Origin of the sequence: Pseudogemmobacter sonorensis, from assembly GCF_042762395.1 — a bacterium.
GTDB lineage: Bacteria > Pseudomonadota > Alphaproteobacteria > Rhodobacterales > Rhodobacteraceae > Pseudogemmobacter > Pseudogemmobacter sonorensis.
In genome coordinates, this window is the sequence record NZ_JBEFZE010000027.1 from 1 (window position 1) to 52,394 (window position 52,394).

Genomic DNA, 52,394 nt, shown 5'->3' on the forward strand with positions numbered 1-52,394 from the left:
GCCGGTGCGGATCGCCTTCATCCCCGCGGGGGTCCCCACGCGCTCGGGCTTTCGCAGATCCGGCAGGCTGGCGCATCTGGACGTGCATTTCAGCGCGGCGGAACTGGGCGCGCGGCTGCGCGGCACCGGGCTTGGCAGCGGCCCCGACCCTGCCACGGAGATCGCCGCCCTGCTTCGCGCGCCGCGCCTGCTCGCTGCCTCGCCCCCCTTGCAGGCCATGGCCGGGCGGATGGCGGAAGAGATCCGCGCCGCCAGCTTCTCGCATGACGCGCTGGACGGCATCCTGGGCGAGATGATCGCCACCCTGTTCGGCCCCGGCGTGGATGCGCCGCCCGCCTGCCCCGGCGGCCTGACGCTTGGGCAACTGTCGCGCATCGACCGGCTGATGCGCGAGGAATTGCACCGCCCGCTTTCGGTGGCCGAGATGGCCGGTGCCATCGGGCTGTCGGACAGTTGGTTCGCCCATGCCTGGAGCCAGAGCCGGGGCGAGCCGCCGCACCGCAGCCTGCAAAGGCTTCGGATCGAACGCGCCAAGACATTGCTGCTGCAGGGGGAACAAAGCCTTGCCGCCATCGCCCTGGACGCGGGTTTCGCCGACCAGGCGCATTTCACCCGCTCGTTCCGCAGGCTGGCGGGCCAGACGCCGGGCCTGTGGCGGCGCCAGCGCCGACCGGCCGACGACCGATGATTTCGGATGCGAATATCCGACAGTTTTAGTCAATACCGGGATCCAGCCCTGAGCTAGACGCGAGACGAAGGGACAGTTCGCGACGGCATGCCGAGCGGCATCAATCAGGGAAAAACAAGATGAAATCAGCACGAACCATCGCGCGGCTTCTGGCGGGGACCACCGCCCTGACCTGCGCGGTCATGGGCCCCGCCTCGGCGCAGGAGGAGGCGGTCTTCCTGGGCTCGGTCACGCTTGAGGTCGCGGGGGCCGAAGCCGTGGGCGATTCCACGAACCCCTTCACGCTTTCGGGCATGAAGACCGCGACCGAGATCACCGATGTGCCCCAATCGGTCAGCGTGGTGGGGCGCGACACCTTCCAGAAGGAACGGCCGCGCAAGCTGGACCAGATCCTGGGCACGGTGGCGGGCGTGCAATCGCAGCTTTACGGCTATGACAGCGACACCAACTGGTTCTACATCCGCGGCTTCAACTCGTTCGACACCGGCACCTTCCTGGATGGCCTGTCGCTGTTTTCCTACGGTTTCGGCACCTTCTACATCGACCCCTTCCTCTTGGAGCGGGTCGAGGTGCTCAAGGGCCCGGCCTCGATGCTTTACGGCGCCTCCAGCCCGGGCGGTGTCGTCAATTCGGTCTCGCGGCTGCCCGACGGCTCGACCGGAACCACGCTGTCCTTCAGCTTCGACAGCGAGGGCCGCGCGACCGGCTCGGTCGAGGGCTCGGGCACCAACGGCGACGACCTCGCATGGCGCTACGGGCTGCAGGCCTCGCGCCAGGATGGCCACGGCATGTTCGAGGAGGGTTTCGAGGGCGTCGCCTATGGCGCGGTCACCAAGACCTTCCAGGACGGCAGCCGCCTGACCCTGCACCTGTCCTATACCGACATGGACACCGACCATGTCGGCGGCTCGTTCCTGCCCTATTACGGCACGGTCGAGCCGGGGCCCTTCGGCTGGCTCGACACCTATTACAACGGCGGCAACCCCGATGCCGACGAATACCGCCGCAAGCAGTTGATCGCCACCGGCATCTATCGCAGCAATATCGGCGCCTGGGAGATGACCGACACCTTCCGCGCCGGTTTCTCGGACCTGCAGGAGCTTTACCTCTACCCCAACGGCTTCACCACCGGCCAGGTGCCCGATGCCACGGCCGATGTGAACCGCTTCGTCTTCGGCCATGACAGCTATGCGACGATCCTGCAAAACGACCTGCGCTTCGCGAGGGAGTTCGACAACGGCAGCATCCGCCACAAGGTCCTGCTGGGCATCGACGCGCGGCAATACCGGCTGGACCAGGAACAGGCCTTCGCCTTCGGCACGCCGCTTGACCCGGTGAACCCCGATTACAGCGTGACCCAGCCCGCCGTCGGCGCGCCCTATATCGACAATATCAGCACGCAAAGGCAGCTTGGCCTTTACGCCCAGGACCAGATCGAATGGGGCGATGGCTGGATCGCCACCGTGAACGGCCGTTTCGACGTGGTCTGGTCGGATGTCGAGGACCATCTCGGCACCGATCTGAAGCGCCGCGACGACGCCTTCACCGGCCGGATCGCGCTGGCCAGGAAGACCGGCGACGTAACGGCCTATGCCACGCTCGGCACCTACTTCAACCCGCAGACCCTGTCGGCCAGTTCGCTTCTGGCCGATCCCGAGACCGGCCACCAGGCCGAGATCGGGCTGAAATGGCAGGTCAACGAAAGCTCGCTGGTCACGATTTCGGCCTTCGACATCACCCGCAGGGATGTGTCGCAAAGCTATGTCAACGGCGGCGTCTTCGACTCGGCCACGCTGGGCAAGCTGACCAGCAAGGGGATCGAGATCGAGGCCAATGTCGCGCTGAACGACGAATGGCGCCTGCGCGCCGCGGCCACCAGCATGAGCGTGGAGATCGAGGAATTCGCCAGCGATCCGGGCGTGGTGGGCAAGACCCCGCAATCGGTGGCCGAGCGGTTCGGCAATCTGCAACTGGTCTGGACCCCCGCCGCCGTCGAGGGGCTGGAGCTGCGCGCGGGCACCCGCTATCTGGGCTCAAGCTGGGCCGACAACGCCAATACGCTGAAAGTCGGCGACGCCTGGCTTTACGACATCGGCGCAAGCTGGAACTTCGCCGAGAACTGGTCGGCCGATCTCAACGTCACCAATCTGACCGATGAGCGCTACACCTCAAGCTGCCAGACCTCCTGGGGGACCTCCTCCTGCTGGCAGGGCGAGGGGCGCGTGATCACGCTGGGGCTGACCAGCCGGTTCTGAGCGGTCCCGCGGCGTATCATGCGAACGGGCGGCCAGGGAATCGGCCGCCCGTCTTGCGTGAAGGCTGCCCCAAGAAAGGCCGTGGCGGGCAAGGCCGCCCCCGAAAGGGTCAAGCCGGGACGGCCACCCCGGGAAAGGCCGCCAGAGCAAAACCGGGCCGGAAAGGCCGCCTCGCAACCCGCCCGACCCCGGCGAGGCAGGCGCTATTCCACCACCACCGGGCCCTCGCCCGCCAGCGCGGCCTCGATCGCGGGCTCCAGCCGGTCCAGCGCATAGGGCAGGCTCAAGAGCGAGGCATGCGACATCGCCCCGGTCAGCAGCTTGCCCGAAAACACCTCGCGCCCCGCTTTCGAGGTTTGCAGGAACGGGCGGGTGACCACCCGCTCGGGCGCCGCCAGATCGCCGTCGGGCACGGTCCACAGGATCAGGTCGGCCTCAAGAATGCCGATCGCCTCTTCCGACAGCGGCAGCGAAAAGCCGTCGCCGCCGGTCTGCCCGGCCAGCCGCGCGGGCATCGACAGGCCCAGGGCGCCCAGGATCTGCACCCGCACATCCTGCGCCGTATAGGCGCCCAGCCCGCCGCCGATGAACCAGGCCACGCTGGCGGTGCGGCCCTGCCAGTCGGGATGGGCCCCGGCGATCGCCGCCATCCGCGCGCGGATCGCCGCGACCTGGGCGAGGGCCTCGGCCTCGCGCCCGGTGGCGCGGCCGGTCAGCTCGGCCCGCACCTCCCAGGGCAGCGAGAAATCGCCCACCCCCTCGGGCACCGCCACGACCGGGGCGATGCGGCTGAGCCTTTCGTAATCGGCCGCGCCGATGCCGGACCAGAGCGCGACGATGAGATCGGGGTCCTGCGCCGCGATCTGCTCGTAATTGATCTCTCCGCGCAGGATCGCGGGCGATCCGGTGGAAAGCGCGGCGGCCCAGGGCCAGAGCCCGCCCTCGAAACCGCCATACCAGTCGCGGACCGTCACCGGCTGGATGCCAAGCGCGAGCAGATCGTCCGCCCCCGCGAAATCGACCGAGGCGATGCGCCCGGGCCGGGCGGGGATCACCGTCTCGCCGAACTTGTGTCGGATGGTCAGCGGGAAATCCTGGGCAAGCACCGGCGCGGCGGCAAGCAGCAGGACCAGGGCGGCAAGGATCTTCATGGCGATTTCCCTCTCAGCTTGCGGATCATCAGGACGGCCATCAGGGGCGCGCCCGCCAGCGCGGTGACCAGCCCGGCGGGCACCTGGACCGGCGCGAAAAGCCAGCGCCCGGCCAGATCGGCAAGCCCGGTCAGCCCGGCGCCGACCGCCGCGCTCAGGGCCAGATGCAGGCCCGGCCCGGTCGCGGCCAGCCGCGCCGCCAGATGCGGGGCGACAAGCCCGACGAAGGCGATCGGCCCGGCCGCCGAGACCGAAACCGCCGCCAGCGCCGCCGCCAGCGCCATCAGCGCGCTGCGGGCGCGTCCGGCGTCGTGGCCCAGCACCGTCGCGAGATCGTCGCCAAGCCGCAGGACCGAAAGCGGCCGCACCGCCAGCGCCGCAAGCAGCCCGGCGACAGGGGCCAGCAGCGCCAGCAGCGCGACCTGGCTCCAGCCCGCGGTCCTGACCGAACCGGCGATCCAGGCCAGCGCCGCATGGGCCTCGTTCACGCCGCCATAGGTCAGAAGCGCGGTGGTCATCGCGCCCAGGAAGGCCGCGATCCCGATCCCGGTCAGCAAAAGCCGCACCGGGCCGACGCCGTCCTGCTGGCGCGACAGCAACAGGATCAGCCCGGCGACCGAGATCCCGCCCGCGAAGGCGGCAAGCGGACGCCAGCCCTCGGCGATGCCGGGCGCCAGCACCGCCAGCACGATCACGGTCAGCGCCGCGCCCTGGCTGATCCCCAGCAACGCCGGATCGGCCAGCGGATTGCGCGTCGCGCCCTGCACCAGCGCCCCCGCGCATCCCAGAAGCCCCCCCGCCAGCATCGCGGCAAGCGCGCGCGGCAGGCGGAATTCGGCCACGACCAGCCGCGCCCCCGCGTCATCGCCCCGGCCGGTCAGCGCGGCCAGCGCATCGCGCGCGGCCACCCCCTCGCCCCCCAGAAGCGCCGAGGCGAGGAAAAGCGCGACCAGCCCCGCCCCAAGCGCCGCAAGCGCGATCAGCCCGGCGCGCGCGGGCTCCAGCGCGATACGGCCCCGAAGCGCCGAAAAGCGCAAGACCCTCATGCCCGCAGCCTCACCAGCAGGACAAGGACCGGCGCCCCGATCAGCGCGGTCAGGATCCCGGCCGAGATCTCGACCGGAAAGAGCAAAAGCCGCGCGACAGTATCGGCCAGCACCAGGTAGAAGCCCCCCGCCAGCATGGAAAGCGCGACCAGCCGCCCCTGCCCCATCGGGCCAAGAAGCCTGACCGCATGCGGCACCGTCAGCCCGACGAACCCCAGCGGCCCGGCCATGGCGACCGCCGCCGCGGTCATCACCACCACCGCCGCCAGCGCCAGCGCCCGGATCCTGCGCGGGTCGAGCCCGAGGCCCGTCGCCGCCTCGTCCCCCATGGTCAGGATCGTCAGCTTCGGCCCGATCGCCAGCGCCGCCCCCATCCCCAGCAGCGCCCAGGGCGCGACCATGGCCACCACCGGCAGCCGCAGCCCGGCGAAAGAGCCGGAAAGCCAGATCCGCATATCCTCGAAGGCGCGCAGGTCAAGGAGCGAGACCAGAGTCGTCAGCGCGACCAGAAAGGCCGTCACCGCCGCCCCGGCCAGCGCCGGGGTCAGCATGCCGCCGCCCTGACCCGCCGCGCGGGTCAGCGCCAGCACCAGCAGCGCGCCGACCAGGCTGCCCGCCGCCGCAAGCGGCGCCAGCAGTTCCGGCGCGGCCAGGGCCGGGATGCCGCGCCCCAGCAGAACCGCCAGCGACGCCCCCGCCAGAAGGCCGAACAGCCCGGGCTCGGCCAGCGGATTGCGCGTCACCGCCTGCATCAGCACCCCGGCCGCGGCAAGCCCCGCCCCGGCCAGCGCGGCGCCGATGGCGCGCGGCAGGCGCAATTCGCGCACGATCGCCGCCTCGAACGTGTCGCTTTCGCCGCCGGTCAGCGCCGACCAGACGAAGGCGGGCGAAAGCGTCTGCCCCCCCGCCCCCAGATGCCAGAGCACCGAGACAAGCAGGAAGGCCGCAAGGATCAGCGGCAGCGCGGCCCCGCCCGCCGCAAGAGAGGCGCCCCCCCCCCTTCATGCCGGGACCACCCCCTGCTGCGCCCCGCCCGCCTCGCGCGGCAGGCAGACCGGGCGCCCGGTCACGGGATCGGCGATCACATCGGCGCGCAAGCCGAAGATCGCGGCCAGATTGGCGGCGTTCATCACCTCTTCCGGGCGGCCGTCGGCCATGATCCGGCCCGCGCGCATCATCACAATGCGGTCGGCGAAGGCGGCGGCAAGGTTCAGCTCGTGCAGCACCACCAGCACCGTCGCCCCCGCCGCCGCGCGCCGCGCGAGGATCGCCATCACCTCCATCTGCACCGAAAGGTCGAGATAGGTCGTCGGCTCGTCGAGCATCAGGATCCCGGTCTCCTGCGCCAGCGCCATGGCGATCCAGCACCGCTGGCGCTGGCCGCCCGAAAGCGCCTCGGCCGGGCGGTCGGCCAGGTCGAGCGTCGCGGTCTCGCGCATGGCGCGCTCGATGGCGGCATCGTCGGCGGGCGACCAGGCGCGCAAGAGGCTGCGATGCGGATGGCGGCCAAGCGCCACGAGGTCGCGCACCCGCAGCCCCTCGGGCAGGATCGGGCTTTGCGGCAAAAGCGCCATCTGCCGCGCCGCCTCGCGCCCCGAAAGACCGGCCAGGGGACGCCCGCCGATCCGCACCTCGCCCGAGGCGGGCGCGAGCAGCCGCGAGACCGTCTTCAGAAGCGTCGACTTCCCGCAGCCGTTCGGACCGATCAGCACCGTCATCTGTCCCGGCAGGATCTCCAGCCCGACGTCATGGACGACGTTGCGCCCCCCGCGCGCCACGCAGACACCCGAAAGCAAGATCGTTCCGGCAATGTCGCTGTTTCGCAACTGCGCCCCCGCGCCAATTTCCAACCAGGTTGCTCAGGTATTCGGTCTGTCAGTTTTTCGCACCCCAGGCAAGGCAACAAATCCCCGGTCCGGGGCCCCCGGCGGTCGGCCACGGGAAGACCGCCGGGGGCCCTTCGCGGGACGACCGAGCCTTCCCGCCGCCAGCCCGCCCGAGATCCGGGGGGCAAGCTTCGGCCTGCGCAAATCGCTCGATACCCTGGGCGGCTTCATCGGCCCGCTGGCCGCCGTGGGCGCGATGATCTTTCTGGCGGGCAACATCCCCTCGGCGTTCTGGATCGCCACCCTTCCCGCCGCGCTCGCCATGGTCGTTCCGGTCTTCTGCGTCACCGAGCCACCCGGGCGGCATCCGGGAAAGCCCGACCGCCTCCGCCTTGCCAAGGCGTTCCGGCTCAACCAGGACCGGCGGTCTGGGCCGCGATCGGACTGGCCTCTCTCGTCATGCTGGCCGGTTTCAGCGAGGTATTCGGCGGCTCAAGGCACCGGAGGGGGGCTTCGTCCCCGCCGAAGCCCTGCTGCGGCGCGGTCAGCCTGCCGGGGCGAAATGCGCCTTCTCGAAGTTGAAGATCGCCAGGCAGCCCAGCCCGATGGCCAGGCGCTGCGCCGGATGACCGACAACACCTCGCCCAAGCTTCAATTGGACGCTGAACCTGCGCAGGCAGGTCCGCGCCGAACGGGTGAAATCCGCAAGCGTGGCCGAGACGGATTTCCCCGAGGGCAACGAGTCGATGCGCACAGAATTCGACGATACCGATCTGGGACGCGGGGCCGATGCCCGGCTCCAGCGCTTCCAGACCGACATTGCCGCGCGGGCGGGCGTGTTCCACAATCTCATCACTTTGCCGACCTTCCACCTGACCGCGAAATCGGTCGACGAACTCGGCCGCGGCTGTTTCGGCGAGGAGATCCGGCGTGGCGTCTCGGCGGTCAAGCGCCGGCGCGAGCTCGGCTCGGGCCCGGGCGACACCTTCAAGGAGATGGTCTCGGGCGAGCGGGCGCTGAAGGCGGGCGGCCACGCCAATACGATGAACCCGCTCGCGGCCGGGTGATCGCGCCGCTTGCGACCGCCGCCCCGGGGTCGGCGACTGGCCGGGAACACCCGTCACCCCTGATCGGTGGATTCGCCAATCGACCGGCCAGTTGCGCCGCCCCCTTTCCCGAATGGGCGGCGTCCTGCCTCGGCGGCCCTCGCCCCGCCGGTGGCGATGCGCGGCTTTCATGACAGGGCAGAAGGGCCCAGGCCGCGCGCCGAAATCTTCGGTCGCGGCGGCGGGCGGATTGCTGTAGGCTTGGCCCCTGCCTTGCCCGATCCGGCTTCGCCCGATCCGGCGCGGGATCCGGCCTGTGGCCCACGCGCCGGGCCGGTGCGGTTGCGGAAGGTTCCATGCCCGTCACAGATTACGACATCCCGGTTTTCGACACCCTGCCCGGCGACATCTACTTCCGGCATGAGGAGCTTGCCCCCGCCGAATGGGTCGCCCATTCCCACCCCTGGGGGCAGTTCACCTATGTCTCGCGCGGTGTGCTGAATTTCCGCACCGACGGCAAGAACATGCTGTCGCCGCCGCAATATGCGATCTGGATCCCGCCGCATTTCGAACATGCCTCGTGGAGCAAGGGGGTCACGAGCTTCCGCTCGGCCTATATCTCGGCCGAGATCTCGCAAAGCCTGCCCGAGCGCCCCTGCGCGCTTTCGATCAACCTGCTGCTGAAGGCGATCCTGGACGAATGCGCCCGCTTGGGCGTGAGCGAGCCGCGCACGCCGCAGCAAAAGCGGCTGGCGGCGGTGGCGATCGACCAGATCCTCGCGGCCGAGCGGACGCAGAACTACCTGCCCTTCGCCGATTCCGACCTGCTGAAAGCCATCCTGGACGAGGCGCGGCGCAACCTGCTCGGGCCGTGGACGACCGCGCAGATCGCGCGCCAGTTCCACCTGACGCCCCGGACGCTGGAGCGCAGATGCAAGGCGGAGCTGGGCATCGGCCTGGGCGAATGGCGCCAGAGGCTGCGCTTCACCATGGCGATCGAGGCGCTGAACTCTGGCCGCACGATCCAGCAGATCTCCTACGACATGGGCTATCAATCGGCCTCGACCTTCATCGCCATGTTCCGCAGGCTGAGCGGCCAGACCCCGGACCAATACCGCCGGAGCCTGACGCGAACGTGATGCGGGCCTGACAGGGGAGCACCGGCAGTCGCCCGGCGGCCGGGCGCGCACTTTGCCGCCCCGGCGCGGGTGCGAGGCGGGCCGCGGCCCGGAATCCGCGCGCCCCGACGGCTTCGCATTCCCCCCCCCGGGTCCCCGAGCCGCATCCCGGCGACAGGGCGCAGGCGCCCGGCGCCGCCCCTTGCGCCGGAACGAGGCTCGGGCAATATCGGCGGCCAAGACACCACCGTCCCGAGAGGAGCGCCATGGCCCTGCCCATCCGAGTTCAGGCCAGATACTGGGGGATCGCCGCCCTGATCCTTCTGCTGCTGCTGTGGTCGATGGGCGATGTGATGCTGCCCTTCCTGCTGGGGGGGGCGGTGGCCTATTTCCTCGACCCGATCGCAGACCGGCTGGAACGGCTGGGCCTGTCGCGGGCGCTGGCGACCACGTTGATCTCGCTGGCCGCACTGGTGATCATGGTGCTCCTGATGCTCTCGATCGTCCCGGCGCTGATCTATCAGTTGACCGCGCTGGTGAATGCCGCCCCCGACATCATCCGCCAGTTGGAAGCCTATGTGATGGAGCGCTTCCCCGAACTGGCCGATTCCACCTCGACCATGCGCCAGACGCTGGCCACGATCGGAACCGCGATCCAGGAAAAGGGCGGCGATCTGGCGAACGGGATCCTGACCTCGGCCCTGGGGATCGTGTCGATGATCGTCTTTTTGCTGGTGGTGCCGGTGGTGGCCTTCTACCTGCTGCTGGACTGGGACCGGATGATCCGGCGCATCGACCAGCTTCTGCCGCGCGATCATGCCCCCGCGATCCGTCTGCTGGCGGGCGAGGTCGACAAGGTGCTGGCGGGATTCCTGCGCGGGCAGGTCATGGTCTGCCTGATCCTGGGCAGCTTCTATTCGCTGGCCCTGATGGCGGCGGGGCTGCAATTCGGGCTGGTGGTGGGCGCCATCGCCGGGACGATCACCTTCATCCCCTATATCGGCGCGCTGATCGGCGGTGTTCTGGCCATCGGGCTGGCGCTGTTCCAGTTCTGGGGCGAATGGCTGCATATCAGCGTGATCGTCGCCATCTTCGCCGCCGGTCAGTTCATGGAGAGCAATGTGCTGACCCCCCGCATGGTCGGCAAATCGGTGGGGCTGCATCCGGTCTGGCTGCTCCTTGCGCTGTCCGCCTTCGGCGCGCTCTTCGGCTTCGTGGGAATGCTGGTCGCTGTGCCGGTGGCCGCCGTGATCGGTGTTCTGGTGCGTTTCGCGATCGATCATTACCAGCAGAGCCTGCTTTACACCGGCATCGCGGGCCAGGACGCGACGGTCGAGGCCGAGGCCAACCGCATCAACGAGGCGCTGGCCGAGGCCGAGGCCATCGCCGACAGCATGGTCGCCGCCGGGCCGGACACCGCCGATGGGGCCCGCCTGCCGTGACCCCGCCCCCGAACGGCGCCCTTCCCCCCAGACAAGGCACCGGCCAGCTCGCCTTCGACCTGCCGCCGCGCACCGCGATGACGCGGGCCGATTTCATCGTCACCCCCGCGAACCGCCTGGCCTTCGCGGCGGTCGAGGGCTGGCGGCTGTGGCCCGGCGGCAAGATGCTGCTGGTCGGCCCGGCAGGATCGGGCAAGACCCATCTGGCGCGGATCTGGGCCGAGGCGGCGGGGCCGGACACCGCATGGCTCGACGCGGGCGATCTGGCCGGGGCCGATCCGGCGGCGCTGGCGGCGCAAGACGCGGCGGCGGTGGTGGTCGAGGATGCCCAGACCATCGCCGGGAACCGCGCCGCCGAGACCGCGCTCTTTCATCTGCACAACCTGCTGGCCGCGCGCACCCTGGAAGCGGGCGGGCCAGCCGAGGCCGGCGGGAGGCCCGGAAGCGGCGGGCGGCTTCTGGTCACCGCCGCCTGCGCGCCCCGCGACTGGGGGCTGGTCCTGCCCGACCTGCTGTCGCGCATGCAGGCCGCGCCGCTGACGCGGATCGACGCGCCGGACGATGCGCTGCTCGAAGGCGTGCTGACGAAGCTTTTCGCCGACCGCCAGATCGCGCCCGCGCCCGGGCTTCTGGCCTGGCTGGTCAACCGGATGCCGCGCTCGATCGGGGCGGCGCGGGCCATCGTCGCCGAACTCGACGCCCGCGCCCTGGCCGAGCGCCGCCCCATCGGGCCAAGGCTTGCCGCCGAGGTTCTGGGCCATCCCGCCTTCTCCGAAGAGGCCGACGACATTGCGCCCGCCGCCCCCGAACCCCATGTCGGGCCTGAAACCCAAGTCGGGCCTGAACCCCATGTCGGGCCCGAAACCCATGTCGGGGACAGCGATCCCGCCGATGGGCGGCAGGCGCGCTAGCCCCGCGGCAATCCGTGCTGCGGCCCCATGCCGCAGCCTGTCGCAATTCCGTCACCAACCCCGTGCATAAGCCCAAGCCATGACCCAGACCCCAGCCGCCCCGCCCGCCGATTTCCTCAAGGCCGCCTTCGCGGCCCCCGTCGCCCTGCCCGAGACCGACACCGGCAGCGCGCATCGCTTCTTCAACCGCGAGCTTAGCTGGCTCGCCTTCAACTGGCGCGTGCTGGACGAGGCGGCGAACCCCGCCGTGCCACTGCTGGAGCGGCTGCGCTTCCTGTCGATCTCGGCCACCAACCTGGACGAATTCTACACCGTCCGCGTCGCGGGCCTGCGCGCGCTGGTCAGGACCGGCAATTCCACCGCCTCCGAGGACGGCCGCAGCCCCTCGGAGCAATTGCGCCTGATCCATGAGGACGCGCACCGGCTGATGCAGACCCAGCAGACCAAGTTCAAGAAGCTGCGCACCGAGATGGAGACGCAGGGAATCGTGCTGCTCAGCCGCTCGAAACTGAACGTGGGGGACCTGAAATTCCTGGAGGAATACTTCCTGTCCAACGTCTTCCCGGTGCTGTCGCCCCTGGCCATCGACCCGGCGCATCCCTTCCCCTTCATCCCCAACACCGGCTTTTCGCTGGCGCTGGAGCTGGAACGGGTGACCGACCGCCGCCCGCTCAAGGCGCTGCTGCCGATCCCGCAGCAGATCGACCGTTTCGTGCGCCTGCCCAGCAAGGAGGGCGAGGACCGCTTCCTGCCGCTTGAAGAGCTGCTGCTCTTGCATCTTGAGATGCTCTTCCCCGGCTATGCCGACCGCGGCCATTGCATGTTCCGCGTGCTGCGCGACAGCGACCTTGAGGTCGAGGAAGAGGCCGAGGATCTGGTGCGCGAATTCGAGACCGCGCTGAAGCGCCGCCGCCGGGGCGAGGTGATCCGGCTGAAGATGTCGGCGGGCGCGCCCCCGGAATTGCGCGCGCTGATCATGGAGGAGTTGCATGTCGCCCCCGACGAGGTGGTCGAGGTGCGCGGCCTTCTGGGCATCGCCGATCTGAAGGCGCTGGTGCTGTCGTCGCGCCCCGAACTGCTGTGGCCGCCCTTCAACCCCCGCGTCCCCGAACGGGTGCAGGACCATGACGGCGACATCTTCGCCGCCGTGCGCCAGAAGGACATGCTGCTGCACCACCCCTACGAGACCTTCAACACCGTCGTGCGCTTCCTGGAACAGGCCGCGCGTGATCCCAATGTGCTGGCGATCAAGCAGACGCTCTACCGCACTTCCTGGGACAGCCCGATCGTCTCGGCGCTGTGCGAGGCGGCCGAGGCCGGGAAATCCGTCACCGCGCTGGTCGAGCTGAAGGCCCGTTTCGACGAGGCCGCGAACATCCGCCAGTCGCGCAGGCTGGAACGCGCGGGCGCCCATGTGGTCTATGGTTTCATCAACCTCAAGACCCATGCCAAGATCTCGACCGTGGTGCGGCGCGAGGGCGACGCGCTGGTGACCTATACCCATTTCGGCACCGGCAACTACCACCCGATCACCGCCAAGATCTACACCGACCTGTCGCTTTTCACCTGCGATCCGGCGCTTGGCCGCGATGCGACCAAGGTGTTCAACTATCTCTCGGGCTATGTGCAGCCGCAGGGGCTGGAAAACCTCGCGATCTCGCCGATCTCCTTGAAGCCGCGCCTGATCGAGCTGATCGCGGCCGAGGCCGAGCACGCCCGCGCCGGTCGCCCGGCCGAGATCTGGGCCAAGATGAACAGCCTGATCGACGCCGAGGTGATCGACGCGCTTTACGCCGCCAGCGGCGCGGGCGTGAAGATCAGCCTGGTGATCCGGGGCATCTGCGGGCTGCGGCCCGGCATTCTGGGGCTTTCCGAAAACATCCGGGTGAAAAGCATCGTCGGGCGGTTCCTGGAACATTCGCGCATCGTCTGTTTCGGCAACGGCCACGGCCTGCCCGCCCAGAAGGCGCGGGTCTTCCTGTCCTCGGCAGACTGGATGGGCCGCAACCTCAACCGCCGGGTCGAGACCCTGGTCGAGGCGATCAACCCCACGGTGAAAAGCCAGATCCTGTCGCAGATCATGGCCGCCAATCTGGCGGACGAGGCGCAAAGCTGGGTGCTGGCGCCCGACGGCAGCTATCTGCGCAACCTCGGCGCGCCGGGAGAGCGGCAGTTCAACTGCCACCGCTTTTTCATGGAGAACCCCTCGCTGTCCGGGCGCGGCACGGCGGGCGCCAAGGACGCGCCGCGCCTCGCGCCCTCGCGCGACGAGCGCGAGGTCGGGGCCGAGTTCCCGGCGCCCCGGCCCGATGCCGGAACGCTGGAGGCCGGAGCACGGGCAGCGGGAGCCCCGGAAGCGGGAGCCGAGACCGCCGTCTGAGAGGAACGGCCGGATCAAGACGGTCTGAGCAAACCGCCTCGGCGAAACTCGCCCCGGGAAAACTTGCCCCGGGGAAACCTGCCCCGGGGAAACTTGCCCTGGGGAAACTTGCCCTGGGGAAACTTGCCCTGGGGAAAACCCGTCCTGGACAAAACCCGGTGTAGGCAAAGCCCGGTCCGGGCGGAACCGGCCCGAGCAAAGCCGACGGGCGCAAAGTCGACGCGGGCAAAGTCGACAAGGGCAAAGTCGACAAGGGCGGAACCGGCCCGGGTCAGGCACCGCTCGGCATGGGCCGCCGGGGGCCCGGCCCATCATGCCCCCTCGGGCATCATGTTGACCCCGCCCACCGGCGGCGCAATCATGGCGCAGAACAATCGGGAATCGATCCAGATGACCAAAGGACTGCCCGACGCCCCCCCAGGGGCGGCGTCTTCCCAGGCGACCGCCGCCGCAGCGCCCTCTGCGGCAATGCCCGATGCGGGAACCTCCGGCCAGAGCACGCCAGAGCCGAGCACGCCAGAGCCGGGAGCGCCAGAGCCGGGCGCCCCCGCCCCGCGAAGGCCAGCCGCGCCAAGCCCGGCCACCGGCCACCGGCCTGCCGAAGAGGACTGGGAGCCCTTCGGCCCTGCGCTTTTCCAGGACGAGAGCACCCGCGCCCTGTCGCGCGTGGGCGTCGTGGACGTGGGCTCGAACTCGGTGCGGATGGTGGTCTTCGACGGCGCGGCCCGCAGCCCGGCCTATTTCTACAACGAAAAGATCATGTGCGGCCTGGGCAAGGGCCTGGTCGAGACCGGGCGCCTCAACCCCGAGGGGCGCAGGCGCGCCCTGGTCGCGCTGCGGCGCTTCGCGCTGCTGGCGCGCGGGATGGGGGTGGAACCCCTGACCGTCGTCGCCACCGCCGCCACCCGCGAGGCCGAGGACGGCCCCGAATTCCAGGAGGAGATCCTGCGCGAGACCGGGCTGCGGCTGCATGTCATCGACGGCGACGAAGAGGCCCGGCTTTCCGCCCAGGGCGTGCTTCTGGGCTGGCCCGACGCCAAGGGGCTGGTCTGCGACATCGGCGGCAATTCGATGGAACTGGCGCGGATCGGCGACGGCAAGGTCGGCAAGAGGGTCTCGACCCCGCTGGGCCCGTTCCGGCTGACCCAGCTTCCCGGCGGGCCGAAAAAGCGCAAGGACCATATCGACCGCATCCTGAAGGATGTCGGGCGCACCATCCGCTCGACCGGAGAGCGGATCTACCTGGTCGGCGGCAGTTGGCGGGTGATCGCGCGGCTGGACATGGAGCGGCGCAACTACCCGCTGCTGGTCCTGCACGAATACCGCATGAAGCCCGACGCGCTGCTGGACACGCTGGACTGGATCGCGGCCTCGGACCCGGCGGTGCTGCGCGCGCGCACCGGCACCTCGGCCGAACGGATGGAACTGGTTCCCATCGCCTGCGAGGTGCTGCGCGAGTTGATCCGGGTGCTGAAGCCCCGCGAGATCGACGTCTCCGCCTATGGCATCCGCGAGGGGCTCCTTTACGAGCAGATGCCCGAGCGCCTGCGCGCGCGCGATCCGCTGATCGAGGCCGCCCGGATGACCGAGCACAGCCAGGCCCGTGTGCCGGGCTTCGGCAAGAAGCTGTTCGAATTCCTGATGCCGCTGTTCCAGGGCACCGCGCATCAGCGGCTGCGCCTGATCAAGACCGCCTGCCTTCTGCACGACACCACCTGGCGCGCCCATCCCGACTACCGCGCCGAGGCCTGTTTCGACAATGCCACCCGGGCCAATCTGGGCGGGCTCGACCATCAGGGCCGGGTGTTCCTGGGGCTGGCGCTGCTGCACCGCTACAAGAACAGCCGCTCGGGCAACCGCATGACACCGCTGTTCCGGCTGCTGTCGGACGAGGACATCCGCCAGGCCGAGGTTCTGGGCAAGGCGATGCGCTTCGGCGCGATGTTCTCGGCCGCCGATCCGGCGCGGGCGGGGCGGCTGGTCTGGCAGCCGAAGAAGAAGACCCTCGGGCTGGAGCTGACCGAAGAGGGCGAGGGCCTGTTCGGCGAGGTCTCGCAGGCGCGGTTCGCCTCGCTCGCGGTGGCGCTCAAGGCGCAGGCCAGGGTGACGGGGCCGAAGGCGCCGAAGCCGAAAGCGCCGCGCGGCCGGGCGGCCGGGGCCGCGACGGAATGAGGCTTCGCCTCGACCATATCGCCATCGCGGCCGAAAGCCTTGTGGCGGGCGAGGCATTCGTCCGCGCCGCGCCTGGCCTGCCGCTGGCGGGCGGGGGGGCGCATCCGCTGACGGGCACCCACAACCGGCTGATGGGGCTGGGGGACGTTTATCTCGAAGTGATCGCCATCGACCCCGCCGCCCCCGCGCCGGATCGGACAAGGCCCGCCGGATGAGCCGCGCCGCCGCAATCCGCCCCGCCCGCCCCGCCGATGCGCCCGCGCTGGCGCAGCTCCCGCGCTGGCGCAGCTATGGAATCCATGGATCGTCGGGACGGCGATCACCTTCAACCCGATTCCGAAATCCGCTGACGAGATCGCTGCGACGATCGCGGCAGGCCCCTGCTTTCTGGTCGCCGAGGACCCCGCCCCCCCGGGCGCGCTTCTGGGGTTCGCACGCTACGGCCAGTTCCGCAGCGGGCAGGGCTATGCGCGCAGCATGGAACACACCATCATCCTGTCGCCCGCCGCAAGCGGACGCGGAATCGGCCGACGGCTGATGGCCGCCATCGAGGATCACGCCCGCGCCTCGGGCATCCATCTGATGATCGGCGCGGTGTCAGGCGAAAACCCCGATGGCCGCGCCTTTCACGAAGCGGTGGGATACCGGCTGATGGGCACAATTCCCGCAGCGGGCTTCAAGTTCGGGCGGCATCTGGATCTGTGGCTTCTCGGGAAGTTGCTCTGACAAGCCTGCCGCGCCGACGCGGCTGCGGCTGCGGCTGCGGCTGCGGCTGCGGCTGCGGCTGCGGCTGCGGCTGCGGCTGCGGCTGCGGCTGCGGCTGCGGAAATCATGGACCTTCGGTTGCGCGATCAACCCTCAACCCCGGGAGCGTTGCGCAGCGCCCCGGGCGCACCAGCCTGGCGCAAGGGCCCGTCAGGGATCGCGGAACCAGTCCGGCGGCCAGCGCCCGGCGGCGGCCAATTCCCGCACGCGGACGGGATGGTGGACCTCGCGCATCAGGCCGCGCGCCTCCAGCGTCCGGCGCACCCGGGCCAAGGCCTCGCCATAGGGGCCACCCGGCACCACGCGCGAATTCCGCGCCAGCCAGGTCAGGGTAAAGCCCCGGCCATCTGTCACCGCCGCCTTTGCGCCGCGCGCCAGCAGATATTCCACCATCTGCCAATAGTCGATGATCGCCGCACTCAGCACCGGGGTCGCGCGGTGGAACCCCCGCGCATCGAGATCGGCCCCGGCCTCCACCAGCCGCGCGACCCCCGCCATATCCTCGCGCTCGATCAGCCAGAAGATCAGCGGCAGCCCGTCGGGGCCAAGGGCCGCAGGGTCGACCGCCCGCTGCGCCAGCGCGCCCTTGCCCGAGAGGACAGCGATCATGCCCGACAGCAGCCGCAGGATCGCGCGGCGCGAGGCCCCCTCACGCATCACCCGCCCCCTCACGCATCACCCGCCCCCTCTTCCGGCAGAAGCGCGACGCCGCGCCGCGCCAGCGCCTTGAGCAGCCTCGGCCCCGGCGCGCTGTTCTCCAGCCCGGTGATCCGGGCAAGGTTGGGCAACAGGTCCAGATCCTTGATCGCCTTGTCGGTGACCCTGACCACCCCGTCCCCCGCGCCCGGGTCCCAGAACGGATGGAAATGCGCCATGAAGGCCGGGCCGCCGTCGATCCCGCTGGACTGGTGCAGATGGGTGGTGCGGGCCAGCAGATCCTCGGGGATGGCGAGATTGGCGAAATACTGTCGCGCCTCGGGGATGACCTCATAGCCGTCGCCCTCGACCGAAATCTCGCGCTTTTCGTATTCGGCGGCGAAGGCGTCGATGTCGAAGACCGGCACCAGCGCCCGCTGGCGATACATCAGCTCCTCGATCACCAGAAGCTTCAGCCCGAAATCCTTGAAACGGTTGTCCGAGGGTTTCGGCATCGCACAGGTCCGGGGCCGCGCCGACCAGAGCCTCGCCTCTTCCAGCAGGGCCCGGGCCGGTTCCGCCGCCGCCCCGGGCAGGGCCTTCGCCATGGCCGCCAGCGCCTTGCGCGTCCCGGCCGAGACGGCGACACGGCTTACCGCGCGGCGGCGATGGCCCGCGCACCATTCAGGGAAATCCGCCTCGATCAGTGCAAGATCCGCCTGGTGGCGCCGCAGCAGGGCGGTGTCGCGATCTCTCTGCGTCTCGACCGAGATACCCAGATAGGGCTTGTATTCGTTCGCCGCCAGAATGCGCTGCGTCCCGGCGATGCCGCTGCGGGCTTCCGCTGCGGCCTGTGCCGGATCGGTCCGGAGCATCCCCGGCGGATAGAGCAGGAAGCGGCGGGTGAAGGCGGCAAGCGTCGGCTGCGGCCAGTCGCGCGCGTCGCGCAGGGCGGCGGTCAGGATCGCGGCCGCGTTGCGATGGAAGAACCCGTCGCGCGAGGCGTGAAATCCCAGCATGTCGAGCGCGAACCCGATCATCATCGCCGCATCGTCCTGCCCGCGCTCGACCAGGTAGAAGCGGATCAGCGCCGCCGTCTCGTCCACCGCCTCGGGGTGCAGGGCCAGAAGGCCCGCCAGCACATGGTCGCCCACCTCGGGGAAAGCGCGGCAGAGCGCGGGCACGATCTGCGCCGCCTCCTGCCTCATGCCGCCCGCCTCCCGCCGTAAGGGCTGTGCCAGTTGCAAAGCGCCAGCATCAGCCCGGCGACATCGCCGCGCCTTCCGGTCCGGCGCGGCGGGTGGAGATCGGCGATCCGGTCGTCCGGCAGGGCGAGGGCACGGCAGATCCGCTCCAGGTGACCCGCGTGCCGCTCGCCCAGCAGGCGCCAGGCCTCGGGCCGACCCCTTGCGCAGCCATGCCGAGGAGGAAAAGTCGAGAGGGAAGCGATACCCCGACAGCGGATCCGGGGCCAGCGGATCGGGGGCCAGCGGATCCGGGAAGGCGCCGGAGGGGCCCTTGCCCAGGGCGGCGGCGCAGGCGGCGCCGTAATGATCGTAAAGCCGCGCCGGGGCCGCCGGATCGCGCGCGACAAGCGCCGTCCAATCGTCCCGCCTCTTTTGCAAGGCACGGTGGTCGTCGGGGGCCGTCCGCGACAGGTCGCGCAGGCTGGCCGCGATCGCGGCTTCGGTCAAGGTCGGCATGGGACGCGGCATCCTTAGCGAAGGGGCATCCGGGATTGCCCGGACGATACATTGGGTCCCACCCCGAAGGCCATCGGAAGGACGGAAAACCCGCCGGAAGGGCTGCGGCCGGATCGGTCTCCTCGACCGCCGGATCGTCGGAAATGGCCGCCGCGATCCTGCCGACAATCCTCCCCGCGCCTCCGCCCGAGGGGCCGGGAACGCAGGGGCGCGAAAAGGGCCGAATCCGCCCCCGTTTCGCGTGCCATCGCCCCGGCGCAGGGATCCGCGGCTTCGCGGGAAATTGCTCTGACAACGCCGCCGCGCCGGGCTATGATCCCGTCCATGTCGATCTGGACCCGCATCGCCGAAGCCCTCTCCGCGCTCACCAAGGGCGAGCCGCTGTCTGTCGTCTTCGACCGGCTGCGCGGCGCGCCACCGCCCGAGCGCAGCGTGGGCTTCACCATCGCCGTCCTCGCGCTTGGCGCCAAGATGGCCAAGGCCGATGGCGAGGTCAGCCGGGCCGAGGTGACCGCCTTTCGCCGCATCTTCACCTTCCCCCCCGGCGAAGAGGCCCATGCCGCCCGCGTCTTCGACCTTGCCCGCCAGGACGTGGCCGGATTCGACGTCTATGCGTCCAAGATCGCGCGGCTCTTCAACCCCGAAGGCCGCAGGCTTTGCGCCGACGACCATCACGTCCTTCTCGACCTGCTGGAGGCTCTGTTCTCGATCGCGCTGGCGGATGGCAGCTACCACCCGGGCGAGGACGCCTTCCTCGCCCATGTCGCCGGGATCTTCGGGCTGGACGAGCCCTGTTTCCGCGCCGTGCGCGCGCGGCTGGTCGAAGGCGCGCCGCGCGATCCGCATGACGTGCTGGGGATCGCGCAGGACGCCACGCTGGACGAGGCCCGCGCGGCCTGGCGGAAACTGGTGCGCGACACCCATCCCGACCGGATGATCGCGCGCGGCCTGCCGCCCGAGGCGGTGAAACTGTCGGAAAACCGCCTGGTCGCGATCAATGCGGCCTGGAAGGAAATCTCCGACCAGAAGGCGGCCTAGGGCGGATGGCGCCGGATCGGCTGCGCCTTGCCACCTATAATATCGAATGGTTCAACGCGCTGTTCGACGACGGCGGGCGGCTGCATGAGGATGGCGCGCCCTCGGCCCGCTATGGCGTCAGCCGGGCGGAACAGGCGGGCGCGCTCGGCATCGTGTTCTCGGCGCTCGATGCCGACGGGATCCTGATCGTCGAGGGGCCGGATACCAATTCCCGCCGCTCGACCGTGCGGGCGCTGGAGAATTTCGCCGCGAAATACCATCTGCGGGCGCGCCGCGCGCTGCACGGCTTTTCCTCCGAGACCGAGCAGGAGATCGCCTTTCTCTACGATCCCGACCGCATCGCGCCGCGCCATGATCCGCGCGGCGATCCGACCGGAAAGAAGGGCTCGCGCCTGGCGCCGCGCTTCGACGGCGTGTTCCGCTACGATCTGGACGCCGACAGCAGGCCCGACACGATCCGGTTCTCGAAACCGCCGCTTGAAATGGTGTTGCGCGTGGCGGGCGGGCACCGGCTGCGGCTGATCGGGGTCCATGCCAAGTCGAAGAACCCCCATGGCGCCAAGAACGAGGCCGATGCGATGCGGATCTCGATCGAGAACCGGCGCAAGCAGCTCGCGCAATGCATCTGGATCCGCGCCCGGGTCGAAGAGCATCTGCGGCGCGGCGAGGCGCTGGTGGTGCTGGGTGATTTCAACGACGGGCCGGGGCTGGACGAGTTCGAGAAGCTCTTCGGCCAGTCCGGGATCGAGATCGTCCTGGGCGAGACCGCCCCGCCGGAGTTGCGGCTTTTCGATCCCCATGCCGGGATGGCGCTGCACCACCGGATGGGCTTCGCGCCCACCACGGCGCGGTTCTACCTCAAGCCGCAGAACCGATATTTCGAGGCCCTGCTGGATTTCATCATGGTCTCGCCCGGGATCCTGGCCCGGCGGCCGGACTGGCGGATCTGGCATCCCTTCAACGATCCCGGCGTGCTGGCGGTGCCGGAACTGCGCGAGGCGCTGCTTCAGGCCTCGGACCATTTCCCGGTGACGCTGGACATTCCGCTGGGGGGCGCGGCGGCGCCCCTGCCCGGCCAGGCTGGGGCCCGCCAAACGTGATTTGGCGCGGGCGCGCGGCCGGGGCTAGGATGGGCGCGCGAATCGAGGCCTGCAACCAAGGCGAGACAGCAGATGAAACCCGGCCTTTCCGTCTCCCTCTCGCTCGGCCTCGCGCTGGCTTTCGCCACGGCGGGCGGGGTGGCGCGGGCGGAATTGCCCTCCGAAAGGCCCGGGCCGGCCGAAGACGCGACCTCCGAAGGCTTCTCGCTGATCGAAGAGGGGGCGAAGCTGCTCCTGCGCGGGTTGATGGCCGAGATGGAGCCCGTGCTCGACGACATGGCAGGGGCGGTCGAGGAATTGCGGCCAAGGTTCGAGGCGCTCGGGCCGCAGCTTGAGGAACTGCTGCGGCTGGTCGACGATATCGGCAATTACCACGCGCCCGAGCGGCTTCCGAACGGCGATATCCTGATCCGGCGCAAGATCCCCCTCGCCGCGCCGGAAGCCGATCCCTCACCGCTCCCGCCCCCCGGCGGGGCGCGGCCCGACGGCATCCTCGACCTCTGAGACGGACCGCCGTCAGCGGCCCCGACACCCAATGCACGGACACAAAGGCCCCGATCCCGCCCGAACAGACTTCCGAAACGTCATGCGGCAGCCCGGGCCCTTGCCGAGAACCGGGAAATCAGTCCGGCCCTGCACCGAGAGATGTGGTTTCCGCGGTGGCGTCCGTCAATGCGGGGAAGATTTCCGCCTCAAGGCCCCTCCAACCTCAAGGCCCCCGCTCGCCGCCCGGCACGAGAACATGCCGCCTCCGCGCCCAACAGCCCGCCAGACCGCCCCGATGCACGCGCCGCAACTTCCCCCGTCCGCACCTGCAACAGGACGCCCAGTTCCGCAGGCCACCCCAAGCGCGAGAGCTCCCCCGGAAAGCGCGACCCCGCAACACAGACGAAACCTCCACCCAGCACCCCGCCAAGCCGCGTCCCAGAAGCCGCCCCCTCGCGCACAGAAGCCCCCCGGTGCCGCTCACCGCCCCCAAGATCTGACCCCAGATCGGGCCCCAGACCGCGCCCCGGACCGCGCAAGGCCACCACCCTCGCACAAGCCGCCCCCCCCCTGCCCCATTCTTCTTTGCAAAAATATCCCGGGGGTGAGGCCCGGCCACGGGCCGAGGGGGCAGCGCCCCCTCCCCTCCGCCCCCCGCCCTCACCCTGGCTGCGATCTTCGCCCCCCCCGGCACACGGGCGGGAACCGCCGGAAGAGAGATTTGCAGAAGAGGGCTTGGTCCCGGCGCCGCTTGATGCCACTTTCATCCCGTCCGGCCCGGAAGGCCGCCAGATCCCGGAGCCCGCCCCATGCACCGCCTTGCCGCCGTCCTTTCCGCCGCCCTGATCGCCCTCGGCATCGGCATCGGCCCCGCCGCGCCCGCGCGCGCCGATTGCAGCGGCACCAACATGTTCGAGGAATTGCAGCCCTCGGAACAGGCCGCCCTGCGGTCCAGCGCCGAGGCACAACCCTTCGCCCAGGGCAATTTCTGGCGCGCAAGCCGGGGCGACGAAAGCCTGACGCTGATCGGCACCTATCACTTCGACGACCCCCGCCACGACCCGACCCTGGCTGCCCTGCGGCCGCTGATCGCCGAGGCCCCCGCGCTGCTGGTCGAGGCGGGGCCCGAAGAGGAGGCCGCGCTGATGCAGGCGCTTTCCGACAATCCCGGGCTGATCTTCATCAACGACGGTCCCTCGCTGCTCGACCGGCTGCCGCCCGACACCTGGAAGCGACTGTCCGAGGCGCTGGAGGCGCGCGGCATCCCCGGCGTCATGGCGGCGCGGTTCCAGCCCTGGTATGCGACGGTGGTGCTGGCGCTGGCGCCCTGCGCGCTGGAATCGGGGCAGACGCCGCGCGGGCTCGACGGGATGCTGATCGAGGCCGCCGGGGCGCTTTCGGTGCCGGTGCGGGCGCTGGAGCCCTATGACACGCTGTTCGCGATCTTCGAGGGTTTCGACGAGCGCCAGGAGATCGACATGATCGAATCCTCGCTGGCGATGGAGGGGCGCAGCGAGGATTTCGCCGCCACCCTGGCCGATCTCTATTTCGCGGGCGAATCGCGGCTGATCTGGGAGTTGATGCGCGAACTGTCCTACGGCCAGCCCGGCTACAGCCGCGAAGAGGTCGATGCCGAGATGGCGGTGATGGAAGAGGCGATGATGACGCGCCGCAACCTGGCCTGGATCCCGGTGATCGAGGCCGCCGCCGCCGAGGGCCCGCCGGTCGTGGCCTTCGGCGCGCTGCACCTGTCGGGCGAGGCGGGGGTCCTGAACCTGCTGGCGGAACGCGGCTGGACGCTGGAACCCCTGCCCTTCTAGCCCCGCCTTCCGGCCCCGCCCGCCCATCATGCCGGACCTGCGGCGCGGACAAGACCGGCCTTCGACCCCTTGCCTGCCCGCATCCCTCCGCCCCGGCCGTCCCGCTGCGCGCCATCCCACCCAGACCATCCCGCGCCAAGCCGAGGCCCCGCCCTGCGCCCTTTTCCAACGCACCTTGCACGGCCCCGGCCCGAAGGGTCCGTGGCGAATGACGGCCCCAAGACCGACGTCGCCCCACGCCCCTTCTCCAGCGCGCCTCACCTAGCCCCGGCCCAAAGGTCCGTCGCGATCGAACGCCGTCCGCCAAGTTCGCGCTTCGGCCGGTGCCCCCCACGCCCCTTTTTCGACGCGCCTCACCTGGCCCAGCCCGAAAGACCGTCGCGAACGACAGCCCTCCCACCAAGCTCGCTCTACGACCGATGTCGCCCAGGCCCCCTCTCCAGCGCGCCTCGCAAGGCCCCGCCCGAAGGTCGCAAACGACCTCCCTGCCGCTACCCCCGCCCTGCGTGCTTTTCAAGGATGCCTCGCTCCCCCGGCCCGGGGATCTGTCGCGGGACCCCGTCATCCCACCAGCTACGCCTCGGCGAGCCGCAGCCCGGGGGTCCCGCCCGCTCTCCCGCCGACCTCGCCTCGCCGCCGTTTCCAACCCGTCCTGACAGGTTCCGCGCCGGAGGTCCGCCGCAAGCGCCCGCCCTGCCCAACACCTCGACGCCGACATGCCGCCTGCGTGCCCCACTCCTTCGCCCGCCAAGAGGCCCCCTTGAGCCCCCTCGCCCGTCGTGCCAAGTCAGGCCGGCGGCGGATAGATCCATCCGCCCCGAACCCGTCAACTTTTTTCAAGGTGCTGTCATGTCACGGTTCTTGGTCATTCTTCTGCTCTGCCTGGTCTTTGTCGCAGGCTCCGTCGGCTATCGCTATCTGTCCTGGGTGCTGAACTGGCAAGGCGCCGAAACCCCGTTCGACGAGGTCGGGATCAGCCTGCATTCCTACATGCCCGGCTTCGTCCAGGACTGGGGCTGCGCGAAACTGAAAGAGGAATTCGGCGACCGGACCATGCCGCCCTACGGCTGCCGGGGCGACAGCGGCTGGCGCTGATTTCCGCGACCGGCGCGGCGGGGGGGGTCCGGGCCGAAGCGGGGGCCCCCGCCGGCACGGGTGACAATCCCCCCGGGCTTCGCCTATAAGGCCGCCAAAGGCTTTGCTGAGCGAGGGTTCCCGCAATGACGATCAAGGTTTTCGGCCACAAGTCCCCCGATACCGATTCCACCGGCTCGCCCCTGATCTGGGCCTGGTATCTGACCGAGGTGAAGGGCACACCCGCCGAGGCGGTGCTTCTGGGCGAGCCCAATACCGAAGCGGCCTTCGTGCTGTCCTTCTGGGACCTGCCCCGGCCCGCGATCATCGGCGATGTCGCCCCGGGCGAGCAGGTGGTGATCGTCGACACCAACAACCCCGCCGAACTGGTGCCCTCGATCAACGAGGCCGATATCCTGGGCATCATCGACCATCACATGCTGGTGGGCGGTCTGAAGACGAAAAAGCCTGTCGAGATCACCATCCGGCCGCTGGCCTGCACCGCCACCATCCTGCACGACCTGATCGGCAAGGATCTCGACCGGGCGCCCCGGGCGATCAAGGGCGCGATGCTGTCGTGCATCCTGTCGGACACGCTGGAATTCCGCTCGCCCACCACCACGCCGCACGACCGCGCGGTGGCCGAGGCGCTGGCCGCCGATCTGGGCCTGTCGATCCCCGATTATGCCGCGAAGCTGTTCGAGGCGAAATCCGATGTCTCGGCCTATTCGGACGAGGCGCTGCTGCGCATGGACAGCAAGGAATACACCATCGACGGCAAGGAATTGCGGATCTCGGTCCTTGAGACCACGGCGCCGAAGCTGCTGCTGGACCGCAAGGATTCGCTTGTCGCCGCCATGCCCGGCGTGGCCGCCGCGGACGGCGCCGATCAGGTGCTGCTCTTCATCATCGACATCCTGCGCGAAGAGGCGACGCTTCTGGTCCCCGACCCGCTGGTGAAGCGGATCGCCGAGGCGAGCTTCGGCGTCACGGTCGAGGGCGACAGCGTGGTCCTGCCCGGGATCCTGAGCCGCAAGAAGCAGATCCTGCCCGCGCTGAAGATCTGACCGGCACCCCGGACCGGCGCCCGCGTGCAACACCCCCTGCGCCGAAAGCCTTCGGCGCAGCCCCGTTTCCCCGATACGCCCGTTTCCCCAAGCGAAGGACGCCGCCATGACCCGGATCATCTCTTCCCTGGCCGAGATTTCCGACCAGTATGACGCGGTGTTCTGCGATCTCTGGGGCTGCCTGCACAACGGGCGCGAGCCCTTCCCCGCCGCCGTCGCGGCATTGCGGGCCTTTCGCGCCCGGGGCGGGCGGGTTGTGCTTCTGACCAATGCGCCGCGCCCGAAATCCAGCGTGGCGGCGCAGCTCGACGCCATGGGCGTGCCGCACGACGCCTGGGACGAGATCGCGACCTCTGGCGATGCCGCGCAACTCGCGCTGGTCATGGGCGCCGTCGGGCGCGAGGTCTATTTCATCGGCGCCGAGAAGGACGAGCCCTTCTTCACCGATTTCACCCCGGATATCGCCGCCGTGGCCGCGGACCAGCCGCCGGTCGCCCGCACCGCCCTCGACCGGGCCCAGGGCGTGGTCTGCACCGGGCTGCGCGACGATCTGACCGAAACCCCCGCCGACTACCGCGCCGAGCTGCTGATGGCCAAGACCCTCGGCCTGCCGATGCTTTGCGCCAATCCCGACATCGTGGTCGATTACGGCGACAAGCGGCTTTGGTGCGCGGGCGCGCTGGCCCGCGACTACGAGACGATGGGGGGCCGCGCGCTTTATTTCGGCAAGCCGCATCCGCCGATCTACGACCTGGCGCGCCGCCGCATGGGCGACAGCGCCGGGGAATCGCCCCGCATCCTGTGCATCGGCGACGGGATCGCCACCGATGTCCAGGGCGCCAGCGGCGAGGGGCTGGACGTGCTTTTCATCACCGGCGGTATCGACACCGCCGCCTTCGGCGCCGATTCCGCCCGCCCCGATGCCGCCAGACTGGCCGCCTGGCTGGCAGAGCGCCAGCTTTCCCCGGCCTGGGCCATGGGCCACTTGGGCTGACCCGAGAGGCGCAAGGGTCACAATATTACCAAGAATACCACCATCAGGCAAAAATATTACCGGACCGAATTGCGCCGCGGCGCGGCATCTGCTATGCAACCGCCATCAACGGGGGGCGCCATGATGCTTGATTCCACGCATAACCTGCCGCGCGGCACGATCTGCGTCGAAGATCTGGAAATCGGGATGTGCCGCAGCCTGTCCAAGATCGTCACCGACCGCGACATCGAACTGTTCGCCGAGGTCTCGACCGACCGCAACCCGGTCCATCTGGACGACGGCTATGCAAGGGACACCATGTTCCAGGGCCGCATCGCCCATGGCATGCTGACGGCGGGCCTGATCTCGGCGGTGATCGGCGAGCAATTGCCCGGCCATGGCACCGTCTATCTGAACCAGAGCCTGCGGTTCATGGCCCCCGTCCGCCCCGGCGACCGGGTGACCGCAACCGTCACCGTGCTGGCCATCGACCACGCGAAGCGCCGCGTGACCCTTGAAACCATCGCCTCGGTGGGTCAAACAACGGTCCTCAAGGGCGAGGCGCTGGTTCTGGCGCCAAGCCGCAAGTTCGACTGACAGGGCGGGACGCGCGCAGAACGCGACCTGCGGGTGCGATGCGGATATACAAAGACCGGCGGCAGATCCCGCCGGAAGCCAGGGGCGCCTCGGTGGCGCTTGGAAATTTCGACGGCGTGCATCGCGGCCATGCCTCGGTCATCGCGCTGGCGCGGGCGGCGGGCGCGCCGCTCGGCATCCTGACCTTCGAGCCGCATCCGCGCCAGTTCTTCGCCCCCGACGCCCCGCCCTTCCGGCTGATGAATGCCGAATCGCGGGCGAACCGGCTGGCGAAGCTGGGGGTCGAGCATCTTTACGAACTGCCCTTCGACGCGGATCTGGCGGCGCTGACGCCCGAGGCCTTCGCCCGCGACGTGCTGGCCCGCGACCTCGGCCTGCGCCATGTGGTGATCGGCGAGGATTTCCGCTTCGGCCGCGACCGCGCGGGCCGCGCCGGGGATCTGCGCCGGCTGGGCCGCGACCTGGGCTTCGGCGTGACCGTCGCGCCCCTGGTCTCGGACACGGGGATAGAGGTTTCCTCCACCGCGATCCGCCGCGCCCTGTCCGAGGGCCGCCCCGGGGATGCCGCCCGGATGCTGGGCCATTGGCACCGCATCGACGGCGCGGTGATCCATGGCGAGAAACGCGGCCGCGAACTGGGCTTTCCCACCGCGAACATGGCGCTGGACGGGCTGCATCTGCCGAAATTCGGCGTCTATGCCGTGCTGGTCGATGTGCTGGAGGGGCCGCAGGCGGGCCGCTACCAGGGCGCGGCCAGCCTTGGAGTGCGGCCGATGTTCGCGGGCGAATTGCCCAATCTGGAAACCTTTCTCTTCGATTTCCGGGGCGATCTTTACGACCGGCACCTGTCGGTCGCGCTGGTTGACTATCTGCGGCCCGAACTGAAATTCACCGGCCTGCCCGCGCTGATCGAACAGATGGAGGCCGATTGCGCCCGCGCGCGCGCGATCCTCTCGGCGCTCTGACCCCCCTTCCCATTTCCTTTGCAAAGGCGCAGTTTCCTCGCCATGACCGCCAGCCTGCGCCCCCGGTTCTGGGAAACCGTGCCCCTCCGCAAGATGACCCCCACCGAATGGGAGGCGCTTTGCGATGGCTGCGGCAAATGCTGCCTGAACAAGCTGGAATTCGAGGATACCGGCGAGGTGGCCTTCACCAATATCGCCTGCCGCCTGTTCGACGGCGAGACCTGCCGCTGCGCCGATTATCCCAACCGCAAGCGCCATGTGCCCGAATGCGTGGTGCTGGGGCCGAAAACCCTGGCGAAATCAGCCTATTGGATGCCCGCGACCTGCGCCTACAAACTGCTGTGGCAGGGTCGGCCGCTGCCCGACTGGCACCCTTTGCTGACCGGCGATCCCGAAAGCACGCATCTGTCGGGGAATTCGGTGATCGGGCGCACGGTCTCGGAACTCACCGTCCCGGAAGAGGACTGGGAGGATTACATCATCGAGGAAAGCCCCTGAATGTTTTTCGCCTCCGACACCGGCTCGGGCGCCGCGCCCGAGGTGATGGCCGCGCTCTTGCGCGCCAATGAGGGTTACGCCCGCAGCTATGGCGCCGATCCCCTGACCGCCCGCAGCCGCGAGCTGATCCGCGAGATCTTCGAGGCGCCCGAGGCCGAGGTCCACCTGGTCGCCACCGGCACGGCAGCGAATGCGCTGGCGCTCGGGCTGCTCGCGCCGCCCTGGGGCGCGATCTTCTGCCACGACCACGCCCATATCCAGGAAGACGAATGCGGCGCGCCCGAATTCTTCACCCATGGCGCAAAGCTGGTCCCGGTGCCCGGCCCCCATGGCCGCATGGCGCCCGGGGCGCTGCGGCGCGCGCTGGAGATCGCCGCGGCGGGCGGGGTGCACGGGGTGCAGCCCGGCGCGGTCTCGATCACCAATGTGACCGAGGCCGGGACCCTGCATTCCCCCGCCCAGATCGCCGCGCTGGCGGCCGAGGCGCGGGCCTTCGGCCTGCCGGTCCATCTGGACGGCGCGCGTTTCGCCAATGCGGTGGCGGGGGGCAATGCCTCGCCCGCCGATCTGAGCTGGCGCGCGGGCGTCGACGTGCTGTCCCTGGGCGGCACCAAGAACGGCTGCCTGGGCGTCGAGGCCGTGGTGATCTTCGATCCGGCGGAAGCGGGGCCGGGCAAGTCGTGGGAGTTCGAGCTGCGGCGCAAGCGCGGCGGGCATCTGTTCTCGAAACACCGCTTCCTGGCCGCGCAGATGGCGGCCTGGCTGGAGGACGGGCTGTGGCTGCGGCTGGCGGCGCAGTCGAACCGCGCGGCGGCGGCGCTGGCCGGGGGGCTGGCCCGGATCGACGATGTCACCCTGCGCCATCCGGTCGAGGCCAATATCCTGTTTCCCGAATGGCGGGCCGGGCGGCATGAGACCCTGCGCGCGGCGGGCGCGCAATATCACGCCCATGATCCCGCGCCCGGCACCCCCACACCCGATCACGGGGCCACCCGCGAAGGCGCCCGGCTGGTCACGAGCTGGTGCACAAGCGCCGAGGAAATCGAGGCCTTCCTCGCCCTCTTCGCGGCGTAGAACGGCGCCCGGGGGCAAGGCGGCAGCGGCGCGGCGCGCCCGCTGGCTCAGGCCTCTTCCAGATGGGACTGGACCGCGCGCGCCACCACATCTGGATCGGTCAGCGGCAGCATATGCCCCGCCCCCGGCACGATCACCCGGCGCGCGCGCGGCAGCCGCGCGGCCAGCGCCGATTGCACGGCGTCGATCACCGGCGGGCTTTCGTCGCCCTCGACCAGCAGCACCGGAACGCCCAGCGATTCAATCCGCCCGGGCGCCAGCATCCCGGCGCTGTCCTCGACCAGCGCCGGGCCCTGCGCCGCGACATAGCCGATCCGCTCGACGATATAGCGCCGCTGACGCTCGGGCAGGTCGGCAAGCCGGGGGCCCGCGCCCCAGACCGCATGGAACCGCACCGCGCCCGCCTCGGGGTCGGTCTCGATCAGCGCCATGGTTCCGGCCTCTTCTCCGGCCTCGCGCCTCCCTTCCGCCGAATCCCGCGCGGCGGCGAAGAACGGCGGCTCGATCAGCACCAGGCTGCGCACGAGATCCGGCCGCTCCAGCGCCAGCCGCAGCGCGACGGTCGCGCCCGAACTGTGGCCCAGAAGGTCGATCGGCGCGCCGCCGCCAAGCTGCGCCGCCAGATCCGCCACCGCGAGCGTGGCATCGCGATGATAGTCGCCCGTCGCGCTGTCCCGCGCGACCCAGGCGGGCGCGAGCCCGTGGCCCGGCAGGTCCGGCGCGACCAGGCGCAGCCCGGTCAGCCGCTCGGCCAGGCCCGACCAGTTGCCGGAATGGCCAAGCGCGCAATGCAGGGCCAGCACGGGCCGCGTCCCGCCCCGGTCCCATTGGCGCAGGGGAAGGGGCGCGGGCGCGCGGGCGGCGGCGGTCAGGTCTTCGGCCATGAGGCGGCTCTCCTCTGCGCGGCCCGGCGGATCGCCCGCGCGCGCGATCTGGTAGCCCCCTGCCCGCCCGGGGGCAAGAGCGACGCCGCCCCACCCGATTGGCCGCCATTTGCGCCCGCCGCCCCTTTGCGTGGCGCCCTTCGGGTGCTATGCCGCCCGCGCAACCGATTCCGCTGCCAGCCCCGGAGCCCCCCATGCCCGCCATCACCGAGCCGAAGCTGATTTCCGGCAATGCCAACCTGCCGCTTGCCCAGACCATCGCGCGCCGGATGTCGATGCATCGCGGCATGTCGATCAACCTTGTCGATGCGAGGGTGGAGCGGTTCAACGACCAGGAGATCTTCGTCGAGGTCTATGAGAACGTGCGCGGCGAGGACATGTATGTCATCCAGCCGACCTCTAACCCGGCGAACGACAATCTGATGGAACTCCTGATCATGGTCGATGCGCTTCGCCGCTCCTCGGCCGCGCGGATCACCGCCGTGATACCCTATTTCGGCTATGCCCGGCAGGATCGCCGCACCAAGGCGCGCACGCCGATCTCGGCCAAGCTGGTGGCGAACCTGATCCAGACCGCGGGCGTGGACCGGGTGCTGACGCTGGACCTGCATGCCGCGCAGATCCAGGGCTTCTTCGACATTCCGGTGGACAACCTTTATGCCAGCCCGGTCTTCGCGCTGGACATCGAACATCACTTCAAGGGCCAGCTCGACGATGTGATGATCATCTCGCCCGACGTCGGCGGCGTGGCGCGGGCGCGCGAGCTGGCCAAGCGGATCAACGCCCCCCTCGCCATCGTCGACAAGCGGCGCGAGAAGGCGGGCGAGGTCGCGGGCATGACCGTGATCGGCGATGTGACCGGCAAGAAATGCATCATCGTCGACGACATCTGCGACACGGCGGGCACATTGTGCAAGGCGGCCGAGGTGCTGATCGAGGCCGGCGCGACCGAGGTCCACAGCTATATCACCCATGGCGTGCTTTCCGGCCCGGCGGTGGAGCGGGTGTCGAAATCGGTGATGAAATCGCTGGTGATCACCGATTCCATCGCGCCGACCGATGCGGTGAAATCCTGCGAGCGGATCCGCATCGTGCCGACCGCGCCGGTCTTCGCCCAGGCCGTGCTGAACATCTGGGGCGGCATGTCGGTCTCGTCGCTGTTCGAGACCGATACGCTGGTGCCGATCTACGAAAGCCTCTATCCGCGCAGCTAGGTTCTCCTCCGCGCAAACTGGCCGCAATCGCGCGTTTCGCCCCCTCCCGCCCCGGCGCGCCCTCTATCGCGCGGCGCGGTGATCGCCTATATCGCCCGCATGCCGCATGATCACGCCCCCCAGAATCCGCAACGACTGAACCCGCCCCTTCTGCGCCCGGATCTCGCGCGCGCCTCCGTGCCGGAATTGCCCCGGCGCGAAGGCCAGCCGACCATCGGCATGGTCAGCCTGGGCTGCCCCAAGGCACTGGTCGACAGCGAGCGGATCCTGACCCGGCTGCGGGCCGAGGGCTATGCCATCTCGCCCGATTACAAGGGCGCCGATGCGGTGATCGTGAACACCTGCGGCTTTCTCGACAGCGCCAAGGCCGAAAGCCTGGACGCCATCGGCGAGGCGCTGCGCGAGAACGGCCGCGTCATCGTCACCGGCTGCCTGGGGGCCGAGCCCGACTATATCACCGGCGCGCATCCCAAGGTGATGGCGGTGACCGGGCCGCATCAATACGAATCGGTGCTGGACGCGGTGCATGGCGCAGTGCCGCCCGCGCCCGATCCCTTCATCGACCTTCTGCCCGCCTCACAGGTGCGGCTGACGCCCCGGCATTTCAGCTATCTCAAGATTTCCGAGGGTTGCGACCACAAGTGCAAGTTCTGCATCATCCCCGACATGCGGGGAAAGCTGCAATCGCGCCCGGCCCGCGCCGTGCTGCGCGAGGCGGAAAAGCTGGTGCAGGCGGGGGTGAGGGAGCTTCTGGTCATCAGCCAGGACACTTCGGCCTATGGCACCGATTGGAAGGGCCGCGACGAGAAATTCCCGATCCTGAGCCTTGCGCGCGACCTGGGATCGCTCGGCGCCTGGATCAGGATGCATTACGTCTATCCCTATCCGCATGTGCGCGAACTGATCCCCGCCATGGCCGAGGGGCTGGTGCTGCCCTATCTGGACATCCCGTTCCAGCACGCCCATCCCGATGTGCTCAAACGCATGGCGCGGCCCGCCGCCGCCTCGCGCACGCTGGACGAGATCGCCGCCTGGCGGCGCGACTGCCCCGATATCGTCCTGCGCTCGACCTTCATCGTCGGCTATCCGGGCGAGACGGAGGCCGAGTTCCAGACCCTGCTCGACTGGCTGGACGAGGCGCAGCTCGACCGCGTGGGGGCGTTCAAATATGAAAACGTCAAGGGCGCGCGCTCGAACGCGCTGCCGGGTCACCTGCCCGAAGAGGTGAAGGAAGACCGCTACAACCGCTTCATGGAAAAGGCCCAGGCGATTTCGGCGGCGAAGCTGGCGGCGAGGGTCGGCGGCCGGATCGAGGTCATCGTGGACGAGGTCGACGCCGAGGGCGCCACCTGCCGCACCAAGGCCGATGCGCCCGAGATCGACGGCAACCTGTTCATCGACGAGGGCTTCGAGGCGCTGGCACCCGGGGATATCGTCACCGTCGAGGTGGACGAGGCCGGGGAATACGACCTCTGGGGCCGGCTGGTCTGACGCCGGGCGCGGGTCGATCCGGGCCCGAGCCGAGCGGCCCGCCCTCGCGCCGGTGATCCGGCCCCGCGCCCCGAACGCCCACACCGAGCGCCCCCTCCCTCTCCAGCCTTCGTCGTCCGGGCCCCGGACCTCGGGACCATACTCGGAACCGTGGCGGGCGGACGCTGTTCGTCGCGCCTCCGGCCTTCGCCCTGCGGGCCTCTGCTCCCAGTGTCTTCGATCTCAGTGGCGTCGATCTCAGTGGCGTGACCCTCAATGGCTTCGCCCCCGTCGTTTGGCCCCTGCCCTCGGCGTGCAGCCTTCCAACAGGCTGCTGAGAAAGCATGTCAGGGCCACCTTGAGGCGGAAATTCTTCCTGAACTGTCAGAAATCACTGCATTGTCAGAAATCACTGCGGAAAATGCATATTCTGGCCCACTAACGGACCGATTTACGGGCTCTCGGCACAGGCTACCGGCCCTCGGCGCGGGCCGAAACCGTTGCATGGCTTTCTTGGCAGAGCGTGGATCTGTGGGATCCAGTGCGAGGCGTGCAAGCCGGGGACGTTGCACGGCTTTTTCGGCAGCCTGCCAGGTATGCGTCCCTTGGGCGCCCCTCTCCCCGCAGTAGCCTGGGGAGGATACAGGCGGAACGTGGGTTCCTTCACCCGATCCGAGCCGATAACGGGCGGCTTCGGTGAGAAAACGGCATCGGCCCGGCGGCAACTCGCCGCCGGGCCTGCGCCTGATCCCCTTACCAGTAGTAGGGGATGCCGTAATGGTCGTAGGTCCGGCGATCATATTCGCGGTCGTTGAACCAGTTCGCCTCGGCCTTCGGGGCGCCTTCAAGCTGTTCCTTGGTGATATCGGTCACATAGCCGCCCAGGCGGGTGTCGTAGCGCAATTTCTGCCACGGGATCGGATGTTCGCTGGTGCCAAGGCCCAGGAAGCCGCCGAAGCTCATCACCGCATAGGAGATCTTGCCCGAGACCTTGTCGATCATCACATGGTCGATCTTGCCCAGATGGTCGCCGTGGGGGCTGAAGACCTCGGTGCCGTTCACATCGGCGCTGGAGATGGTGGCGGATCCGGCGCGGCTGCCGTCATGGCCGTGCTCGCGGGCGGTATGGGTCGAAGTCGGGATCTGTCCTTGCTGTTGCATGTCGTCCTCCTCGGTCGATCGCATCGCGATGCGGGATTGCATCGCGTGACGGGTTTGCATCTGCCGGGCGGGCTGTGTCCTGCCTTCCCGGCGCGTATCGAAAGAACGTCGCGGATGCGGGCCGCGTTCCGGGATTTTCCGCGAAAGCCGGGGGATGGGGCGGCGCCCGCGGGGTTCTGCCGAAACGCCCCTCGCGCCCTGGCGGGTTCCCGCCGGGGCACGAATATGTGGGAAACCTACGGAAAACGAGGGATTCAGCCGCCAGCGGCGCGGTGCGCCTCGATCCAGGCGCGCATGCAGGCGGCGACATGCGAGAAGCGGTCGCCCCCCAGATGCACCCCGCCATACCAGCGCGTGACCACGACGACATGGTTCACGATCCGCTCGCGCTCCAGCATCCGCAGGATGATCGCGCCCGCGCCGCTTTCGCCGTCGTCGTGCTTCACCGGCTCTTGCACCCCGGCCGCGTCGAGGATCACGCCCTAACTGTTATGGGTGGCGCGGGCGTATTTCTTCTCGCGCCGCAGCGCGGCCAGAAAGGCCGTGGCCCCGGCCCGCCCCTCGACCGGCCCGCCCGAGACCGCATAGCGCGAGCCCCGGTCGCGGATGACATCCTCGATCCTCAGCATCCGCCCATCTGCACCGGGCGGGCGGCGGGGGTCAACCTATTGCGGCGCCAGCGCCGAAAGCGCCTGCCGGTTGGGGCAGAAGGCGGCAATCGCGCCCTCGCTGCGCGGCTCGGCCAGGAAATCGCGGCAGCGCCCCTTCTGGCGGCAGGCTTCGCAGCGCTCGACGATCACCGCGAGTTCCGGGCGGGTCAGCCAGCCCTCGACCACCGCATGGGACAGCCGCACACCGCCAAGCCGCGCCATGCCCCGCGTCATCCACCACGCCCGGGGCGCCTCCGTATAGCCGAACATGCCGATTGCCTCCGATCCGGTGAGCTTGCCCGCCCAGCCTGCGCCCCCGACCGCGCGACCGCATTGATGCAGGTCAATGGCTCCCCCCAAGTTCCGCGGGCCCCAAGTTCCGCGGCCCCCAAGTCCGCAGGCCCCGAGTCAGTAACCCCGGGCGAACCCCGTGCCCTCCAGCCTCCGCACCGCGTCGGCAACCACCGCCTGGCGCTGCGCATTGGGCGGATGCGATCCCAGGACATGGTCGCCCGGGTCCGGCAGGCGGGTGAAGAACCCCGCGCCCCGGACCGGATCATAGCCCGCGCGCCAGGAAACCTCGGCGCCAAGCGCATCGGCCTCCAGCTCGAATTCCTTGGAATATTGCTGCGCGGCCAGCCCGGCGGCCAGTTCCTGCGCCCGCGCCACCCCCTCGCGGTCCAGGCCCGAGATCTGCGCCCAGATCCCCGCCATGATCGCCCCGGTGCGGGCATGGCTCTGGCGGCGCCCGATATGGCCCGCGATATGGTGGGCGGCCTCATGGCCCAGCACGAAGGCCAACTCATCCGCGCTTCGGACTTCGGCCAGCAGCGCGGCGGTGAAGACGATGATCGGCCGCCCCTCGGGGTCGATGGTCTGGAAGGCATTGGCGGGCTGTGCCGGATCGTCATCCACCGCCACCACGAAATCGCAGCGCCGATGGGCGCGCTCGGCCCGGCACATCGCCTCGGCCACCGGCAGGGTCCGCGCCACCACGGCGATGACCGGCGTCCCCGGCGCCAGGGCGCGCCCCGAGGCGGTGGGAATCATCGCCGCCGTCGCGCCGCCCCCCGGCGCGCGCGATGCGGCCTGGGGCACGCAGGCCGCCAGGGACGCCGCCATCAGAAGCAGGATCGGCAGGAATGCCAGCCGGGCCAGGCGGCGGCGGGGGAACGGAAGCGGCTGGAACATCGAAAGACAGGAAACCGGGCTGAGGTGGCGAAGCCCCCCACCCTAGCAGCTTCCGCGCCCGCCGGAAGGGCGGATCACGCGACTGTCAGCCGGTCGCCGACCCGCCCCGACGTGCTCTTCCCTCGCCCCCCGTTCCGCGCTAGCCTGCCACCATGTTCACGATCGAGCACGAATTCGACGCCACCGTCATCACCCTCATCGACGAGGGGGGCGACATGCCGCTGACCGGCGACATCACCATCACCGCCTTCGAGGATTGCGTGACGGTCGACCAGACCGATCCCGACAGCGACGAGACGGTGCGGATCACGCTTTCGCTGACCCAGATGGCCGATCTCGCCGCCGCGCTGAACCTGCCCGAGGGCAGCTACCGCATCACCCGCCGCGAGGCCTGACCAGCGCCGGGCGGGCGGCGCCCGGGTCCGCGCTGAGGCCGGGCGGGACCCGTCGTTCCACGCCGGATCTGTTTGTGTCGGCTCCCGCCTGCGCCAGATCTGTCTGTGCTTGGTCTGGCTGGGCATGGCAGGCTGCTGAAAAAGTCATTCAGCGGCGTCGGCTTGCGCGGAAGATCGGCAAATTGGTCTGGTCGCGGGCCAAAACATGCGGCCTCCGCGGTGATGATTGACAATGCGGGGAAATTTTCCTTCCGGAGGTCGCCCCGAAATGCTTCGTCGGCAGCCTGCTCGTCTGGCCGTGCCCGGTGCAGTCGCGCACGGTCCAATCTCGTTCGGTCTGGCGGCGCTCCGGCCCGGTCGCACTCCGGTCTGGCCGCGTTCGGTCGGGTCGCCCTCGCTCTGGCCCGGCCAGCCCGGACGAGCCAGCGCATCCGCATCAATCCAGCCGGAACAGCTTGTCGCGCGATTTCGCGCCCCGGACCAGCACGAGCCGGGTCTTCGCCACCCCCATGGCGCGGGCCAGCATCGCGCGGGCCTCGTCGGTGGCCTTGCCGCCCTCGGGGACGACGGTGACGAAGATCCGCAAGGGCGCGCCCGGCTCCAGCGCCGCACGGCGCGCGTTCGGCGTGACGCGGACGGCGATCTGCGCCCCCGGCTGCGCCAATGCGCTCAGATCCGGCAAATCCATCTGCATCCCCTTCCCGCCCGGCCCTTCGGCGGGCCGCAACGCCCGCGATCTTGCCCCCCGCCCGCGCCCGGGGCAAGATCGCGCGAAAGACCGCGCCCGGGATCAAGATCGCGCGGAAGACCGCGCAGGGGAACAGCCGCATGACCACCGCCTTCTACACCGATGAGCGCTGCTTCTGGCACGGCGGCGGCAATTACGCCTTCACCCTGCCGGTGGGCGGCCTTGTCCAGCCCGGCGGCGGCCTGCCCGAAAGCCCCGAGACCAAGCGGCGGCTGAAGAACCTGCTTGAGGTCACCGGGCTGATCCATGCGCTCTCGACCCGCTCCGCCCCCGAGGCGACCTGGCAGGAGATGGCCCGCGTCCATCCCGAAAGCTATCTGTCGGCCTTCCGCGCCGCCTCGGAGGCGGGCGGGGGCGAATTGGGCCTGCGCACCCCCTTCGGCCCGGGCGGGTTCGAGATCGCGGCGCTTTCGGCCGGGCTTTCGACCGCCGCCCTGCGCGCCGTGCTGAAGGGCGAGGCGCGAAACGCCTATGCGCTGTCGCGCCCGCCGGGCCATCACGCGCTGCCCGACTGGCCGAACGGCTTCTGCCTGCTGAACAACATCGCCATCGCGATCCGCGCCGCCCAGGCCGAGGGCCTTGCCCGCCGCATCGCGGTGATCGACTGGGATGTCCATCACGGCAACGGCACCGAGGCGATCTTCTACGAAGACCCCGAGGTGCTGACGATCTCGCTGCATCAGGAGCGCAACTATCCGCTCGACACCGGCGAGGCGGCGGATCGCGGGCGCGGCGCAGGCGAGGGGTTCAACATCAACCTGCCGCTGCCCCCCGGCTGCGGCGAGGCGGCCTGGCTCCTGGCCTTCGACCGCGTGGTCCTGCCCGCGCTGTCGCGCTTCCGGCCCGAGGCGATCGTGGTGGCCTGCGGCTATGACGCCTCTGGCGTCGATCCGCTGGGCCGGATGCTCTTGCGCGCCGAAAGCTTCCGGCTGATGACCGAACGGGTCAGGCGCGCCGCCGAGGAACTGTGCCGGGGGCGGCTCGTCCTTTGCCATGAGGGCGGCTATTCCGAGGTCCATGTCCCGTTCTGCGGCCATGCCGTGATCGCCGAACTGGCGCAAAGCGGGATCCACGCCCCCGACCCGCTGGATGCGACGCTGCAAAAGCGCCAGCCCGGCCCTGCCTTCGACGCCTTCGCCGGGGCCTGGATCGAGGATCTCGCCCGCCTTCACGGTTTCTGAACCGGGGCGGGATCGCGGGAGCGAGAGCAGGGGCTCAGGGCGAGGCTCGGGGTCGGAGACCCGCGATCCGGGCCCCCGGGACCTGCTCCCCGGGATCTGGGCCTCATGATCGGCGCGCCCCGCGATTTGCGCCGCTCAAGATCGCGGATCGGCTTCCGCCCTCACCGGCCGATCACCCGGCCCGCATCCGGGGCCAAGCCCTCGCCACCCTCGTCCCGACGGAAAGCCACGCCCTAAGCCACGCCCTCACCGCCAGGGACCCGATCCCTGGCCCGGTCCCTGGCCGGAAACAGTCTGTCCGCGCGCGCGTCCCCAAGGCCCCGCTTTCAGCCGCAGGTTGCCACAAACCTGCCCGGCTTAGGGGCGAAAACCATCGGCATAGCCTGCCGTGCAACACCCCTGGGACAACCGCCATGAACCTCACGCTCCAGATCCTGCGCAAGCTGCGCGCCCGATCCGCCGCCACCGCCCCGGCGGCACCCTCCGCCGAAAGCCCCGCCGAAACCGCCGCCGAAAGCGCCTTCGACGCCCGCCTCAGGAAACTGGGGGGCGTGCGTCATGTCACCGTCTCGCGCGCGGTGCTGTTCAGAACGCGACCTGCACGCCAGGAAGCCTGAGCGCGGCCATCAGGTCGCGCAACTCCTGCCGGGCCGCGATGTTCGAAAGGTTGAGCTGGTCCACCCCGGTGTCCTTCAGGTCCAGCAGCGTCAGCCCGCGCGGGAACAATTCCCGAAACACCACGCGCTCGGAAAAACCGGGGGCGACGCGAAAGCCGATGCGGCGCGACAGATCCTCCAGCGCCTCGCCCACCCGGCGCTTGTTGTGCATCTGCTGGACGCCCAGACGGTTGCGGACCACGATCCAGTCGATCGGCTTCAGCCCGGCCTGCGCGCGCAACTGCCGCGCGCCCCAGACCATCTCGGAATAGATCGAGGGGCCCTGCACCCGGCCTGAATCGGCGTCCACCCGCGCCAGCAGGTCGAAATCGACGAAACTGTCGTTCAGCGGCGTGATCAGCGTATCGGCCAGCGAATGCGCCACCTGGCTCAGCCTCGTGTGGCTGCCGGGGCAGTCGATGACGATGAAATCCTTTTCGGCATCCAGGCCCGAGACCGCCGCCGACAGCCGATGGTCGAAGGCATTCTCGCCCGGCGGCAAGGTGGCGGGATCCACCTCGGGCAGCGGGCGGTATTCCGGCGTGGGAAGGTCGAGCCCGGCCCTGGCCAGCCAGGCCACCCGATTCTCGACATAGCGGCCGAAACTGCGCTGGCGCACATCCAGATCCAGCGCCCCCACCCGATGGCCCATGCGCGAAAGCGCGGTCGCGACATGCATGCAGGTGGTGGACTTGCCCGATCCGCCCTTCTCGTTTCCGACGACGATGATATGCGCCATCCGGCCCGCCCCTTCTGCTTCCGGCCCCCTATTGGCAATTCGGGGCCGAAAGGGAAAGCCCCATTTCCGCAGCCCCCGGCCCTGCCGTCCCCGCGCCCTCAAGATGCAAAAGGCCCCGGGCGATGCCGGGGCCTTTCTTTCCTGCGCGTGGAGTCGATTCAGAAACCGAGGCCCGCGTATTTGTTCTTGAACTTCGACACGCGGCCGCCGGTGTCGAGCAGCTTCGCCGATTGCCCGGTCCAGGCGGGATGCGCCAGCGGATCGATGTCGAGCGACAGCGAATCGCCCTCCTTGCCCCAGGTCGAACGGGTCTGGTAGGTCGAGCCGTCGGTCATCTTCACTTCGATGAAGTGATAGTCGGGGTGAATGCCCTCTTTCATCTCTGCGGCTCCTCTTATTCGGATTTGGCTTTGTAGGTCGTGTCTTCCGCGATCCGGGCCGATTTGCCGCGGCGGGTGCGGAGATAGTAGAGCTTGGCGCGGCGCACGCGGCCACGACGCACGACCTCGATCGAATCGATGTTGGTCGAGTAAAGCGGGAAGACGCGCTCGACGCCCTCGCCGAAGGAAATCTTGCGGACGGTGAACGAGGCCGCCAGCGTGGCGCCGCCCTTGCGGGCGATGCAGACGCCCTCATAGGCCTGCACGCGCGAGCGGTTGCCTTCCTTGACCTTGTAGCCGACACGGATGGTGTCGCCGGCCTTGAAGTCGGGGATCTTCTTGTCGAGGGCGGCGATCTGCTCGGCCTCGATCTGCGCGATAAGGTTCATGCGCGGTCACTCCGGTTTGCCTGTGGTGGATCCACAGAGATGATCTGTCCCCGAGAGCTCCTGGTCTTCGATCGGATCCCGGGCGCGCCATCGGGCGCGGCCAGTCCGCCGGAGGATCGGTTCCTTCGCTTTATGCCCGAGCCTTGCCCGCCCCCGTCGAAGAAGACGGTTCGATCGGACGAAGGGAATCGGATCCGGCAGGCTCCCACCCCCCGGATCACGCGCGTATAGGGGCCGGGTCGACCCCAGTCAAGCCTTCCGCGACTGGCCGGTCAAGGGATTTCCGCGCGTTCCGCGCGGAAAGCCTCCGGCGGGGATATTTAGGCCAAGATGAAAAGCTGATTCTTTCTTCTTTGCACAAATATCCCGCGGGGGTCCGGGGGTGTGAAACCCCCGGCATCGCCCGGGTCGGGCAAGGCGCCTATTCCGCCGCGACGTGCCTCGGCTTCAGCATTTCCTTGAGATAGCGCCCGGCTCGACGTGCTTGAGCTGGCGCTGGATCTGCCGTTCGGCGATCGCCGGATGAACGCGAATTACACCTGGTCGAATTCGAAGGTGGTGCGGGGGCGCAATGCAGGGCAACCCTTCCACAACCCGCCGCGCCATATGCTGAACCTCGGTTTCGACTGGGCGGCGGGAGAGCGGCTCGGCCTCTGGGGCCAGGGACGCTGGCGCAGCCGCAGCGCAACGGTCCCGCAGCATGCGATCCTCGACCTCGGCATGGCCTGGGATTTCAGCGAGACGGTCAAGGGAACCCTTGCGATTTACAATTTCACCGACAAGGCCCGCGAGGATGTCCTGCCCTAAGGCCATCAGCTCTGGTATGGGCTGAGTGCGCGATTTTGAGCGCCTGCAGGAATGGGGCGGGCCTGGCGCTGGATGCGGGTCGCCCCGTAATACCGTGCTTATCCGCCACGCGTTCTGACCATAACTCGCCGGTCAGGGCCGGGCTAAGCATTTCATGCGTCAGGGTCCGGCTTTGCCTACCTGGCCATCAGGTTACTGGGCCAAAGGCGACAGAGGCCGCGCCGGATCTGGTTTCTGCGCAAATCGCCGCTGATGACGATGGCTGGATGATGGACAGTCCGCGTCCTCCATGGCCAGGCACACCGCGCAGGATGAACAGGTTCGATAGGACGTCGATAACATCGGTCGAGTTGGGCTTGTGATCGATGCGGATCGTCAGGCAATCCCGGGTGAACTCATCGGTGATGTTGAACATACCGAACTTGCCGCCATTGCAGGTCCGGCCCTCGACGAAGTCATAGGACCAGACATGGTTTGGGGGTTCGGGCCGAAGCCTGCCGCGCGACAACGGCATCACCTGCTCAATGAGCCGGGCCGGTTACGTCCGGGACGATTCAGCGATGGAGAGCTTCTTCTCCTCGTTGAAAACCGAACCGACGGCACGGAAGGTCTACCGAACCCGAGACGAAGCCCGAGCCGACATGTTCGACGACATCGAGTGCTGCGACAACCCGTGCAGACGCCACTCGAAAGGAGTTCGAGGCCCGGGCTATGCCAGCTTAACCTGCTGCCCATGAAACCGGCAGCAACTCAACAAGCCCGGCCCCGCCTCTGGTCGGCTGCCGCGATGCGGCGGCCCGGGAACGCGCCAACTTTCTTGATGCGCTCCCCCCGCACGGTCAAACATCGGGCGCGAAGGCGATTCCCCGCGCCCGATACGACGGCCCCGATCCCCGGGCCGAGGTCAATTGCTCATCGTGGATGGCAGCCAGGTAATCAGTTGCGGGAACAAGACCAGCACCGCGACGAGCAGCAGATGCGCGATCACATGCGGATAAGAGCCACGGAAGACATTGCCCACCGGCATCCTGGTGTATTTCGCGATGACGAAGACATTCATCCCAAGCGGCGGCGTCACCATCCCGACCTCGGCCATCACGATGGTGATCACCGCGAACCAGATCGGGTCGTATCCAAGTTGATGCATCAGCGGCGCCACGATTGGCACGGTAAGGATCAGCATCGCGATCAGATCCATGAAGCAGCCCAGGATCAGATAGATCAGCAACACGATGACCAGGATCACCCAGGGCGGCATGCCCGACCCGACCACGAAATTGACCAGAGACTGGGTGGCCTGCGTCATCGTCACATAGTAGCCGAACATATGCGCGCCGATGATGATGAAGGCGATCATGCAACTCGCCTCGACGGCGACGATGATAGCGCGCTTGAAGGCGGCAAGCGGCGTCCGCCTCCACAGCGCCAGTCCGAAGGCCGCAAGCGCGCCAAGGGCGGATGCCTCGGTGGGGGTCGCGATCCCGATGTAGATGACCCCTGTCACCATCATGAACAGAAGGATGAAGGTCCAGGCGACCCGCAGGGAACGGATCTTCTGCATCCACGAATAGCTCGCCGCCGCGGGGGCCGCGGCTGGATCGCGCCAGACGAGGAATGCGATGGTGAGCATGATGGTAAGTGTGACCAGCAGGCCCGGGATGATCCCGGCGATGAGAAGCTTGCCGACGCTCAGATTGGCAAGGATCGCATAAAGCACCATCGCGACGCTGGGCGGTATCAGCATGGCGAGCGTGCCCGAGATGGCGACCACGCCCGCCGCCAGCTTCGGATCGTAACCCTGCTTGATCATGCCGGGGATGCTTGTCGCCGACAGGGTGGCCGCCGCGGCGGTGCTGGAGCCCGAGATCGCCCCGAAGGCCGCGCCCGTAAGCGCCGTGGCATGCGCAAGCCCGCCCGGCGTGCGCCCGACCCAGGTCTTCGCGACATTGAACATGTCGTCGGCGATCCCGCTCGCGATGATGACATTCGCCATGAGGATGAACATGGGGATGGCGACGAACTCGTAGCTCGACAACGCGTGAAGCGGCGTCGCGGCAAGGATGCCGACCACCGTCTGGTAGCCGCCGATGAGATAGAGCCCGAGCGCCCCGGACATTCCGAGCGCGAGCGCGACGGGAAGCCCGAAGACAAGAAGGGCGAAAAGCAGCCCGATGCCGACCACCATGACCATCACGCGGTTTCCTTTGCGGGCTCGATACGCTCTGGCGATATCGGAATCGCGATCGCGTCATCGTCGCCGAATGCGGCGAGAAGATTGAGAAGTGCGACATGCGCCATGCGCAGGGCAAGGACCCCCATGCTGACCGGCACGATGGCCTCCCTCAGCCAGACGGGCCAGGAATAGACACCGATCGTCACCTCGGCGGCCTGCCAACTGTGCCAGGCCTTCATTGCGCCGCCCGTCGCCATGACCACGACGATAGGCGTCGAGGCCAGCAGCAGGGCTCCGACCACGAAGTTGCGCCGACGGGACGGCATCAGGTGGATGAAGAAATCCAGATTGACATGTCCGCCCTGGCGAAGCGTGAAGGAAAGCGCGAGCAGCAATGCGCTCGGCAGCATATATCCCGTCACAAGGTCGTAGGTCGCCGCGATGGGGGTCCGAAACAGATAGCGACCAAGCGCGTCGCTCGCGACGAGCAGCATGATCGCGATGATCAGGATGCCCGCGAGGATCATCATCAGCACCTCGACGCGACAGAGCAGCCGGTCGAACGACAGCAACAGACGGGTCAAGGGTCGTGAGCCTGCCGGCTCGGGTCGGAGGTCTGGCATGTTGCAGGTCCTTGGGAAATTGGCCCGAGGGGCCCCCGCCGCCCATTCAAGGCGACGGGGACTGCCGGGAGGTCAGTGGGCCGTGCCCAGTTGCTGGCGGAACTCTTCAAGCACCTTGGTGCCGGGTCGGCCCCTCCCGTCCAGGCTGGCCGCCCATTCCTGGCTGATGGAGGCGAGGGTTTCGTCCATGCGCGACTTTTCCTCGTCGCTGAAGGTGACCAGCGTCAGGGCCTCCTCGCCCAGTTTCTGGATCGTAAGCTCCTCGTTCTCGTTGACGTAGGAGCAGAAGGACTCGTCGGCGACCGTCCCGGCCTGCACCAGCGCGTTGCGCACATCCTCCGGCAGCGAATTCAGCTTCTGGTCGGACATGGAGATGATCACGGAAGGCGTGCCGAAATTGTAGCCCAGCATGCCGTATTTGGTGATCGAATGCAGATCCGCCTCTTCGATGCCGACGAAGGAGGAGAACACGCCGTCAAGCGTGCCGCGCGACAGCGACTGATATACCTCGGGCCAGGGCATCGGCACCGCGACCCCGCCCAGCTTGCTGGTGACGAGCGCGGCGACCCCGCCCGAGGTCCTGAGCTTCATGCCCTGGAAATCCTCGCCTTTTTCGATCGCCTTGGAGGCCGTGACCACCTTGTAGGCCGGATAGATGAAGAAGGTCAGCGGCCTGACGCGATTGGGCTTGAAGTCGCTTTCGTAGATCGTGCCGCCGGGTTCGGCCAGGGCGCGCAACGCCTTCGCGCCGGAACAGGAATCAGGAACGAGGCCGGGCATCTCCAGGACCCCGATCAGCGGCAGCTTCTCGGTAACATAGGCGGGGGCGATCTCGGCGACGTCGATGACGCCCGCCTGAAGGAGTTCCATAAGGCTCGCGGCCTTGCCCATCTGCTCTGCCGGATAATATTCGAACTCGACCCGGTCGCCGGTGAGCCGCTTCACCTCGTCCATCCAGACGTTGCTGCCGTTGGGAACCTGGAAGTGGGTCGCAGGCAGGAAGCCCGCCACCCTCAGCTTGATCTTGTCCTGTGCGGCGGCCTGCGTCGCAAGACAGGCCATCGCAGCACCAAGCAATGCCAGATGCAGGGCTTCCTTCTTCATATCGTCCTCCTCACCTATATGTCGAACCGCATCTCTCCTCGGAAACCGCGGCTATCGCCGTTACCAGCAATGTCCATGCCACGGCGGTCAGGCCGGGGTGGCGGCCTCTCGTGCCTTGCGGGACAACAGTCGCCCCCCGATATGTGCGCGGCATATACAATGTCGGCGTGGGCCAGGGCGTCGAAGGCGGGCCACCGGAGTGATGCACGATCTGCAAAACCATCGGGGACAGGCCGATATTGCACCGCTTTCCCGGCGCGGATTGGTCCTGAGCCAAGGCCCGCCCGCCCCTGCGGTCCACGGCATGCAAATTGCTGCATCCCGGACATCTGCGCGGGCCTTGCGGAACCGAATCCCTGTTGCCCTTCAGGCAAGGCCGCACGCCCCGGACCGCGATACCGATGGAGGACGACTTGATCAGATCCAAAGCCGCCGTGCTTCGCGGCACTGGCGCGAGGCAGCCGTATGAATCCTCGAACCCGATCTCTATCGAGGAGATATTCATCGCCCCTCCGGCTGCGGGCGAAATCCTGGTGAAGGTGCGTGGTGCGGGACTTTGCCATTCCGACCTGAACGCCATCAACGGAACCAGCGCGCCGGTTCTGCCGCTGGTTTTCGGCCATGAGGGGGCGGGCGAAGTCCTGGAAGTGGGCAGCGCGGTCCGCGATGTCGCCATCGGCGATCATGTCGTCTTTCAGTTCGCCGCGTCCTGCGGCCGCTGCGTCTATTGCCTGGAGGGAAGGCCGCAGATCTGCACCACCGCCGCAGCCGCAGCCGCCAAGGGCGAACTGATGGGCGGGGGGAGCCGCTTCCGGGATGCGGCGGGCAATACACTGGCCCATTACTCCGGCGTTTCGTGCTTTTCCGAATATACCGTTGTCGACCGCGGCTCCGTCGTCGTCGTCGACCGGACGTTCCCCTTGGACCGGGCGGCGCTTCTGGGTTGCGCCGTGATGACCGGAGTGGGCGCGATCCTGAACACGGCGCGGGTTCGCGCCGGAGAAAGCGTCGCGGTCATCGGCCTTGGCGGCGTTGGCGCCAGCGCCCTTCTGGGCGCGCGCCTGTGCGGCGCCGCGACCATCATCGGCATGGACATAGACGAAACCAAGTTCGAACGGGCGAAGGCCCTGGGTGTGACCCATGTCTTCAATCCCAAAGACGAGACCTGCGTCGAGGCGGTGCGGGACGCGACCCAGGGCGGCGTTCACTTCGCCTTCGAGTTTGCCGGCGCCGTCCCGGCCATGCGGACCGCGCTCGCGGTCGTGCGCCGCGGCGGCAGCGTGATCATGGCAGGCCTTCCGAAAAAAGGCGCGGAACTCGGGTTCGACCCCGGCGGCTTCGTGCGAGAGGAAAAGGCCCTGCGTGGCAGCTTCATGGGCTCCTGCGTTCCCGTTCGCGACATTCCGCGCTTCATCCGGCTGGAGCAGGACGGCAAGCTTCCCATTGGCAACCTGATCGACCGCTTCATCGGCTTCGACGGATTGAATGAGGGGTTCGACCTGTTGGAACGCGGGAAGGTTCTCAGGCAGGTTCTCGTTCCGGGAATGGCCTGAAAGTTTGGTTCCCCCGACGGATGACGCGGTAATGCAGGCGCCCTGCATCCTCGTCGATGATCTGCCGGACGGCTGTCGCGTTGCTGTCGGTGAACCAGCCCAACGGCAGGCGGGACAGCTTGGCCAGCAGCCGCAGATCGCGGCCGAGCCCGGCATCGACTGCGTGCAGCCAGAGCAGAAGGCCTGAGGTCAAGGTTCCCGCCAGCCCGAACAGGAGCAGCGCCCAAAACGCCACCGCACCCATATCGCGCCAGTCAGTTCCCGCCATCAGACGGCGCGCAAGTTCGGCCAGCAGGATATAGGACGCGATCTGGATCAGCGCGGCCAGAGTCTGTACTCCCATCGACACGCAGTTTCCGTTTCAAAGCCCCTCGCTGCCCTGCGAGCGCCATCTCCCGCGCCGGAGGACGGGTTGCGCAACGGCGTCGGCGGCGAGGGCTTCAGCCGTTGCGACATCGGCCACCGCAGCGACGGGTTCCGGCGGTGCAACCGACGCCCCAGCGGCATGGGCGGGCGCTTCATCCCGCTCCTTCTTCAACCGCATCTCCTTGCCGCGAATCCAGCAGGCGGCGTGGGTGATGCCGGTCAGCGAAAAACCGTTGCGCGGGTTGAGCGCCGCCCACGCCGCCTTGGCCGCCGTATTCTCGTCCGCGGTCCAGGCATACCAGTCGGACCAGTCTCCCTCGGGCACGGCCTCGGCCAGCGCCGCGGCACCCGGCCCGGTCCAGATCGCATGCAACCGAGGATGCGCGAACATCGGGATCGCCGCGCCCTCCGGGTCGTTCGCCTGAAGGATCGCGCGCACCTCGGCATCGGGCGGCAGATCGGCAAGGATCGAATTGATCGCGGGAATGGCGGCGGCATCGCCCATCAGCAGATATCCGCGCGGCTCGGGTTCGGGCCGCTGGAACTTGCGATAGCCGAAGAAGGTCGCGCGTAGCAGCGCCTTCAGAAATCCCACAGCCATACCTGCCCTGCAGCTTCTCCAAGTCAGCAAGAGGGTAAGCGCGCGGTGACGGGCAAGCGCCTCGAAGAGATCAGCGCCACTCCCTGTGCGGTCAGGATGGAAGAGGCCATTGCAACGGCTCCGGCCAGGGTCAGCGACATCGACAGCATGTTGAACCCCGGGCAGGCCGGCCCGAGTGACGCCGAGAGCAACATAAACCGCTTTGTTTTGACAGTCCGGCTGTCGGCATCGCGGATTTTTACCCGCAGAGCATCAAAGATCACGATAAGATGCATCCGCTCCAAGCCCGGCCCTGCCATTCGGGACCTCGTCCAGCACCGCACCCGTGGCGCGGCGGATCAGATCGGGCGAGACCTTCAGACAGTAGAGGTCGGGCGAATGCCCTGGATGTCTCGGAGGTTCAAACCGGCGGCGTAAAGACCGATGATCCTCTCATCCATCCCGTCGATTCGGATCTGACCCTTCTTAACCAGTTATGGATCGAAGCTGCTGTCACCATCGCGCGACATTGCCACCGGCAGTTCCCCGTCCCCCCGGTCCCCGGGCATTCAGCACCTTCGTCGAGAAGCCGTTGCGTCGGTTGCGCTGCCCGGGAGGCGCGTCTTTGCCCTCATCATAGCCCAGATGTGCGGTCAGTTCGGCCCCGAGCCTGCGCTCCATCAGTCAGATTTTCAACTCCTTTATCAGCCCGGCATCGCCAGGTAGATCCTCAGGCCGTTCAACGCCCTTCAGCATTTCATCCAGAATTTCCCCGGAAATCGTCATGCATGCTTCCTTTCCGTGAAGCATGGGACGGATCACCTATACTCAAAAGAGCTGACACGCTTCCTTCAGCTTTCCTCATGCCTATTCCGCCGTCTCGAAGCGGAACGGTTCGGCCTCGACGAATTCCGCGGAAACCTCGCCGGAATGGATCGCGGTCATGTCCGGCCCGAGGTCCAGCATGCGGACCGGCGCGCCCTCGGCGAAGTCGAAGTTCGCCAGATCGACCCAGAGCACATTGGGCGAGATCGCGGATTCGACGTAGAATAGCCGGTCCTTCTGGTCGGCCACTACCCGCCAGCGCGTCGTGGACAGGTTCGGCGCGTCGGGAATGCCGACCCCATAGGGGACCGAAGCGTTGCGGACCACGCTGAACACCGCGGCGGCGGCGGTGCGCGGGTCGTCCGACTGCACCACCATGTCGATGTAGACGCCGGCGCGCACGAAGCGGTCGGCGGCGCGGGTGGTGCCGGGCAAGGCCTCGCGCGGGTTCACGCCCTTCCAGTAGGCTGCGATCGCCAGTTGTTCCTCATAGGGCGGGTCGTTGGTCATCACCCGGTATTCGCGCCCATGGTGGACGACCAGTTCGCCCCCGATCCATTCGAAGATCGCACTGTCTCCGTCGGCGTCGGACAGCGACAGATGCACCGTGGTCAGCTTGCCGGACGAGACGGGCACGTCCTCCGTCACGGTGTCGAAGGGGTTCGCGTTCACATAGGCCACCGCCTCCTCGACCGTGGCGAAGCTGTCGAGGAAGAACTGCGCCCAGGCCGACAGCGACATCCGCGGGGTCTGGCCGTCATCCTCGGGATATTGCGAATTCGCCAGCCACAGCAGGTTGGCGACCAGCCCCGCCTCGTTCATCCCGTCCACGGTCGAGATGTCATAACCCGAGACGATCAGGCTGCCGTATCTCGAGGTCCATTCCAGCGACCTCGGGCCCGCCGCCCCGTCACGCGCCATGCCGCGCGGGAAAGCCCATAGATTGCTGGTCATCGGCATCGACCAGTCCATCGAGCGGCCGGTCAGCACCCGCCCCTCGGGGCCGTGATAGACCACCCGGGTGCAGGCCTCGGCAACGGGCGCGGCCAGCATTACCGCTGCCGCTGCCGCCACGGCGAATGAACGGATCATGCCCCTGCCCCCTTCAGAAACGCCATGTCATGCCCAGCAGCGGGCCTGCCATCGTCGCGTCGATCCGGGTGCCGCCGTCGCTGTAATCGACGTTCAACTGGCGATACCCGGCCGAGACGTAAAGATTGTCGTTCACCTGATAGTTGGCCGTCGCGACGATCTGGCTGGTGCTTTCCGAGCCGACGCCGAAGCCGCCGACATCGGCGTAGAAGATCGCCGACCAGCGCGGCGCGAGCGCGAAATTCGCCCGCAGCGCCAGGATCGGATCGACGAAACTCTTGCCGGGCGAACTCTGGATCCCGACGCCCGGGGCCTCGACCGACCCCTTGATGCGCCAGAGCCTCGCCCCCCCCAGCAGATCCAGCGTCATGCTTTCGTTCGACACCGCGCGATAGCCCGCCGCCAGCGTCAGCGAGGTCTGCCGCAGCTTGCCGCTGGCCGGACCCACCGGGGTCAGCTCGCCCTTCGAGCTTGAGGAATAGCTGAAATCCCCCAGCACCACGAAACGATCCTTCCGCGCATAGCCCGACAGGAAGAACGCCCCGTCCAGATCCTCCAGCACATCCGAGAAGGACTTGTCGAAGGACACCGTCGGCCCCCCGGTGAAGGGCGTGATGTCCCCGCCAAGGCCCGAGGCCCAGACATAGGGGGTGATCTGGCCCTGCCAGCCGCTGTCCTGCGCGGCGGCGGGCAGGGCGGTCAGGGCCAGAGCGGCCAGGGCGGAAAGACATTTCACCGTTGATGCCCGCATCACAGGGTCTCCTTGAAGATCCGGCCGCCCTTCATGATCAGCCGCAGGTTGTCGGTATCGCCCAGCCAGGACAGATCGGTTTCGGGGTCGCCATCCACGACCAGAAGGTCGGCCAGCGCGCCTTCGGCGATCACGCCCAGCCGCCCGTCATAGGGCGCGCGCAGCCCCGACAGCGCCAGAAGCGCCCCCGCGGCCCCGGTCGCGCGATAAAGCGCGTCGAGCGGCGACATGAACCGGGCCAGCTTCGCCAGTTGCCGACCCTGGCTTTCCGCGCCCGCGTAGAGCACGTCCGTGCCGAAGGCCCAGTTGACGTTGTGGACCTGCGCCAGCTCGAAGGCGCGGACGGTGCCCTCGGCCACCATCTTCTGTCCGGCGAGGGCCTTCGGGTCGGTATACTGGTTCGCATCCTCGTCGGCGAGGAAGGGCTGGATCGACCACCAGGTGCCGTGGTCGGCCATCATCTTCACCGTATCCTCGTCGGCAAGCTGGCCGTGCTCGATCGACTTCACCCCGTTGGCGATGCAGCGCTGGATACCCCTGGAAGTGTAGACATGCGCACAGACATAGGTGCCCCAGTCGTCGGCCGCGTCGACCGCCGCGCGCATCTCGGCCTCGGTGAATTGCGTGGCGTCGATCGGATCGTATTGCGAGGCGACGCCGCCGCCCGCGGTGATCTTGATCTGGCTCGCCCCCTTCATCAGCTGCTCGCGGGTGCGGCGCAGCACCTCGGGCACGCCGTCGGCAAGCGCCGTCATGCCGTGGGCCGAGGCATAGTCGGCCGGGTCCGAGGGCATCATCGGAAGCGCGTTGGAAAAGCGGAAATCCCCGTGCCCCGAGGTTTGCGAGATCATCGCGCCCGAGGGGAAGATGCGCGGCCCCGTCACCACCCCCCGGTCGACCGCCGCCTTCAGCCCGAAGGCCGGGCCGCCGACGTCCCGGACCGTGGTGAAGCCGCGCATCAGCGTGGTGCCGGCCTCGCGGCCCGCGAGCAGATGCACGAGGCCGATGTCCTGCGTCAGGGCGACGACCTGGCTGACGCCTGCCAGCGTCGCGTGCCAGTGGGCGTCGATCAGCCCGGGAATGACGCAGCGCCCGCCGCAGTCGATCCGGTCGGCATCCTCGGGTCCCTGGCCGCTGGCCGGAAGTGCCGCGATGCGGCCGTCCTGAACGAGGATATCGACACCCTCGCGGATCGAGAGCGTCTCGCCGTCGAAAAGCCGCAGGTTGGTCAGCAGCAGCGGCCTGCCTGGCGTCTGGGCGCGCACCTCCCTGGGCGCAAGGCCGAAGCCCGCGAACATGCCCACCACCGCCGACATGCCGCCCAGCAACTGCCGACGCGAGATATCGGCCTCGATCCGGCGCATGGCCGCCTGGGTTTCAGGTGTGCCGCAATGGCAGAAGTCAAGCCTGCCTGTGTGCTGGTAGCTGTCGAAACATGCCTGACACATGCCGAATCTCCTGACCATGAATTCTGTCGGGTTGAGGCTAGCAGATTGACGGGCACTGAATAGCACCGAGTTTCTTAGACGCCTTCGCGTCTCATCATCTGCTGCCGTTCGAACTCGGCGGGTGACAGCATCCCATTTCTCGCATGCTTGCGCTTCGGGTTATAGCACATCTCGATATAATCG

The 52,394-nt window shown here is 68.6% G+C and carries 51 protein-coding genes and 5 pseudogenes; 29 read left to right on the forward strand and 27 right to left on the reverse strand.

What is annotated here, in order from left to right; all coding sequences use genetic code 11:
* Positions 1 to 688, forward strand: a 688-nt coding sequence (locus tag ABNX41_RS16240; RefSeq protein ID WP_438670766.1) for a helix-turn-helix transcriptional regulator, incomplete at its 5' end; no start/stop codon positions are given.
* Positions 689 to 807: 119 nt separating this feature from the next.
* Positions 808 to 2,943 (forward strand): TonB-dependent siderophore receptor, encoded by a 2,136-nt coding sequence (locus ABNX41_RS16245; RefSeq protein ID WP_438670767.1) that lies wholly within the window; start codon positions 808 to 810, stop codon positions 2,941 to 2,943.
* A 203-nt stretch (positions 2,944 to 3,146) separates the two neighbouring features.
* Here the strand turns inward: ABNX41_RS16245 and ABNX41_RS16250 are convergent, their stop codons facing one another.
* The 5 genes from ABNX41_RS16250 to ABNX41_RS16270 all read right to left on the reverse strand — a co-directional run bounded on the left by ABNX41_RS16250 (position 3,147) and on the right by ABNX41_RS16270 (position 7,720).
* A complete protein-coding gene (locus tag ABNX41_RS16250; protein WP_438670768.1) occupies positions 3,147 to 4,094 on the reverse strand; it encodes an ABC transporter substrate-binding protein in 948 nt (315 codons plus the stop codon).
* Positions 4,091 to 5,140 (reverse strand): FecCD family ABC transporter permease, encoded by a 1,050-nt coding sequence (locus tag ABNX41_RS16255; protein ID WP_438670769.1) that lies wholly within the window; start codon positions 5,138 to 5,140, stop codon positions 4,091 to 4,093. Before ABNX41_RS16255 ends, ABNX41_RS16250 begins: the two co-directional genes overlap by 4 nt.
* On the reverse strand, positions 5,137 to 6,066 hold the full coding sequence (locus ABNX41_RS16260; protein WP_438670770.1) for a FecCD family ABC transporter permease: 930 nt from the start codon (positions 6,064 to 6,066) through the stop codon (positions 5,137 to 5,139). The genes ABNX41_RS16255 and ABNX41_RS16260 overlap by 4 nt, the downstream gene beginning before the upstream one ends.
* A 75-nt stretch (positions 6,067 to 6,141) precedes the next feature.
* Entirely contained in the window at positions 6,142 to 6,936 is a 795-nt protein-coding gene (locus tag ABNX41_RS16265) for an ABC transporter ATP-binding protein (RefSeq protein ID WP_438670771.1), read from the reverse strand.
* A 574-nt stretch (positions 6,937 to 7,510) separates the two neighbouring features.
* On the reverse strand, positions 7,511 to 7,720 hold the full coding sequence (locus tag ABNX41_RS16270) for a hypothetical protein (RefSeq protein WP_438670772.1): 210 nt from the start codon (positions 7,718 to 7,720) through the stop codon (positions 7,511 to 7,513).
* Here ABNX41_RS16270 and ABNX41_RS16275 point away from each other — a divergent pair.
* From ABNX41_RS16275 to ABNX41_RS16310, 8 genes and pseudogenes are all read left to right on the forward strand, one after another.
* Positions 7,713 to 8,033, forward strand: coding sequence for a hypothetical protein (locus ABNX41_RS16275; protein WP_438670773.1), 321 nt, complete (start codon positions 7,713 to 7,715; stop codon positions 8,031 to 8,033). The genes ABNX41_RS16270 and ABNX41_RS16275 overlap by 8 nt on opposite strands.
* A gap of 335 nt (positions 8,034 to 8,368) precedes the next feature.
* Entirely contained in the window at positions 8,369 to 9,151 is a 783-nt protein-coding gene (locus tag ABNX41_RS16280) for an AraC family transcriptional regulator (RefSeq protein ID WP_438670774.1), read from the forward strand.
* Between the two features lie 245 nt (positions 9,152 to 9,396).
* Entirely contained in the window at positions 9,397 to 10,572 is a 1,176-nt protein-coding gene (locus ABNX41_RS16285; protein ID WP_438670775.1) for an AI-2E family transporter, read from the forward strand.
* Between the two features lie 77 nt (positions 10,573 to 10,649).
* Positions 10,650 to 11,330, forward strand: a pseudogene (locus tag ABNX41_RS16290) (DnaA/Hda family protein); the annotation flags it as partial.
* A 232-nt stretch (positions 11,331 to 11,562) separates the two neighbouring features.
* The gene (locus ABNX41_RS16295) at positions 11,563 to 13,863 is read left to right on the forward strand and encodes an RNA degradosome polyphosphate kinase (RefSeq protein ID WP_438670776.1); all 2,301 of its coding nucleotides are present in this window, start codon (positions 11,563 to 11,565) and stop codon (positions 13,861 to 13,863) included.
* Between the two features lie 390 nt (positions 13,864 to 14,253).
* A complete protein-coding gene (locus tag ABNX41_RS16300; protein ID WP_438670777.1) occupies positions 14,254 to 16,035 on the forward strand; it encodes a Ppx/GppA family phosphatase in 1,782 nt (593 codons plus the stop codon).
* On the forward strand, positions 16,032 to 16,250 hold the full coding sequence (locus ABNX41_RS16305; protein WP_438670778.1) for a VOC family protein: 219 nt from the start codon (positions 16,032 to 16,034) through the stop codon (positions 16,248 to 16,250). Before ABNX41_RS16300 ends, ABNX41_RS16305 begins: the two co-directional genes overlap by 4 nt.
* Positions 16,251 to 16,458: 208 nt before the next feature.
* Positions 16,459 to 16,761, forward strand: coding sequence for a GNAT family N-acetyltransferase (locus ABNX41_RS16310; protein ID WP_438670812.1), 303 nt, complete (start codon positions 16,459 to 16,461; stop codon positions 16,759 to 16,761).
* A 189-nt stretch (positions 16,762 to 16,950) separates the two neighbouring features.
* Here ABNX41_RS16310 and ABNX41_RS16315 read toward each other — a convergent pair whose 3' ends face one another.
* Both ABNX41_RS16315 and ABNX41_RS16320 read right to left on the reverse strand, forming a co-directional pair.
* Positions 16,951 to 17,457, reverse strand: coding sequence for an ankyrin repeat domain-containing protein (locus ABNX41_RS16315; RefSeq protein ID WP_438670779.1), 507 nt, complete (start codon positions 17,455 to 17,457; stop codon positions 16,951 to 16,953).
* Between the two features lie 11 nt (positions 17,458 to 17,468).
* Positions 17,469 to 18,644 (reverse strand): DUF6892 domain-containing protein, encoded by a 1,176-nt coding sequence (locus tag ABNX41_RS16320; protein WP_438670780.1) that lies wholly within the window; start codon positions 18,642 to 18,644, stop codon positions 17,469 to 17,471.
* An 819-nt stretch (positions 18,645 to 19,463) separates the two neighbouring features.
* Between ABNX41_RS16320 and ABNX41_RS16325 the strand changes: the two genes are divergently transcribed.
* The 11 genes from ABNX41_RS16325 to ABNX41_RS16375 all read left to right on the forward strand — a co-directional run bounded on the left by ABNX41_RS16325 (position 19,464) and on the right by ABNX41_RS16375 (position 29,831).
* A complete protein-coding gene (locus ABNX41_RS16325; RefSeq protein ID WP_438670781.1) occupies positions 19,464 to 20,177 on the forward strand; it encodes a TerB family tellurite resistance protein in 714 nt (237 codons plus the stop codon).
* Between the two features lie 5 nt (positions 20,178 to 20,182).
* Positions 20,183 to 21,277: an endonuclease/exonuclease/phosphatase family protein gene (locus ABNX41_RS16330; RefSeq protein WP_438670782.1), complete on the forward strand. Its 1,095-nt coding sequence runs from the start codon at positions 20,183 to 20,185 to the stop codon at positions 21,275 to 21,277.
* Between the two features lie 72 nt (positions 21,278 to 21,349).
* On the forward strand, positions 21,350 to 21,781 hold the full coding sequence (locus ABNX41_RS16335; RefSeq protein ID WP_438670783.1) for a hypothetical protein: 432 nt from the start codon (positions 21,350 to 21,352) through the stop codon (positions 21,779 to 21,781).
* 791 nt (positions 21,782 to 22,572) lie between these two features.
* Positions 22,573 to 23,583 (forward strand): TraB/GumN family protein, encoded by a 1,011-nt coding sequence (locus ABNX41_RS16340; RefSeq protein ID WP_438670784.1) that lies wholly within the window; start codon positions 22,573 to 22,575, stop codon positions 23,581 to 23,583.
* 849 nt (positions 23,584 to 24,432) lie between these two features.
* Complete coding sequence (locus tag ABNX41_RS16345; RefSeq protein ID WP_438670785.1) at positions 24,433 to 24,678, forward strand: hypothetical protein; 246 nt, start codon at positions 24,433 to 24,435, stop codon at positions 24,676 to 24,678.
* Positions 24,679 to 24,803: 125 nt separating this feature from the next.
* Positions 24,804 to 25,724 carry a manganese-dependent inorganic pyrophosphatase gene (locus ABNX41_RS16350; protein WP_438670786.1) on the forward strand — a complete coding sequence of 307 codons (921 nt, stop codon included), beginning with the start codon at positions 24,804 to 24,806 and terminating at the stop codon, positions 25,722 to 25,724.
* 106 nt (positions 25,725 to 25,830) lie between these two features.
* Positions 25,831 to 26,718 (forward strand): TIGR01459 family HAD-type hydrolase, encoded by an 888-nt coding sequence (locus ABNX41_RS16355; protein WP_438670787.1) that lies wholly within the window; start codon positions 25,831 to 25,833, stop codon positions 26,716 to 26,718.
* 123 nt (positions 26,719 to 26,841) lie between these two features.
* Entirely contained in the window at positions 26,842 to 27,294 is a 453-nt protein-coding gene (locus ABNX41_RS16360) for a MaoC family dehydratase (protein WP_438670813.1), read from the forward strand.
* Between the two features lie 38 nt (positions 27,295 to 27,332).
* Positions 27,333 to 28,259, forward strand: coding sequence for a bifunctional riboflavin kinase/FAD synthetase (locus tag ABNX41_RS16365; protein ID WP_438670788.1), 927 nt, complete (start codon positions 27,333 to 27,335; stop codon positions 28,257 to 28,259).
* 42 nt (positions 28,260 to 28,301) lie between these two features.
* A complete protein-coding gene (locus ABNX41_RS16370; protein WP_438670789.1) occupies positions 28,302 to 28,757 on the forward strand; it encodes a YcgN family cysteine cluster protein in 456 nt (151 codons plus the stop codon).
* Entirely contained in the window at positions 28,758 to 29,831 is a 1,074-nt protein-coding gene (locus ABNX41_RS16375) for a threonine aldolase family protein (RefSeq protein ID WP_438670790.1), read from the forward strand.
* A gap of 47 nt (positions 29,832 to 29,878) precedes the next feature.
* Here ABNX41_RS16375 and ABNX41_RS16380 read toward each other — a convergent pair whose 3' ends face one another.
* Positions 29,879 to 30,715 (reverse strand): alpha/beta fold hydrolase, encoded by an 837-nt coding sequence (locus tag ABNX41_RS16380; RefSeq protein WP_438670791.1) that lies wholly within the window; start codon positions 30,713 to 30,715, stop codon positions 29,879 to 29,881.
* A gap of 194 nt (positions 30,716 to 30,909) precedes the next feature.
* Here ABNX41_RS16380 and ABNX41_RS16385 point away from each other — a divergent pair, with 194 nt between their 5' ends.
* Together ABNX41_RS16385 and rimO are read left to right on the forward strand one after the other, a co-directional pair.
* On the forward strand, positions 30,910 to 31,929 hold the full coding sequence (locus ABNX41_RS16385; RefSeq protein WP_438670792.1) for a ribose-phosphate pyrophosphokinase: 1,020 nt from the start codon (positions 30,910 to 30,912) through the stop codon (positions 31,927 to 31,929).
* A 99-nt stretch (positions 31,930 to 32,028) separates the two neighbouring features.
* On the forward strand, positions 32,029 to 33,420 hold the full coding sequence (gene rimO / locus ABNX41_RS16390) for a 30S ribosomal protein S12 methylthiotransferase RimO (RefSeq protein ID WP_438670814.1): 1,392 nt from the start codon (positions 32,029 to 32,031) through the stop codon (positions 33,418 to 33,420).
* 732 nt (positions 33,421 to 34,152) lie between these two features.
* Here rimO and ABNX41_RS16395 read toward each other — a convergent pair.
* The 4 genes and pseudogenes from ABNX41_RS16395 to ABNX41_RS16410 form a co-directional block, all read right to left on the reverse strand.
* Positions 34,153 to 34,560, reverse strand: coding sequence for a PRC-barrel domain-containing protein (locus tag ABNX41_RS16395; RefSeq protein ID WP_438670793.1), 408 nt, complete (start codon positions 34,558 to 34,560; stop codon positions 34,153 to 34,155).
* A 254-nt stretch (positions 34,561 to 34,814) separates the two neighbouring features.
* Positions 34,815 to 35,189: pseudogene (locus ABNX41_RS16400) on the reverse strand (YigZ family protein).
* 36 nt (positions 35,190 to 35,225) lie between these two features.
* A complete protein-coding gene (locus ABNX41_RS16405) occupies positions 35,226 to 35,480 on the reverse strand; it encodes a DUF6455 family protein (protein WP_438670794.1) in 255 nt (84 codons plus the stop codon).
* A 138-nt stretch (positions 35,481 to 35,618) separates the two neighbouring features.
* Positions 35,619 to 36,401, reverse strand: coding sequence for a M48 family metallopeptidase (locus ABNX41_RS16410; protein WP_438670795.1), 783 nt, complete (start codon positions 36,399 to 36,401; stop codon positions 35,619 to 35,621).
* Between the two features lie 152 nt (positions 36,402 to 36,553).
* Here ABNX41_RS16410 and ABNX41_RS16415 point away from each other — a divergent pair, with 152 nt between their 5' ends.
* Positions 36,554 to 36,796, forward strand: a complete 243-nt coding sequence (locus ABNX41_RS16415) for a DUF8831 family protein (protein WP_438670796.1) — start codon at positions 36,554 to 36,556, stop codon at positions 36,794 to 36,796.
* A gap of 436 nt (positions 36,797 to 37,232) precedes the next feature.
* Here ABNX41_RS16415 and ABNX41_RS16420 read toward each other — a convergent pair whose 3' ends face one another.
* Entirely contained in the window at positions 37,233 to 37,484 is a 252-nt protein-coding gene (locus tag ABNX41_RS16420) for a DUF167 domain-containing protein (RefSeq protein ID WP_438670797.1), read from the reverse strand.
* A 140-nt stretch (positions 37,485 to 37,624) separates the two neighbouring features.
* Here ABNX41_RS16420 and ABNX41_RS16425 point away from each other — a divergent pair, with 140 nt between their 5' ends.
* Complete coding sequence (locus ABNX41_RS16425) at positions 37,625 to 38,725, forward strand: class II histone deacetylase (RefSeq protein WP_438670798.1); 1,101 nt, start codon at positions 37,625 to 37,627, stop codon at positions 38,723 to 38,725.
* A gap of 413 nt (positions 38,726 to 39,138) precedes the next feature.
* Positions 39,139 to 39,342, forward strand: a complete 204-nt coding sequence (locus tag ABNX41_RS16430; RefSeq protein ID WP_438670799.1) for a hypothetical protein — start codon at positions 39,139 to 39,141, stop codon at positions 39,340 to 39,342.
* Here ABNX41_RS16430 and ABNX41_RS16435 read toward each other — a convergent pair.
* From ABNX41_RS16435 to rplS, 3 genes are all read right to left on the reverse strand, one after another.
* Positions 39,311 to 40,120: a division plane positioning ATPase MipZ gene (locus ABNX41_RS16435; RefSeq protein ID WP_438670800.1), complete on the reverse strand. Its 810-nt coding sequence runs from the start codon at positions 40,118 to 40,120 to the stop codon at positions 39,311 to 39,313. The two genes, ABNX41_RS16430 and ABNX41_RS16435, sit on opposite strands and share 32 nt — an antisense overlap.
* Before the next feature lie 158 nt (positions 40,121 to 40,278).
* On the reverse strand, positions 40,279 to 40,500 hold the full coding sequence (gene rpmE, locus ABNX41_RS16440) for a 50S ribosomal protein L31 (RefSeq protein ID WP_438670801.1): 222 nt from the start codon (positions 40,498 to 40,500) through the stop codon (positions 40,279 to 40,281).
* A 14-nt stretch (positions 40,501 to 40,514) separates the two neighbouring features.
* A complete protein-coding gene (rplS, locus tag ABNX41_RS16445; protein ID WP_438670802.1) occupies positions 40,515 to 40,889 on the reverse strand; it encodes a 50S ribosomal protein L19 in 375 nt (124 codons plus the stop codon).
* Positions 40,890 to 41,369: 480 nt separating this feature from the next.
* Here rplS and ABNX41_RS16450 point away from each other — a divergent pair, with 480 nt between their 5' ends.
* Positions 41,370 to 41,696: a TonB-dependent receptor domain-containing protein gene (locus tag ABNX41_RS16450; RefSeq protein WP_438670803.1), complete on the forward strand. Its 327-nt coding sequence runs from the start codon at positions 41,370 to 41,372 to the stop codon at positions 41,694 to 41,696.
* Positions 41,697 to 41,985: 289 nt separating this feature from the next.
* Here ABNX41_RS16450 and ABNX41_RS16455 read toward each other — a convergent pair.
* A pseudogene (locus ABNX41_RS16455) lies at positions 41,986 to 42,192 on the reverse strand (DDE-type integrase/transposase/recombinase); the annotation flags it as partial.
* Between the two features lie 7 nt (positions 42,193 to 42,199).
* Between ABNX41_RS16455 and ABNX41_RS16460 the strand changes: the two are divergent.
* Positions 42,200 to 42,433 (forward strand): annotated as a pseudogene (locus ABNX41_RS16460) (IS3 family transposase); the annotation flags it as partial.
* Between the two features lie 167 nt (positions 42,434 to 42,600).
* Here ABNX41_RS16460 and ABNX41_RS16465 read toward each other — a convergent pair.
* The 3 genes from ABNX41_RS16465 to ABNX41_RS16475 form a co-directional block, all read right to left on the reverse strand.
* Positions 42,601 to 43,887 carry a TRAP transporter large permease gene (locus tag ABNX41_RS16465; protein ID WP_438670804.1) on the reverse strand — a complete coding sequence of 429 codons (1,287 nt, stop codon included), beginning with the start codon at positions 43,885 to 43,887 and terminating at the stop codon, positions 42,601 to 42,603.
* Entirely contained in the window at positions 43,887 to 44,453 is a 567-nt protein-coding gene (locus tag ABNX41_RS16470; protein WP_438670805.1) for a TRAP transporter small permease subunit, read from the reverse strand. The genes ABNX41_RS16465 and ABNX41_RS16470 overlap by 1 nt, the downstream gene beginning before the upstream one ends.
* Positions 44,454 to 44,564: 111 nt before the next feature.
* Positions 44,565 to 45,596: a TRAP transporter substrate-binding protein gene (locus ABNX41_RS16475; RefSeq protein WP_438670806.1), complete on the reverse strand. Its 1,032-nt coding sequence runs from the start codon at positions 45,594 to 45,596 to the stop codon at positions 44,565 to 44,567.
* A gap of 413 nt (positions 45,597 to 46,009) precedes the next feature.
* On the opposite strand from ABNX41_RS16475, the gene ABNX41_RS16480 reads away from it, so the two are divergent.
* Positions 46,010 to 47,149: a zinc-binding dehydrogenase gene (locus ABNX41_RS16480; protein ID WP_438670807.1), complete on the forward strand. Its 1,140-nt coding sequence runs from the start codon at positions 46,010 to 46,012 to the stop codon at positions 47,147 to 47,149.
* Here the strand turns inward: ABNX41_RS16480 and ABNX41_RS16485 are convergent.
* From ABNX41_RS16485 to ABNX41_RS16515, 7 genes and pseudogenes are all read right to left on the reverse strand, one after another.
* Positions 47,118 to 47,498, reverse strand: coding sequence for a hypothetical protein (locus tag ABNX41_RS16485; protein ID WP_438670808.1), 381 nt, complete (start codon positions 47,496 to 47,498; stop codon positions 47,118 to 47,120). The genes ABNX41_RS16480 and ABNX41_RS16485 overlap by 32 nt on opposite strands.
* Positions 47,499 to 47,510: 12 nt before the next feature.
* Complete coding sequence (locus ABNX41_RS16490) at positions 47,511 to 48,116, reverse strand: SIP domain-containing protein (RefSeq protein ID WP_438670815.1); 606 nt, start codon at positions 48,114 to 48,116, stop codon at positions 47,511 to 47,513.
* Positions 48,117 to 48,281: 165 nt separating this feature from the next.
* Positions 48,282 to 48,881 (reverse strand): annotated as a pseudogene (locus tag ABNX41_RS16495) (transposase); the annotation flags it as partial.
* An 81-nt stretch (positions 48,882 to 48,962) separates the two neighbouring features.
* Complete coding sequence (locus ABNX41_RS16500; RefSeq protein ID WP_438670809.1) at positions 48,963 to 50,012, reverse strand: linear amide C-N hydrolase; 1,050 nt, start codon at positions 50,010 to 50,012, stop codon at positions 48,963 to 48,965.
* Positions 50,013 to 50,025: 13 nt separating this feature from the next.
* A complete protein-coding gene (locus ABNX41_RS16505; RefSeq protein WP_438670810.1) occupies positions 50,026 to 50,763 on the reverse strand; it encodes a hypothetical protein in 738 nt (245 codons plus the stop codon).
* Entirely contained in the window at positions 50,763 to 52,211 is a 1,449-nt protein-coding gene (locus tag ABNX41_RS16510; RefSeq protein WP_438670811.1) for a metal-dependent hydrolase family protein, read from the reverse strand. Before ABNX41_RS16510 ends, ABNX41_RS16505 begins: the two co-directional genes overlap by 1 nt.
* A 74-nt stretch (positions 52,212 to 52,285) precedes the next feature.
* On the reverse strand, positions 52,286 to 52,394 hold a 109-nt coding region (locus tag ABNX41_RS16515), incomplete at its 5' end, for an IS3 family transposase (protein ID WP_438670816.1).

What these genes read in the sequence shown, in the direction of transcription:
- ABNX41_RS16245 (WP_438670767.1), top strand. Translation starts at nt 808, where the DNA reads ATGAAATCAGCACGAACCATCGCGCGGCTTCTGGCGGGGACCACCGCC.
- ABNX41_RS16250 (WP_438670768.1), bottom strand. Translation starts at nt 4,094, where the DNA reads ATGAAGATCCTTGCCGCCCTGGTCCTGCTGCTTGCCGCCGCGCCGGTG.
- ABNX41_RS16255 (WP_438670769.1), bottom strand. Translation starts at nt 5,140, where the DNA reads ATGAGGGTCTTGCGCTTTTCGGCGCTTCGGGGCCGTATCGCGCTGGAG.
- ABNX41_RS16275 (WP_438670773.1), top strand. Translation starts at nt 7,713, where the DNA reads ATGCGCACAGAATTCGACGATACCGATCTGGGACGCGGGGCCGATGCC.
- ABNX41_RS16280 (WP_438670774.1), top strand. Translation starts at nt 8,369, where the DNA reads ATGCCCGTCACAGATTACGACATCCCGGTTTTCGACACCCTGCCCGGC.
- ABNX41_RS16285 (WP_438670775.1), top strand. Translation starts at nt 9,397, where the DNA reads ATGGCCCTGCCCATCCGAGTTCAGGCCAGATACTGGGGGATCGCCGCC.
- ABNX41_RS16295 (WP_438670776.1), top strand. Translation starts at nt 11,563, where the DNA reads ATGACCCAGACCCCAGCCGCCCCGCCCGCCGATTTCCTCAAGGCCGCC.
- ABNX41_RS16300 (WP_438670777.1), top strand. Translation starts at nt 14,254, where the DNA reads ATGACCAAAGGACTGCCCGACGCCCCCCCAGGGGCGGCGTCTTCCCAG.
- ABNX41_RS16305 (WP_438670778.1), top strand. Translation starts at nt 16,032, where the DNA reads ATGAGGCTTCGCCTCGACCATATCGCCATCGCGGCCGAAAGCCTTGTG.
- ABNX41_RS16315 (WP_438670779.1), bottom strand. Translation starts at nt 17,457, where the DNA reads ATGCGTGAGGGGGCCTCGCGCCGCGCGATCCTGCGGCTGCTGTCGGGC.
- ABNX41_RS16320 (WP_438670780.1), bottom strand. Translation starts at nt 18,644, where the DNA reads ATGAGGCAGGAGGCGGCGCAGATCGTGCCCGCGCTCTGCCGCGCTTTC.
- ABNX41_RS16325 (WP_438670781.1), top strand. Translation starts at nt 19,464, where the DNA reads ATGTCGATCTGGACCCGCATCGCCGAAGCCCTCTCCGCGCTCACCAAG.
- ABNX41_RS16330 (WP_438670782.1), top strand. Translation starts at nt 20,183, where the DNA reads ATGGCGCCGGATCGGCTGCGCCTTGCCACCTATAATATCGAATGGTTC.
- ABNX41_RS16335 (WP_438670783.1), top strand. Translation starts at nt 21,350, where the DNA reads ATGAAACCCGGCCTTTCCGTCTCCCTCTCGCTCGGCCTCGCGCTGGCT.
- ABNX41_RS16340 (WP_438670784.1), top strand. Translation starts at nt 22,573, where the DNA reads ATGCACCGCCTTGCCGCCGTCCTTTCCGCCGCCCTGATCGCCCTCGGC.
- ABNX41_RS16345 (WP_438670785.1), top strand. Translation starts at nt 24,433, where the DNA reads ATGTCACGGTTCTTGGTCATTCTTCTGCTCTGCCTGGTCTTTGTCGCA.
- ABNX41_RS16350 (WP_438670786.1), top strand. Translation starts at nt 24,804, where the DNA reads ATGACGATCAAGGTTTTCGGCCACAAGTCCCCCGATACCGATTCCACC.
- ABNX41_RS16355 (WP_438670787.1), top strand. Translation starts at nt 25,831, where the DNA reads ATGACCCGGATCATCTCTTCCCTGGCCGAGATTTCCGACCAGTATGAC.
- ABNX41_RS16360 (WP_438670813.1), top strand. Translation starts at nt 26,842, where the DNA reads ATGCTTGATTCCACGCATAACCTGCCGCGCGGCACGATCTGCGTCGAA.
- ABNX41_RS16365 (WP_438670788.1), top strand. Translation starts at nt 27,333, where the DNA reads ATGCGGATATACAAAGACCGGCGGCAGATCCCGCCGGAAGCCAGGGGC.
- ABNX41_RS16370 (WP_438670789.1), top strand. Translation starts at nt 28,302, where the DNA reads ATGACCGCCAGCCTGCGCCCCCGGTTCTGGGAAACCGTGCCCCTCCGC.
- ABNX41_RS16375 (WP_438670790.1), top strand. Translation starts at nt 28,758, where the DNA reads ATGTTTTTCGCCTCCGACACCGGCTCGGGCGCCGCGCCCGAGGTGATG.
- ABNX41_RS16380 (WP_438670791.1), bottom strand. Translation starts at nt 30,715, where the DNA reads ATGGCCGAAGACCTGACCGCCGCCGCCCGCGCGCCCGCGCCCCTTCCC.
- ABNX41_RS16385 (WP_438670792.1), top strand. Translation starts at nt 30,910, where the DNA reads ATGCCCGCCATCACCGAGCCGAAGCTGATTTCCGGCAATGCCAACCTG.
- rimO (WP_438670814.1), top strand. Translation starts at nt 32,029, where the DNA reads ATGCCGCATGATCACGCCCCCCAGAATCCGCAACGACTGAACCCGCCC.
- ABNX41_RS16395 (WP_438670793.1), bottom strand. Translation starts at nt 34,560, where the DNA reads ATGCAACAGCAAGGACAGATCCCGACTTCGACCCATACCGCCCGCGAG.
- ABNX41_RS16405 (WP_438670794.1), bottom strand. Translation starts at nt 35,480, where the DNA reads ATGTTCGGCTATACGGAGGCGCCCCGGGCGTGGTGGATGACGCGGGGC.
- ABNX41_RS16410 (WP_438670795.1), bottom strand. Translation starts at nt 36,401, where the DNA reads ATGTTCCAGCCGCTTCCGTTCCCCCGCCGCCGCCTGGCCCGGCTGGCA.
- ABNX41_RS16415 (WP_438670796.1), top strand. Translation starts at nt 36,554, where the DNA reads ATGTTCACGATCGAGCACGAATTCGACGCCACCGTCATCACCCTCATC.
- ABNX41_RS16420 (WP_438670797.1), bottom strand. Translation starts at nt 37,484, where the DNA reads ATGGATTTGCCGGATCTGAGCGCATTGGCGCAGCCGGGGGCGCAGATC.
- ABNX41_RS16425 (WP_438670798.1), top strand. Translation starts at nt 37,625, where the DNA reads ATGACCACCGCCTTCTACACCGATGAGCGCTGCTTCTGGCACGGCGGC.
- ABNX41_RS16430 (WP_438670799.1), top strand. Translation starts at nt 39,139, where the DNA reads ATGAACCTCACGCTCCAGATCCTGCGCAAGCTGCGCGCCCGATCCGCC.
- ABNX41_RS16435 (WP_438670800.1), bottom strand. Translation starts at nt 40,120, where the DNA reads ATGGCGCATATCATCGTCGTCGGAAACGAGAAGGGCGGATCGGGCAAG.
- rpmE (WP_438670801.1), bottom strand. Translation starts at nt 40,500, where the DNA reads ATGAAAGAGGGCATTCACCCCGACTATCACTTCATCGAAGTGAAGATG.
- rplS (WP_438670802.1), bottom strand. Translation starts at nt 40,889, where the DNA reads ATGAACCTTATCGCGCAGATCGAGGCCGAGCAGATCGCCGCCCTCGAC.
- ABNX41_RS16465 (WP_438670804.1), bottom strand. Translation starts at nt 43,887, where the DNA reads ATGGTCATGGTGGTCGGCATCGGGCTGCTTTTCGCCCTTCTTGTCTTC.
- ABNX41_RS16475 (WP_438670806.1), bottom strand. Translation starts at nt 45,596, where the DNA reads ATGAAGAAGGAAGCCCTGCATCTGGCATTGCTTGGTGCTGCGATGGCC.
- ABNX41_RS16490 (WP_438670815.1), bottom strand. Translation starts at nt 48,116, where the DNA reads ATGGCTGTGGGATTTCTGAAGGCGCTGCTACGCGCGACCTTCTTCGGC.
- ABNX41_RS16500 (WP_438670809.1), bottom strand. Translation starts at nt 50,012, where the DNA reads ATGATCCGTTCATTCGCCGTGGCGGCAGCGGCAGCGGTAATGCTGGCC.
- ABNX41_RS16505 (WP_438670810.1), bottom strand. Translation starts at nt 50,763, where the DNA reads ATGCGGGCATCAACGGTGAAATGTCTTTCCGCCCTGGCCGCTCTGGCC.
- ABNX41_RS16510 (WP_438670811.1), bottom strand. Translation starts at nt 52,211, where the DNA reads ATGTGTCAGGCATGTTTCGACAGCTACCAGCACACAGGCAGGCTTGAC.